General features: G+C 45.9%; 63 protein-coding genes (2 of these 63 cut by a window edge). 1 reads left to right on the plus strand and 62 read right to left on the minus strand.

Features of this window, described 5'->3' with window-relative positions:
- The 47 genes from tsf to sucC all read right to left on the minus strand — a co-directional run.
- Nucleotides 1–266 carry the 5' portion of a translation elongation factor Ts gene (gene tsf, locus AC58QD_RS02225; RefSeq protein ID WP_497329540.1) on the minus strand. It extends 385 nt beyond the left edge of the window, so only the first 266 of its 651 coding nucleotides appear in the window; it begins with the start codon at nt 264–266; the stop codon falls past the left edge of the window.
- 148 nt (nt 267–414) lie between these two features.
- On the minus strand, nt 415–1113 hold the full coding sequence (gene rpsB / locus AC58QD_RS02230; RefSeq protein ID WP_497329542.1) for a 30S ribosomal protein S2: 699 nt from the start codon (nt 1111–1113) through the stop codon (nt 415–417).
- 205 nt (nt 1114–1318) lie between these two features.
- Complete coding sequence (locus AC58QD_RS02235; protein ID WP_497329544.1) at nt 1319–1861, minus strand: hypothetical protein; 543 nt, start codon at nt 1859–1861, stop codon at nt 1319–1321.
- A complete protein-coding gene (locus AC58QD_RS02240; protein ID WP_497329546.1) occupies nt 1854–2468 on the minus strand; it encodes a hypothetical protein in 615 nt (204 codons plus the stop codon). The genes AC58QD_RS02235 and AC58QD_RS02240 overlap by 8 nt, the downstream gene beginning before the upstream one ends.
- Nucleotides 2469–2514: 46 nt before the next feature.
- Nucleotides 2515–2835 (minus strand): hypothetical protein, encoded by a 321-nt coding sequence (locus AC58QD_RS02245; protein ID WP_497329548.1) that lies wholly within the window; start codon nt 2833–2835, stop codon nt 2515–2517.
- A 70-nt stretch (nt 2836–2905) separates the two neighbouring features.
- Nucleotides 2906–4312 (minus strand): flagellar assembly protein A, encoded by a 1407-nt coding sequence (locus AC58QD_RS02250; protein ID WP_497329550.1) that lies wholly within the window; start codon nt 4310–4312, stop codon nt 2906–2908.
- Between the two features lie 21 nt (nt 4313–4333).
- Entirely contained in the window at nt 4334–5119 is a 786-nt protein-coding gene (locus AC58QD_RS02255) for a FliA/WhiG family RNA polymerase sigma factor (protein WP_497329552.1), read from the minus strand.
- Between the two features lie 14 nt (nt 5120–5133).
- Nucleotides 5134–5553 carry a hypothetical protein gene (locus tag AC58QD_RS02260; RefSeq protein ID WP_497329554.1) on the minus strand — a complete coding sequence of 140 codons (420 nt, stop codon included), beginning with the start codon at nt 5551–5553 and terminating at the stop codon, nt 5134–5136.
- Nucleotides 5550–6044, minus strand: coding sequence for a chemotaxis protein CheD (locus AC58QD_RS02265; RefSeq protein WP_497329556.1), 495 nt, complete (start codon nt 6042–6044; stop codon nt 5550–5552). The genes AC58QD_RS02260 and AC58QD_RS02265 overlap by 4 nt, the downstream gene beginning before the upstream one ends.
- On the minus strand, nt 6041–6661 hold the full coding sequence (locus tag AC58QD_RS02270; protein WP_497329558.1) for a chemotaxis protein CheC: 621 nt from the start codon (nt 6659–6661) through the stop codon (nt 6041–6043). The genes AC58QD_RS02265 and AC58QD_RS02270 overlap by 4 nt, the downstream gene beginning before the upstream one ends.
- Before the next feature lies 1 nt (nt 6662).
- Nucleotides 6663–7124 carry a chemotaxis protein CheW gene (locus AC58QD_RS02275; protein ID WP_497329560.1) on the minus strand — a complete coding sequence of 154 codons (462 nt, stop codon included), beginning with the start codon at nt 7122–7124 and terminating at the stop codon, nt 6663–6665.
- Nucleotides 7125–7137: 13 nt separating this feature from the next.
- On the minus strand, nt 7138–9198 hold the full coding sequence (locus tag AC58QD_RS02280; protein ID WP_497329562.1) for a chemotaxis protein CheW: 2061 nt from the start codon (nt 9196–9198) through the stop codon (nt 7138–7140).
- A gap of 41 nt (nt 9199–9239) precedes the next feature.
- A complete protein-coding gene (locus tag AC58QD_RS02285) occupies nt 9240–10361 on the minus strand; it encodes a protein-glutamate methylesterase/protein-glutamine glutaminase (RefSeq protein ID WP_497329564.1) in 1122 nt (373 codons plus the stop codon).
- 43 nt (nt 10362–10404) lie between these two features.
- A complete protein-coding gene (locus tag AC58QD_RS02290; RefSeq protein WP_497329566.1) occupies nt 10405–11280 on the minus strand; it encodes a MinD/ParA family protein in 876 nt (291 codons plus the stop codon).
- Nucleotides 11277–12677, minus strand: coding sequence for a flagellar biosynthesis GTPase FlhF (gene flhF, locus AC58QD_RS02295; RefSeq protein ID WP_497329568.1), 1401 nt, complete (start codon nt 12675–12677; stop codon nt 11277–11279). The genes AC58QD_RS02290 and flhF overlap by 4 nt, the downstream gene beginning before the upstream one ends.
- Complete coding sequence (flhA, locus tag AC58QD_RS02300; protein ID WP_497329570.1) at nt 12674–14707, minus strand: flagellar biosynthesis protein FlhA; 2034 nt, start codon at nt 14705–14707, stop codon at nt 12674–12676. The genes flhF and flhA overlap by 4 nt, the downstream gene beginning before the upstream one ends.
- A 17-nt stretch (nt 14708–14724) precedes the next feature.
- Nucleotides 14725–15816: a flagellar biosynthesis protein FlhB gene (flhB, locus tag AC58QD_RS02305; RefSeq protein WP_497329572.1), complete on the minus strand. Its 1092-nt coding sequence runs from the start codon at nt 15814–15816 to the stop codon at nt 14725–14727.
- Nucleotides 15817–15834: 18 nt separating this feature from the next.
- A complete protein-coding gene (gene fliR / locus AC58QD_RS02310; RefSeq protein ID WP_497329574.1) occupies nt 15835–16635 on the minus strand; it encodes a flagellar biosynthetic protein FliR in 801 nt (266 codons plus the stop codon).
- Between the two features lie 10 nt (nt 16636–16645).
- Complete coding sequence (gene fliQ, locus AC58QD_RS02315; protein WP_497329576.1) at nt 16646–16915, minus strand: flagellar biosynthesis protein FliQ; 270 nt, start codon at nt 16913–16915, stop codon at nt 16646–16648.
- A 40-nt stretch (nt 16916–16955) separates the two neighbouring features.
- Complete coding sequence (fliP, locus tag AC58QD_RS02320; RefSeq protein ID WP_497329578.1) at nt 16956–17729, minus strand: flagellar type III secretion system pore protein FliP; 774 nt, start codon at nt 17727–17729, stop codon at nt 16956–16958.
- Entirely contained in the window at nt 17726–18424 is a 699-nt protein-coding gene (locus tag AC58QD_RS02325; protein WP_497329580.1) for a flagellar biosynthetic protein FliO, read from the minus strand. The genes fliP and AC58QD_RS02325 overlap by 4 nt, the downstream gene beginning before the upstream one ends.
- Before the next feature lie 18 nt (nt 18425–18442).
- Nucleotides 18443–18805 (minus strand): response regulator, encoded by a 363-nt coding sequence (locus AC58QD_RS02330; protein WP_497329582.1) that lies wholly within the window; start codon nt 18803–18805, stop codon nt 18443–18445.
- Nucleotides 18806–18825: 20 nt separating this feature from the next.
- A complete protein-coding gene (gene fliY, locus AC58QD_RS02335; RefSeq protein WP_497329584.1) occupies nt 18826–20238 on the minus strand; it encodes a flagellar motor switch phosphatase FliY in 1413 nt (470 codons plus the stop codon).
- A complete protein-coding gene (gene fliM, locus AC58QD_RS02340; protein ID WP_497329586.1) occupies nt 20228–21226 on the minus strand; it encodes a flagellar motor switch protein FliM in 999 nt (332 codons plus the stop codon). Before fliM ends, fliY begins: the two co-directional genes overlap by 11 nt.
- A gap of 34 nt (nt 21227–21260) precedes the next feature.
- Nucleotides 21261–21743 carry a flagellar basal body-associated FliL family protein gene (locus tag AC58QD_RS02345; RefSeq protein WP_497329588.1) on the minus strand — a complete coding sequence of 161 codons (483 nt, stop codon included), beginning with the start codon at nt 21741–21743 and terminating at the stop codon, nt 21261–21263.
- A 2-nt stretch (nt 21744–21745) separates the two neighbouring features.
- Nucleotides 21746–21967 carry a flagellar FlbD family protein gene (locus AC58QD_RS02350; protein WP_497329590.1) on the minus strand — a complete coding sequence of 74 codons (222 nt, stop codon included), beginning with the start codon at nt 21965–21967 and terminating at the stop codon, nt 21746–21748.
- Nucleotides 21968–22057: 90 nt separating this feature from the next.
- Nucleotides 22058–22873: a flagellar basal body rod protein FlgG gene (flgG, locus tag AC58QD_RS02355; RefSeq protein ID WP_497329592.1), complete on the minus strand. Its 816-nt coding sequence runs from the start codon at nt 22871–22873 to the stop codon at nt 22058–22060.
- A 100-nt stretch (nt 22874–22973) separates the two neighbouring features.
- The gene (locus AC58QD_RS02360) at nt 22974–23360 is read right to left on the minus strand and encodes a TIGR02530 family flagellar biosynthesis protein (protein ID WP_497330058.1); all 387 of its coding nucleotides are present in this window, start codon (nt 23358–23360) and stop codon (nt 22974–22976) included.
- Between the two features lie 9 nt (nt 23361–23369).
- The gene (locus tag AC58QD_RS02365) at nt 23370–23795 is read right to left on the minus strand and encodes a flagellar hook capping FlgD N-terminal domain-containing protein (RefSeq protein WP_497329594.1); all 426 of its coding nucleotides are present in this window, start codon (nt 23793–23795) and stop codon (nt 23370–23372) included.
- Nucleotides 23796–23857: 62 nt separating this feature from the next.
- Nucleotides 23858–25327: a flagellar hook-length control protein FliK gene (locus AC58QD_RS02370; protein ID WP_497329596.1), complete on the minus strand. Its 1470-nt coding sequence runs from the start codon at nt 25325–25327 to the stop codon at nt 23858–23860.
- 49 nt (nt 25328–25376) lie between these two features.
- Nucleotides 25377–26276 carry a MotE family protein gene (locus AC58QD_RS02375; RefSeq protein WP_497329598.1) on the minus strand — a complete coding sequence of 300 codons (900 nt, stop codon included), beginning with the start codon at nt 26274–26276 and terminating at the stop codon, nt 25377–25379.
- Between the two features lie 24 nt (nt 26277–26300).
- Nucleotides 26301–26741 carry a flagellar export protein FliJ gene (fliJ, locus tag AC58QD_RS02380; protein ID WP_497329600.1) on the minus strand — a complete coding sequence of 147 codons (441 nt, stop codon included), beginning with the start codon at nt 26739–26741 and terminating at the stop codon, nt 26301–26303.
- Between the two features lie 4 nt (nt 26742–26745).
- Nucleotides 26746–28068 (minus strand): flagellar protein export ATPase FliI, encoded by a 1323-nt coding sequence (gene fliI, locus AC58QD_RS02385; RefSeq protein WP_497329602.1) that lies wholly within the window; start codon nt 28066–28068, stop codon nt 26746–26748.
- On the minus strand, nt 28061–28897 hold the full coding sequence (gene fliH / locus AC58QD_RS02390) for a flagellar assembly protein FliH (RefSeq protein ID WP_497329604.1): 837 nt from the start codon (nt 28895–28897) through the stop codon (nt 28061–28063). The genes fliI and fliH overlap by 8 nt, the downstream gene beginning before the upstream one ends.
- Nucleotides 28890–29912, minus strand: a complete 1023-nt coding sequence (gene fliG / locus AC58QD_RS02395; protein WP_497329606.1) for a flagellar motor switch protein FliG — start codon at nt 29910–29912, stop codon at nt 28890–28892. The genes fliH and fliG overlap by 8 nt, the downstream gene beginning before the upstream one ends.
- Before the next feature lie 11 nt (nt 29913–29923).
- On the minus strand, nt 29924–31504 hold the full coding sequence (fliF, locus tag AC58QD_RS02400; RefSeq protein WP_497329608.1) for a flagellar basal-body MS-ring/collar protein FliF: 1581 nt from the start codon (nt 31502–31504) through the stop codon (nt 29924–29926).
- A gap of 43 nt (nt 31505–31547) precedes the next feature.
- Nucleotides 31548–31856: a flagellar hook-basal body complex protein FliE gene (gene fliE / locus AC58QD_RS02405; protein ID WP_497329610.1), complete on the minus strand. Its 309-nt coding sequence runs from the start codon at nt 31854–31856 to the stop codon at nt 31548–31550.
- A gap of 13 nt (nt 31857–31869) precedes the next feature.
- On the minus strand, nt 31870–32319 hold the full coding sequence (flgC, locus tag AC58QD_RS02410) for a flagellar basal body rod protein FlgC (RefSeq protein WP_497329612.1): 450 nt from the start codon (nt 32317–32319) through the stop codon (nt 31870–31872).
- 2 nt (nt 32320–32321) lie between these two features.
- Entirely contained in the window at nt 32322–32726 is a 405-nt protein-coding gene (gene flgB / locus AC58QD_RS02415) for a flagellar basal body rod protein FlgB (RefSeq protein WP_497329614.1), read from the minus strand.
- A 249-nt stretch (nt 32727–32975) separates the two neighbouring features.
- Nucleotides 32976–33755: a GTP-sensing pleiotropic transcriptional regulator CodY gene (gene codY, locus AC58QD_RS02420; protein ID WP_497329616.1), complete on the minus strand. Its 780-nt coding sequence runs from the start codon at nt 33753–33755 to the stop codon at nt 32976–32978.
- Between the two features lie 124 nt (nt 33756–33879).
- Entirely contained in the window at nt 33880–35277 is a 1398-nt protein-coding gene (gene hslU, locus AC58QD_RS02425) for an ATP-dependent protease ATPase subunit HslU (protein WP_497330060.1), read from the minus strand.
- Nucleotides 35278–35305: 28 nt separating this feature from the next.
- Nucleotides 35306–35848, minus strand: a complete 543-nt coding sequence (gene hslV, locus AC58QD_RS02430) for an ATP-dependent protease subunit HslV (RefSeq protein WP_497329618.1) — start codon at nt 35846–35848, stop codon at nt 35306–35308.
- 194 nt (nt 35849–36042) lie between these two features.
- A complete protein-coding gene (trmFO, locus tag AC58QD_RS02435) occupies nt 36043–37353 on the minus strand; it encodes an FADH(2)-oxidizing methylenetetrahydrofolate--tRNA-(uracil(54)-C(5))-methyltransferase TrmFO (RefSeq protein WP_497330062.1) in 1311 nt (436 codons plus the stop codon).
- Between the two features lie 110 nt (nt 37354–37463).
- Entirely contained in the window at nt 37464–39569 is a 2106-nt protein-coding gene (gene topA / locus AC58QD_RS02440) for a type I DNA topoisomerase (RefSeq protein ID WP_497329620.1), read from the minus strand.
- A gap of 54 nt (nt 39570–39623) precedes the next feature.
- Entirely contained in the window at nt 39624–40727 is a 1104-nt protein-coding gene (dprA, locus tag AC58QD_RS02445) for a DNA-processing protein DprA (protein WP_497329622.1), read from the minus strand.
- Between the two features lie 145 nt (nt 40728–40872).
- Nucleotides 40873–41802, minus strand: a complete 930-nt coding sequence (sucD, locus tag AC58QD_RS02450; protein ID WP_497329624.1) for a succinate--CoA ligase subunit alpha — start codon at nt 41800–41802, stop codon at nt 40873–40875.
- A 23-nt stretch (nt 41803–41825) separates the two neighbouring features.
- Nucleotides 41826–42986, minus strand: a complete 1161-nt coding sequence (gene sucC, locus AC58QD_RS02455; protein ID WP_497329626.1) for an ADP-forming succinate--CoA ligase subunit beta — start codon at nt 42984–42986, stop codon at nt 41826–41828.
- 704 nt (nt 42987–43690) lie between these two features.
- Between sucC and AC58QD_RS02460 the strand changes: the two genes are divergently transcribed.
- Nucleotides 43691–45259, plus strand: a complete 1569-nt coding sequence (locus tag AC58QD_RS02460) for a YifB family Mg chelatase-like AAA ATPase (protein ID WP_497330064.1) — start codon at nt 43691–43693, stop codon at nt 45257–45259.
- Between the two features lie 229 nt (nt 45260–45488).
- Here the strand turns inward: AC58QD_RS02460 and AC58QD_RS02465 are convergent, their stop codons facing one another.
- The 15 genes from AC58QD_RS02465 to smc all read right to left on the minus strand — a co-directional run.
- Entirely contained in the window at nt 45489–45866 is a 378-nt protein-coding gene (locus AC58QD_RS02465) for a YraN family protein (protein WP_497330066.1), read from the minus strand.
- Nucleotides 45866–46162, minus strand: coding sequence for an EscU/YscU/HrcU family type III secretion system export apparatus switch protein (locus tag AC58QD_RS02470; protein WP_497329628.1), 297 nt, complete (start codon nt 46160–46162; stop codon nt 45866–45868). Before AC58QD_RS02470 ends, AC58QD_RS02465 begins: the two co-directional genes overlap by 1 nt.
- A complete protein-coding gene (locus AC58QD_RS02475; protein ID WP_497329630.1) occupies nt 46159–47979 on the minus strand; it encodes a TP0910 N-terminal domain-containing protein in 1821 nt (606 codons plus the stop codon). Before AC58QD_RS02475 ends, AC58QD_RS02470 begins: the two co-directional genes overlap by 4 nt.
- Nucleotides 47980–48073: 94 nt before the next feature.
- Entirely contained in the window at nt 48074–48688 is a 615-nt protein-coding gene (gene rnhB / locus AC58QD_RS02480; RefSeq protein ID WP_497329632.1) for a ribonuclease HII, read from the minus strand.
- A gap of 165 nt (nt 48689–48853) precedes the next feature.
- Nucleotides 48854–49762: a ribosome biogenesis GTPase YlqF gene (ylqF, locus tag AC58QD_RS02485; protein ID WP_497329634.1), complete on the minus strand. Its 909-nt coding sequence runs from the start codon at nt 49760–49762 to the stop codon at nt 48854–48856.
- A gap of 33 nt (nt 49763–49795) precedes the next feature.
- A complete protein-coding gene (lepB, locus tag AC58QD_RS02490) occupies nt 49796–50398 on the minus strand; it encodes a signal peptidase I (RefSeq protein ID WP_497330068.1) in 603 nt (200 codons plus the stop codon).
- 281 nt (nt 50399–50679) lie between these two features.
- Complete coding sequence (gene rplS, locus AC58QD_RS02495; protein WP_497329636.1) at nt 50680–51021, minus strand: 50S ribosomal protein L19; 342 nt, start codon at nt 51019–51021, stop codon at nt 50680–50682.
- Nucleotides 51022–51247: 226 nt separating this feature from the next.
- Entirely contained in the window at nt 51248–51997 is a 750-nt protein-coding gene (trmD, locus tag AC58QD_RS02500; protein ID WP_497329638.1) for a tRNA (guanosine(37)-N1)-methyltransferase TrmD, read from the minus strand.
- On the minus strand, nt 51997–52515 hold the full coding sequence (gene rimM / locus AC58QD_RS02505; RefSeq protein ID WP_497329640.1) for a ribosome maturation factor RimM: 519 nt from the start codon (nt 52513–52515) through the stop codon (nt 51997–51999). The genes trmD and rimM overlap by 1 nt, the downstream gene beginning before the upstream one ends.
- Nucleotides 52516–52664: 149 nt before the next feature.
- On the minus strand, nt 52665–52895 hold the full coding sequence (locus AC58QD_RS02510) for a KH domain-containing protein (protein WP_497329642.1): 231 nt from the start codon (nt 52893–52895) through the stop codon (nt 52665–52667).
- Nucleotides 52896–52919: 24 nt separating this feature from the next.
- Nucleotides 52920–53192, minus strand: a complete 273-nt coding sequence (gene rpsP, locus AC58QD_RS02515; RefSeq protein ID WP_497329644.1) for a 30S ribosomal protein S16 — start codon at nt 53190–53192, stop codon at nt 52920–52922.
- 51 nt (nt 53193–53243) lie between these two features.
- Entirely contained in the window at nt 53244–54626 is a 1383-nt protein-coding gene (gene ffh / locus AC58QD_RS02520; protein ID WP_497329646.1) for a signal recognition particle protein, read from the minus strand.
- Nucleotides 54627–54670: 44 nt separating this feature from the next.
- Nucleotides 54671–55021 carry a putative DNA-binding protein gene (locus AC58QD_RS02525; protein WP_497329648.1) on the minus strand — a complete coding sequence of 117 codons (351 nt, stop codon included), beginning with the start codon at nt 55019–55021 and terminating at the stop codon, nt 54671–54673.
- A gap of 88 nt (nt 55022–55109) precedes the next feature.
- Entirely contained in the window at nt 55110–56111 is a 1002-nt protein-coding gene (gene ftsY, locus AC58QD_RS02530) for a signal recognition particle-docking protein FtsY (RefSeq protein ID WP_497329650.1), read from the minus strand.
- A 46-nt stretch (nt 56112–56157) separates the two neighbouring features.
- Nucleotides 56158–57671, minus strand: the final stretch of a protein-coding gene (smc, locus tag AC58QD_RS02535; RefSeq protein ID WP_497329652.1) for a chromosome segregation protein SMC. Its footprint extends 2059 nt past the window's final position; only the last 1514 of its 3573 coding nucleotides appear in the window; its start codon lies off the right edge, out of view; its stop codon occupies nt 56158–56160.

Genomic DNA, 57671 nt, shown 5'->3' on the forward strand with positions numbered 1-57671 from the left:
TGATCAGTCTTAGCAACAAAATCGGTTTCGCAGTTAACTTCTACTAGTACGCCTACGCGGCCGCCAGCATGAATATAAGATTCAACAATCCCTTCACTTGCTACACGTCCGGCTTTGTTAGCTGCTGCAGCCAAACCTTTTTCGCGAAGGATTTCAGATGCTTTGGTCAGGTCCCCGTCAGCCGCTTCTAATGCTTTTTTACAATCAAGCATACCTGCTCCGGTTTTCTCACGTAATTCTTTCACTTGCGCTGCTGTAACTGCCATGTAATATAACCTCCTTGAGATTGAGTCTTGCCCTGCCAATCATTCAACTTATTCCATGGTTGAAAGATTGACCTAATTCCTCAAAAAAAGGGCGGCGAGAAGTTAAGTAACCTTCAAACCACCCTGTTCTGCTTGTGGATCCCATTTATTAAGCCGTTGTTTGTTCGCCTTGCTGTGATTCAACAATTGCATCCGCCATCTTGGCTGTCAGCAATTTCACTGCACGGATTGCGTCATCGTTACCTGGGATAACGTAGTCAATCTCGTCCGGATCACAGTTTGTATCAACGATACCAACGATTGGGATACCCAATTTGCGAGCTTCTGCTACTGCAATACGCTCTTTACGTGGATCGATGATGAACAAAGCGCTTGGCAATTTCTTCATATGTTTGATACCGCCCAAGAACTTCTCAAGACGCTCCTTCTCCTTACGAAGAAGAATAACTTCTTTCTTAGGAAGCAATTCGAATGTACCGTCTTCTTCCCATTTAGCCAGTTCGTGAAGACGATTCACGCGCTTCTGAATAGTAGAGAAGTTAGTCAAAGTGCCACCCAACCAACGTTGGTTGATGTAGTACATACCGCAACGCTCAGCTTCTTCAGCAACTGAATCCTGAGCTTGTTTTTTAGTACCAACGAATAGCATAGTGCCACCGTCTTCAGCAATCGACTTAACAAAGTTGTAAGCTTCCTCAACTTTCTTAACTGTCTTTTGCAGGTCGATAATATAAATTCCGTTTCTTTCGGTGAAGATGTAACGATCCATTTTTGGATTCCAACGACGAGTCTGATGACCGAAGTGTACCCCAGCTTCTAATAGCTGCTTCATGGAGATTACTGCCATCCTCACACACCTCCTCTAGTTTGGTTTTGAGTTTTCCTCCGCCGCTATCATTTCCTGTCAAGACTTTCTCGCCAAAAATGGTCTGAAAGCACCCTTGTCAGAATTAACCGGCGTGTGGTTTTTAACACCGTCAATAACTATACCATAACTGAATATGCCTTGCAACAGCATTCGAACCTTTACACATAAGGTGAAAGGTTCGGCTTTAAGGATTTGAAGTTATGATCCTTACGATCTCGTTCACTTCCGTCTGATCCGGGAAGGTATGATTCCCATATCGAATCTTCTCCGTTAACTTTTGCTCCACTAACAAGCTGAGTAGCTTGCTTGGCTCGGAAATAACTTGGTTTTGAACAAGCAAGTTGGCAACCGATGTCGCATCCATACGATCCTGAATGAACACCGTCTTATCCTTGGGTGCAGACGTTGGAGCAGCTGTAGCCTGAGAAACAGGCGCGGTTGTTGGAGTTGGAGATGCTTTTGCAGCTCGATTCTTCTCCTCTGTTACAGCTTTTAGCTTAATCTCATCTATTTGTTGCTGGGTATAAGCTTGTTGCTCCTTAGGAATGACCTTCATATTCAAGCGACTTGCTTCTTGCTGAAGCTGTTCTTGAGTAAGCAGTGTAGCAGAGCCGGTTTCGGAAGTTTTATTCTGCACTTCATCGGCATTCACCATTAATTGCAGAAACACTGCCCCTGCGATCAAGCCACATCCGAGACCGATCAAGAAGAATCTGTTTCTAAGCACGTGTCCGGTCCTCCTGCTTGGCCAACTGAATAATGAGCATGACTTCTCCTTTGTTCATCCCAAGCTTCTTGGCAATATGATCAATCGACTTTCCCTGCTTCTCGAGAACAAACAGCTCTGTGTAACGATAGCGAATATTCATTCCTTCTTGCTTCAAGGGCTTGTCTGGTGCCATAACCTCCGAAGCAGACTGAACTTGATCCAATTCACCCCTGTGAGGGATGCTTTTCAACGGAGCTACAGGCTGATCTTTTACTGCTGCTGCTGCTGCTGCCGCTGCTGACATAGCTTCATCCTGCCGCTGCTTGGCCTCCGTAGCCAGCAAAAGACGCTCCATCTGTTTAGAGACGTCCATATTCTGACGTTCCAGCGCTTCGAGACGTCCCTGCAGCTTGGCAGAATGGCGATCATGATCTTGCTTCATTTCGGATACGAGCTCAATTAGTTGACGGTTCTCTTCTTCAAGCTCAGCCGTGAAAAGATCCATTGTATTCTCAATTTCTTGTATGGTTGTGGCAGGTTTCGACGATTGACGAGTCCCTGGTTTCATAAGTGCGTAGACTAATAAGACGGCGCCGACCAGTACGATATAATGCCAAGGTTGCACAAGAACTCACCTTTTTCAAATATGAATTTGAGCAAACGGCCGTAAATTATAAAGACAAATCAATATGATGTCCTTTATACGGATGCTCGACGTTTTCTTCTGTAGTCTTCTTGGCAGCTGATTTACTACCTGCATAGGGAGACTTAAGTTGTTTCTTACGCTGTTCTGTTGATTCATCTTTCACTTTCATCGGAACAGACTCTTCCAGCTTCGCCGCTTTCTGACGAAGCTTCTGTGATTGCTGTATGGAGCCAGACGCCAATGCAGCTTGATCCTGCATGGGCTTATGGGACAACTGATTCTGGAGCATCCCTGCTTCTTTTGTGCGGGGGATGGCCATTTGCATCTCTACCGATTTCAAGCTCATACGATCACCTCATTGATTGATCTTGTATGGCAGACGGCTGATGAACATGAATGTTGGGATAAAATGTACGTTATGAATTAGGTAACATCGCGATGTCGCCATCCAAATATTTGAAGTAAACGCGGGGTGCGGCTTCTTTCACGAATCTGGTGTAACGGCCAATTACGATTTTCGTGCCCCCGTAAACGATCGATACAACCTCGACACGAGCTTTATCCGTATCCTCTAACGTTCTTTCTATTTCTAATATACGTTCCTTTGACGCAGCTTGTTCTTCGATCGTTTGCTTTCTTGTATGGGATAGCTTGATTCTCATAGCAAGCCGATCCGGACTTAATTGACCCGCAGCCGCCATCTGATCCAACAAGACCAGTGCCTTATCCGTTTTGTCCAGATTATCGGCATATGCTCTTAATTGACTTCTCAATGTGGTTAATTCATTGCGTAATTCAGGCAGCACGCCTACTTCTATAGAGGTTGGAGTAGACATCGTATTCCCTACCGTGCGAGCTACTACCTTCTCTCCTGCTTGCACCGTTCCACCAATAATTAACCCCTTAGCGCCTTTACAAATAACATTCCGGCCCGCTCTGATCTGAGAATGCATAATACTTTGTGTAACAATAATATCTTGACCGGTTTCCACCTGGGCATCCTGAATGAAAGCACTCTTCACATTCACACCCGCTCGAATGATCCCTTTGTTGTGGCCCAGAATACCTGCTGTTATCTCAATTGAACCCACTGCTTCAAGCTCAGCGCTCTCCACTCCACCAGTAACACGGATATCTCCTGCAGACTTAACCTTGAAACCAGGCAATACGTTGCCTCGGATTACAACAGTACCGAAGAAGTCGATATTCCCAATTCGATAATCAACGTCCCCATTAACCTCATAAATAGGGAATACATTAATTTTACCGCGATCGGTTATGGAGATCATCCCGTCAATGGCTGCGTACAAGGCAAGCTGGTCTGCATCGGTAACAACATTTTTACCAATCTTGAATCGGGCTTCTTTACCATTCCTGGCTTCAATAACTTCGCCCGTAACAGCTTTACCCGATTTGCCATTCTCCGCCAACAAACGTTCCGCTATCAGCTGTCCCTTGCGAACATTGAGAATTCTTGAAATTTCTTTGAAGTCTACGGTTCCATCTTCATTCTCCATAGGCTTCTTGTTCTCAACATCCGGATCGTGCAGCATTCTTATCTCGCCGTCCTTGCCAGATACCGCAGGCTCCCCTTCAGCGACAATAATCTGCTTTCCTGCAAATCTTCTAGGGTTCTCCGCTATCTGTTGCAAAATGCCTTGTTTGACACCGTGTTTAATGCGGAAACGGCCAAGATAATCGACCAAGTCATTAAGCGTGCATGCCATAGGCTCAGCCATAATGGGAATCGACAGTAAAGCCGTTATTCGATCATCGGATATTTCTAAATTGATCCACTGCTCTATTGCATGGTCACTTGCCAATCCATTTCCTCCTTCCAAGCCTTAATCTTGCAGCAGTTGGTTCTTCCACCTACCTAACGACCCGCGAAGCCTTAGGATCGCCTTGGAATGGAGTTGCGAAATCCGGGAAGGTGACAGGGCCATCACTTCAGCAATTTCGCTCAAAGAAAGCTCATCATAGTAAAAGAGTGATACTACTGTTCTCTCTTTGTCCGTCAGTTTCTCAATCGCTTTGGCTAACGATTCCTTTAAATAGTATTCATTAACTTTATATTCGGGGTTTTTGGCCTTTTCGTCAATCATTAATGACAATCGAGTTTCGGATTCTTCATCCTTAATGGGGTCATCGAATGAACAGATCGTAGTGATGGATATCTCCTGAAGCATTTGTTGAAATTCCTTGTCACTTATTTGAAGATATTCACTCATCTCAGCATCGGTTACCGTGCGCAAATATTCCTGCTCCAGCTTCTGATAGGCATCTTCTACCTTCTTCGCTTTTTCACGTATTGATCGCGGCACCCAGTCTCCTTGCCTTAACCCGTCAATCGTAGCCCCGCGAATACGCCAGGAGGCATAGGTTTCGAATTGAAGTCCGCGTTCATAATCAAATTTCTCTACAGCATCTATTAAACCTAACATCCCATAGCTGCAAAGATCGTCTCTGGATACGTTTTTGGGAAGGCCGATAAGCAGGCGATTAATAACATAATCAACTAAGGGCAAATATTGTTCAATCAACATTTGCTTCGCCGAAAGCAAACCTTCCACTTTCCACTTCTTCCATAACTCCATATTGGATAAATGGGATTGCTTTTGTTGAATCATTCCTACCGCGCTCCTTACTCTTCAGTGAGGCGTCGTAATGCTTGGGCAAGCTCTTCCGGCTCTGCAGGGAGGGAGGCCAACTTCTTCGGTTTGAGCAGTGTAAACTCATCCGCTGATGAGCCGGCACCATTCAAGTTATCCTTCAACAGTTTATTCAATTCCTCTTGTTCATCGGGTGTGACGGAGTCAACTGCTGACCCTTTTCCTTCATCCGATGATTCTGAAACTGCTGTCGAATCCTGCATTTCCTTCAATCCCGCTAACGTTCCCAGTACCCAACGTACTACGAAGCTCACTCCGAACATGATGATAAATCCATAAAAACTGTGCAATAGAGTAGTAGTCAAAAAGTTGTCGCCGACGGAGAGAAAGAACGTAAAACCGAACCCAATTACACCCAACACCAAATTCCAACGAACGGTTCCAATCATCAAATTTCCTTTACTCCTTGTTGTACGGTTCTTAACACAAGCACGCCCGTATCATTGTAAAATTCAATCGTTCTTCCGAAATTGCCGCCAGTGTCTTCCCCGCGAATAGGGATCCCCAATTGCTTCAATATCGCGGTACACGATTCTACGTTACGTGGGCCAATCCGCATGGAATCTTGGCTGCCGACAAAAGCAAACATCTGCGCTCCGCCTGCCAGCTTAGCTTCTAATCGAGACTCAGCAGCACCTGCTGCGATCATTCTGCTGATTAATTCCGGTATCGCAGTATCCGCGTATTTGGCTTTGTTCAGCATTCCTTCCTTGGCAATCTCAGAGTTGGGGAGCATAACATGTGCCATCCCAGCAACCTTAGTCTTTGGGTCGTACAGGGTAACCCCAACACATGAACCCAGTCCGGTTGTTTTGAGATATCCGATATGCACAATAATATTTAAATCTGCCATGCCTATTTTAACGATGGTATCTTGTGTCATTCCAGAGGCACTCCCAAAGAAAGGAACAGTTTGCCAAACGCTTCGGGGTCTGGTATGAAGAAGAAATGCCCCTCCATCTGATCCGTCCCTTCAAGAAATTGCGTATCTATGAAGAGTGCGTGGTCCCCCATTTCACCATATTGCAACAGTCCGTAACTTATGATCGCACCAAGCATATCAATCGCAAGTGCGGGAACGGTTGGAATCATATTGAGTTTGGTGAAATCCGAAAGCGATGACAAGTAAGATCCAGCCAGAATATTACCGATTTCACTTAGGGCGGATAATTCCATCTCCGAGTAGCTGCCTTCTTCCTCCACATCGATTCCAGCTAAGTTGGATAGTAAGCGTTTGGCAGATTCCGGAGTGAAAAAGAAAAACATGTTGCCTGGCGCCTCACCTACAACCCGCAGAAAGACGGCTAATACTACTTGATCAGAACCTCCCAGGCTGTTCACAATATCTTCGAAAGGCAACAAATTAACCTTCGGGACTTTCATATCGATGGGCTTGTCAAGCAATCGAGATAGCGCGGTTGCTGCATTTCCGGCCCCAATATTGCCCACTTCTTTCAAGACGTCCAATTGAAACTCAGCAAAGTTGTAATAATTTGTCATCTCATGCCTCGAGCTGCTCTAATTGCACAATTTCGCTCTTGTTCAGCACTTCCTCCAGATTAAGTAATACCAGAAGATTACCTGAGGATAGCTTCGCAACCCCGCGCAAATATTTGGCTCTAATCCCTCCGACGATTTCCGGCGGATCTTCTATATGATCGGAGTCCACGTCCAACACATCATTGGCAGAGTCTACGATTAATCCAACTTCCATCTCCTTAACAGCAACTATGATAATGCGTGAGTTATCGGTGTAATCCGATTCAGGGAGTTGGAACCGCCCACGTAAATCAATTACAGGAATGACGACTCCGCGCAAATTAATAACACCTTTTACAAAAGCAGGCGTTCTGGGGACTCGCGTGAGAGGCTGCATTCTTTCGATGGTTCGCACTCTCTCTACTTCAACGCCATACTGTTCATGTGCAAGTGTAAACACGATCACTTTTAATTCTTCTCCCATGCCCTAACCCTCCTTATTTAATCAAAGCGTTTGTGTCAATAATCAATGCGACCTGTCCATCACCTAGAATCGTAGCACCCGATACGGCGAATAGATTAGTCAAATATTTACCTAGCGTCTTTAATACGATTTCTTGTTGCCCAATAAATTCATCGACCATCAAAGCAGCCATTTTGTCGCCTTTACGGATCACGATAATTTCGGTCTCCGTTTCATTATCCTCCGAATAGCCTGGGATCTGGAACAACTTGCTTAAGGATATGAGAGGAATGATATGCTCCCGGTACTCTATCATTTTGGAGCCGTGAACAAGACGGATTTGACTTTTTTGAACAATCGAAGTTTCTAGTATGGATGAAAGCGGAATAGCAAACTTCTCATCTCCCATACGGATCAACATAGCCGATATAATCGATAAGGTTAATGGCAATTGAACCGAAAAGGTGGTGCCTGCCCCTAATTTCGATGTAACTTGCACATTGCCGCCTAGAGACTCGATCTTTGTTTTGACAACATCTAAACCAACACCGCGACCCGAAACATCCGAAATTTTTTCTGCCGTGCTGAACCCTGATGCGAAAAGAAGCTGGTATACTTCGCTGTCCTGCATCCCTTTTGCCTGTTCGGGAGACACAACGCCTTTTTGGATTGCCGATTGAAGCACTTTTTCCTTATTAATTCCCTTCCCGTCCTCTTGAATCTCTATGAAAACATGGTTCCCGCTATGGAATGCTCTCAGGTTGACAATACCCGTCTCAGGCTTACCCGCTGCCACTCGTTCTGAGATCGTTTCAATCCCATGGTCAACCGCATTTCTTAACAAATGAACCAAAGGGTCCCCGATTTCATCAATAACCGTACGATCCAGTTCAGTTTCCGCTCCAGTTATGACCAAATCTACTTTCTTATCCAGCGACTTCGCAAGATCTCGAATCATTCGAGGGAAACGATTGAAAACATTGTCCACTGGAACCATCCTGAGCTTCAACACAATATTTTGAAGATCTGAGCTCACTCTGGCCATGTGCTCGACCGTCTCGGTCAATTCATTGCGGCGAATTTCGCTTGCCAACTGTTCCAGTCGGACACGGTCAATGAGGAGCTCACTGAACAGATTCATTAGTACATCTAATCGTTCGATATCTACACGAATGGTACGTCCTGCAACAGGACCAGAGGAAGCTTGCGATGTTGTTGGGGCAGTAGCCGGTTTTTCTACAACTGCGCTTGCTGCTGACAATTGAGGAAGAGCAGATATTTGAGCAGCTTCATTGGCATTGTTCAATGAGACTTGTGATGCTCCCTTATTGGCAAGCTGTTTAAGTGATTCAGCATCAAGCGCCTTCAACTGAACATTTTCAATCTCGCTAATATTGCCAACTGCTTTTTCTACAATTGCGCCTTGAGTATGGGATACCAGAAATACAGTGAATGACAAATCGAATTTTTCTTTCTCAATATCTTCAACAGACGGGAAAGACTTTACTACTTCTCCGTTCTGTTCAAGCGCATCAAATACCATATATGCCCGAGCTGCTTTCAGTATGCAGGATTGTTGCAGGTTGACTGTAATCTGGTATACATGCATCCCTGCTTCTAGAGATTGCAAGAGAACAGAATATTGAAATTCATCCAATCGATCTGCAGTTGGAAGGCTAGCGGATACTGGAGCTGAGTCACTTGAATTAATGTAATCACCGGAAACGATGGACTGCAGAGCAATAACGATTTCAGATACATCCGACTTGCCCGTTCCGCCAGCGATAATATCATTTACCATAGTTTCTAGAGAATCCACGCTGCGGAAGATGGTGTCGAAAATAAAGGGATTCATATGTAATTTGTTATTTCGTACCAGATCGAGAACATTCTCCATCTCATGCGTAAGTAAAGCCAGATCCTCGAACCCCATTGTCGCTGACATCCCCTTCAGGGTATGCGCTGAACGGAAAATAACCTGCACAATGCTAATATCTTCCGGACTTGCTTCTAGCTTTAATAGGCTCTCGTTAATGGCTTGCAAATGTTCCTTAGATTCGTCAATAAACATGCTTAAGTATTGATTCAATTCCATATTTCCGACACCTCCTTATAGTACTGAAACTTTGAAGTGAATTACTTGCGGATTCCTGCTACTGAATCTATTAATTTAGGAGCTATCTCGTTAAGAGGTAATTCTATCATCGCGCCGCCTAGCTCATTGGCTGCTCTTGGCATACCGTAAACGACACATGTCTCGCTGGATTCGGCGATCGTCTGCACAGCCCCGGCATTCCTAAGCCCAAGCATAGACTGGGCCCCATCACTGCCCATCCCAGTCAACACTACAATATGCCGCTTTAACTCTACTAACGGAATCAAGGTTTCAAACATTGTATCTACACAAGGCCGATGACCGCCCCTTGGCTCATCCTTATTTAATCGAACCTGATAACCATTCTTGTCGATACGCTCAATACCCATATGCCAGCCCCCTGGCGCTATATAGGCTGTAGCGTTCTCCAATTGCATGCCGTGAGCCGCTTCTACTACTCGGATTTCCGAATTCGCATCTAATCTCTGAGCTAAGGATCGAGTAAAATTGGGAGGCATATGCTGCACGATTACGATCGGCGCCGGAAATCGTCCGGGCAGATTGGTTAATACTTCATGCAATGCCCTTGGTCCTCCTGTAGAAGTGCCAATGGCTACCAATTGCTCCACTTTGCTAGAATTAGCGCTTCCTTGGAAGCTTGTTGGCGGTACAGTAAAAGGTGAGTTATGGAGAGAACTTTGGGCCGCAGTCTTCGGTTCCCCTTTCACTTGAGGAGGCTTATGGGTTGGATTAGCCCTTACTTTTGAAGTTACAGCTACCCCTAGCTTCTCCATTAAAATCTCTTTCACTTTGAACAAATCAAGTGATACAGAGCCTGAAGGCTTACGTACGAAATCAAGAGCACCTATCTCGAGTGCTTCAATCGTCTCTTTGGCTCCTTCTTCCGATAAGCTGCTAAGCATAATAACCGGTGTAGGTTGCTCTGCCATTATCAGCCTGAGCGCATCGAGCCCATTCATCTCCGGCATTGCTATATCAAGCGTAATCGCATCCGGAGTAAGCAACTTCGTTTTTTGTACGGCTTCCTTCCCGTTTCTAGCTGTATCCACAACCTCGAAGCGGGGATCCTCGCCAATCAAGTCGGCAATGATCTTGCGCATAAATACCGAATCGTCAACGACCAATATTTTGTACTTGGTCATCAGGCTCACCCTTTCTCTGATGTATTGTTCGCTCAAGTAGGGGTCACTTTAACAAATTCAACATTTTATTAAGAAATCCTTTTACACCAACGGCTGCCGGCCCCTGCTCCGGAATGGTCTCCCCTGCAATAAAACGCTCTACTAGCTGTTCAATACTTTTGCTTGCCGAACAGTTCGGATAAGCAATCGTGAAAGGAACCTGACGCTTCACTGCTTTCGAGACAGAGCTATCATCTTCTACATACCCAAGTGTTGGAATGTCAATGTCCAGAAACTTCTTCGCCACCATGCTAATCTTGTCTGCGGTCAACTTTCCTTCCCGTGCTTCGGTTACACGGTTGATCACTAGCTTGAAATGAACATCCAGATTCATCGAATTCACCATCTTGATGATTGCGTAAGCGTCTGTAATCGAAGTGGGTTCAGGTGTTGTTACTACAATCGTCTCATTTGCAGCTACTATGAATTTCAATGTTTCTTTAGACAAGCCAGCGCCTGTATCAAAAATAATGTAATCGACATATCCATTCAATTGACTCACTTGATCCGCGAAATAATCGATCTCTTCTTCCGATAGGCGAATCAGATCATTGAAGCCGGAACCTCCTGCAATAAATTCCAGATCATTATAGCCCTTGTGAATAATCTCAAATATCGTTTTCTCACGCTTTAATAAGTGATATAAACTGTACTTGGATGAAATCCCCATAAGTACGTCGATATTAGCAAGTCCAATATCCGCATCAAACACTAAAACCTTGTAACCTTGCGCTTGCAAAGTCAAAGCGAAATTCAAAGTAAAATTTGACTTGCCCACACCGCCCTTGCCGCTTGTGACCGTAATAATTCGCGTGTTAGCGGTTCGGGTCTCCTGCTGGTTCCGAATTAAATTCCGTAAACTCTGGGCCTGATCGCTCATTCGACGGGTTCCTCCAGGATGCGATTGATCAGTTGCTCCTCATTCACTTCCAAAATGTCATCTGGCACGTTCTGTCCGTTAGTCATGTAGGAGAGCTGTAAATTAAAGTCATATAACAGATTGACGATGGATCCATAACTTCTCGTTTCATCCATTTTGGTGAAGAGAACCTTATCCAATCTGAACTTGGCAAAGTTCTCTGTAATGGCTTTCATGTCCTTATACTTGGACGTCAAGCTCATAACGAGGAATGTCTCACTTTTACCTTTTGCCTGCAGTAAAGAATTAAGCTCCGATACATACATCGGGTTGCGGAAATTGCGTCCTGCTGTATCCATGAAGATTAACTCACAATCTTGAAGCTGCTGGAATGCCCGAACTAATTCCTGTGGAGAAAATACAACCTCGAGCGGCACATTCAAAATGGTTGCATACGTTTTAAGCTGCTCAACGGCTGCAATCCGATAAGTATCAGATGTAATAAAGCCGACTTTGCGGTTATACTTCAATACCTGCTCAGCAGCTAACTTAGCGATCGTTGTCGTTTTACCGACACCAGTAGGTCCTACGAAATGAGCAATTCGGGTATCTCGCTCAATCGATTTCGAACTATTGCTATGAAGTAATTCTTGCAATTGCTTACGTATACATAAATGTGCGCTTTCTTCTGTTCTCGGTGAATCTTCGGAGTTGTATTCTTCGGTTGCCAAACGAAGGATACGTTCGACCAGATCCGCTTCGATCTCATGCTCGAGCAATCTATCCTTATATTTCATAACTTCTATTGGATAAAGCGGTTCATCTGACATTTTGTTAGTGAGGCGGGCCATCATTTCTTTCATCTGCTTAATTTCTTCGAGCAGCATATCTTCCTTCGGTTTAGACCTGCCTGATCCATTAATGGCTCCCCCGCCTGCGAGCGAATGAGTGATCGGGCTTGATTCTATTAACAGCTCATCGTTTTTCGCTTGAGCCGACTGTGGTCCAGGTGTTGGTTGAGCCAATGATACTGGAGACAAACCGGAGTTCGGGAAGTTTTGGTGAGTCTCTCTTGCATAAGCACCAGCGGCAGTAGACATTGGAACAGATATTACAGGAGGAACAGCCGTAGCAATGCTACTAATCCCCGATGATGTATTCTGTGAGCTTGCAGCAGCTGTTTCAGCTGAAGCGGATACTCTTCCCGCCCCTGCTTGTTTGATCGGAGACGGAGTTGCTTCAGCTCTATTCGTATCCATGGCAGCAATTACTTCTATTTTCTTCTTACTGAACATACCAAGGAATCCGCCGGATCGGATTTCCTTCGTATTAAGAATGACGGCGTCTTTGCCTAAATCCGATCGTATACGTTGGAGCGCTTCCGGCATTGAGTCGACTACATAGCGTTTCACTCTCATAAATTAACCACCCCAACGCTTTGAATTTCGGCGCTTGGCTCTAACTCGCTATAGGACAGCACCGTGATGTCCTGCATCGTTCGTTCTAATAATTGTCGCAAGTACATGCGAATAGTCGGAGAGGCTAATATGACCGGTTGTTGACCGTGTTGAATCATACGTGTTACCTGTTCCGTGACCTTCTGATATATTGTTTGAGATGAGTTCGGATCCAATGCAAGGTAGGAACCGTGCTCGGTTTGTTGGACACTGTCCGCTATTTTCTTCTCCAAAGTTGGCCCAATCGTAATCACCTTGAGGGAATCATTAGGCGCAGCATATTGAAGCGTAATTTGCCGGGATAGGGCTTGTCTTACATACTCAGTTAGCACATCAGGATCTTTGGTATAAGTACCATAATCCGCCATGGCTTCGAAGATCGTAACAAGATCACGGATAGATATCTTCTCTCTCAAAAGCTTGGCCAGAACTTTTTGAACGTCTCCAATCGATAAGACACTTGGAATGAGCTCATCCAGAAGGGCCGGGTAGCTTTCTTTGACATTATCCACAAGCAGCTTCGTTTCTTGACGGCCAATGAGCTCATGAGCATGACGTTTGATAATCTCTGTTAAATGAGTAGCTACAACAGAAGGCGGGTCGACCACAGTGTAGCCGGATAGCTCTGCACGTTCCTTAGTCGCTTCATCAATCCATATGGCAGGCAGCCCGAATGCCGGTTCGGTCGTTTCAATCCCAATTACGGAATCATCATCCATCCCTGGGCTCATAGCCAAATAATGGTTAAGTAATAATTCACCGCGAGCGACTGTATTCCCTTTAATTTTGATCACATATTCATTTGGTCGCAATTGGATATTATCACGAATTCTTATAACAGGAACGACTAGACCAAGCTCGAGCGCAATCTGTCGACGGATCATAATGACTCGATCTAACAAATCTCCACCTTGTTGGGTATCCGCAAGAGGAATCAATCCATATCCAAACTCGAATTCGATCGGATCAATTTGCAACAAACTGATTACACTTTCCGGACTTCGCACCTCTTCGATCTGTTGTTCCTCCACCATTTGTTCTGATTCCGCTTGCTTCTTTGTGAGATTTTTCTGCATTCGCCATGCGGCTATAATAAGGATACCGCCTATCGGGAACGTAGTAATGACATGGATTGGAGTGAAAACTCCGAGAAAGATAAGTGTGCCCGCAACCACGTACAAAAGCTTTGGATAACTGAACAACTGAACCGTCAGATCATGCGCCAGATTGCCGTCAGATGCAGCGCGTGTGACGACGATACCTGCGGCTGTCGAGATCAATAACGCCGGGATTTGACTTATTAATCCATCCCCAATCGTCAGAATCGAGAACGTGGAGAAGGATTCCCCAAGCGACATTCCATGAAAAGTGGCTCCAATAATCAGACCGCCGATCATATTAATAAAGAGAATTACGATACCCGCGATCGCATCTCCTTTTACAAATTTACTCGCACCATCCATCGAACCATAGAAATCCGCTTCGCGTTCGATCTTTTTCCGACGATCCTTGGCTTCCTGCTCCGTTATTAGACCGGAATTCAAGTCCGCATCGATACTCATCTGTTTTCCTGGCATCGCGTCTAATGTGAACCGCGCTCCAACTTCGGCAACACGCTCCGAACCTTTGGTGATAACAATAAATTGCACGATTACCAAGATTAGAAACACGACGAAACCGACGACTAAATTGTCACCGGCTACAAAGGATCCAAATGTCTCAACTACATTACCTGCTTCTGCATCTCGCAATATTAATCGCGTCGTAGAAACGTTTAGTGAAAGCCGGAATAACGTGGTAATCAAAAGCAAAGTAGGAAATATGGAAAACTCTAGAGCATCTTGTGTATTCATAGCAATCAAGATAATAATAAGCGCTATGGCTATATTAATAATGAGCAGGAAGTCTAGCAGAAATAATGGGATAGGGACAATCATCATCATGACTATACCAATAATTCCTATTAAGATAACTAAATCTTTTGTTCGCATGGAATGTCCTCCCTTCCTTATTTCGCTTTTCCTTTTAGTTTATATACATAGGCCAGCACTTCGGCAACTGCCTGGAACAAATCGGCTGGTATGGTCTGACCGATCTCTACTTGTTCATACAGCGCACGTGCCAGCGGCTTGTTTTCCATCGTAACAACACCGTTCTCCTGAGCAATTTGACGAATTTTGAGGGCGATATAATCCATCCCTTTCGCTACTACAATCGGAGCATCTGACTGCTTCGGATCATATTTCATCGCGACAGCAAAGTGTGTTGGGTTCGTAATGACAACGTCAGCTTTTGGTACGTCTTGCATCATCCGCTGCATCGCCATTCGCTTCTGTTTCTCACGGATCTTACCCTTAATAAGGGGATCTCCTTCTGTGTTCTTATACTCTTGTTTAATGTCATCTTTGGACATCTTGATGCTTTTCTCAAATTCATAGCGTTGGTACATATAGTCCAGCAAAGCAAGCAGCAACAAAATGAAAGCGATTTGGAGTCCTAACTTGAGGATCAAATTACCGGTATATCCAAACGTCTTAATCAATGGCCATTGCGCCATTTGTATAATGGCTGCTTTTTCTTTCCATATTGTATAGAAGACGATACTGCCAATAACCAATATTTTGAGAATCGATTTGATTAATTCAATCAAAGAACGCAGCTTAAAAATGTTCGCTACACCTTTGATCGGATCAAGCTTCTCGAATGATGGCACAAGAGGCTTCCCGGTAAGCAGAAAGCCAATCTGGAAATAGACAGACAGGTATGCGATTACAACGACCATCAAGAAAATCGGTGCCAATAGAATCAGACCTTCATAAACCAACTGTCCAAACATAATGGTGATGTTGTCAAACGTCACTTCCATTTGCATGAAGTCCGTAAATGTTACCGTGAACAGTCTGGTAATCCGTTCCCGCATCACGGAGCCGTACATGAACAAAACGAAAAGCACCGCCAGCAAAATGAGGGCAGCCGGAAGCTCCATGCTTTTGGCTACCTGTCCTTTATCGCGGGACTCCTGCCTCTTACGTGGAGTGGCCGATTCTGTCTTCTCACCCGCAAACAACTGTAAATTAAGCTTCAACCGATACTGCTGCATTTCATTCCCCCAACCGCTCTATGGTGACTTCGGTGTCCCGCCGATTAATCTAGACAACTGCTCCATCGATTCGAATAATGACCGGAATAAATCCTGGAACAAAAAGATCATGCCTGGGATTACCAGGATCAAGACCAGAAAGCCAACGATAATCTTGATGGGCACACCTATAACGAAGATGTTAAACTGGGGAGCTGTTTTGGACAAAATCCCTAGCCCTACATCCGTTAAGAACAAGCTCACTACAAGCGGCGCGGACATTTGAAGAGCAAGAGCAAACATATTAGAAAAAGCTCTAATCAAATATTCAGTAGGAGCACCGGAAGCGATATTCGTAAAGGTAGGATTCGGTGATATTGGAATCAAATTATAACTTCGAACAATAGCGTCAATCAGAAAATGATGACCGTTCATCGCTAGAAACAACAAGATTGCTATAAAAAATTTAAAATTTCCCATTATCGGACTTTGAATCCCGCTCATAGGATCAATAACGTTAGCAATCCCTAGTCCCATTTGAATGTCAATAAATGACCCAGCAATCTGAACGGCATTGAAAAACATATAAGCAATAAATCCAAGGAATAACCCAACCAGGATTTCCCGCACAATTGAGATCATATAAAGGCCGTCCAACGGTACTGCATCCTTGGTCATGCCAGAAGCGACAAAAATCAAGAAAGTAATAAACAAGGACAAGCCAATCTTGAAGGTCGACGGGACCCCGCGAGTTGAAAAGACAGGAACGACAACAAAAAATGCCGTAATTCGACAAAAAATCAACAGAAAATTAGGAAGATATGGAACAATCGCCTGCATCCGCGTCCACCTAACCTATATATTTATCCAGATTATTCAGCATGTTGTATGTATAATCTATAAGTGTCTGTAAGATCCATGGGCCGAATACTAGAATAGAGAGCAACACTACTACAATCTTCGGAACAAAAGCTAAGGTTTGCTCCTGAATTTGGGTTGCGGCTTGGAATACGCTAATAATTAGTCCAACGACTAGCGCGAGAATTAACATAGGTGCGCTGGCCTTCAAAACTGTATACACGGCTTCGCCTGCAAGTTGAATAATTAACTCGGAGTTCAAGTTCGCTCCTCCCTCGTGGAACTAAGCTGTTCAAGATGAATCATGATAACGGAGCATTAAAACTCAACAGTAACGATTTCACAACCAAATACCACCCATCCACTAAGACGAAAAGCAATATTTTGAAAGGCAGCGAAATCATAATGGGCGGAAGCATCATCATCCCCATCGACATTAACGTGCTCGCTACAATCATATCGATAACCAGGAACGGAATGAAAATCATAAATCCCATCTGGAATGCTGACTTGAGTTCGCTTATCGCAAAGGCCGGTATTAATGCGGTGAGAGGTGTATCCGCTACACCTGTTGGTTTGTCCGCTTTCGCATAATTCAGAAACAGCATCAAATCCTTTTCACGGGTCTGGGCGATCATAAACTTCTTAATCGGAAGCGCTGCCTGCTCTAACGCTGCAGTCTGAGTTAGCTCCCCCTTCAAGTAAGGCTGAAGAGAAGTTTTGTTAATCTCACCCAATGTGGGAGACATGATGAATAAGGTAAGAAAGAGTGCAATACCGATTAACACTTGATTCGGAGGCATTTGTTGAGTTCCAAGTGCTGTTCTTACAAACCCTAGCACAATGACGATTCTAGTAAAGCTGGTCATCATAATGATGATAGATGGTGCAATACTTAGGATAGTAATAATTAAGATAAGCGTAATTGTATTGCTTGCGCCCCCAGTACCACTGGAATTCCCAATATCGACAGAAATACCAGGAATGGGATCTGCTGCAAATGCAGCAGTTGGCGCGACTGCCCAAATTAGCAACAGAACAAACAGCATGTACCCTGTTAATTTAATTGATTTCATTCATCCGTCGACCGATCCGTATATTTTTGATTCTTCAGCAGTGCTTCTATCGCTTGTTTACGATTGGCCAAGCTGTTCATCTTCCCTTGGAACACTTCTTGAAAAGTATGAGCCACCTTGTCCTCGTTCTGCTCGTCATACATGCTGTCCTGCTGACGCAATCGGGAAAACCACTTGCTTAATTGTTTGACTCCTGTAAGGGAAGATCCAGACTGGGCATTGATTGTCGCTATCAGATAGGCCACTTCCTCAGGATCGTCTATCTTCTGAATAAGCTGTACATTATCCCCAACACCTAACAAGTATACCGATCTCCCAATCTCTACGATCTGCAGCGATTTGTTCTGACCGAGCGGAACACCTCCAAGAGGATTCACCGCTCTACCTTGCATGCGTCTTTTATTTTTTTGGGCTAACACCTTCATAATCAGGAAGAACAAACCGATAATTAATATAAGGTAAAGGATGACTTGTGCCATCATTCCCAACATGCTGGGTGTATCGCCTTGCATCAAACCCGCACGGTTACCATCCCCTGGACCGCTTAATTGGTCCGCGTTCTCACTCTCTGCCCAACCAACAGAACTGCCTACTGGAATCCCAATAAATACGACCACCACGATAAACAGCAAGATTGTTATTTTGCGCCGCACGGGTAATCGTCCTTTCTGCATGGCCGCTTCATAATGCAGCATTGATGAACTCCCATTCCACTAACCTAAAGTCTTCTTTATCGCTTCGATAACACGGTCTGCTTGAAATGGCTTAACGATAAAATCTTTTGCTCCAGCTTGAATCGCATCGATAACCATCGCTTGTTGTCCCATAGCGGAGCACATAATTACTTTTGCGTTGCCATCGAATTTCTTAATTTCTTTGAGTGCAACAATTCCATCCATCTCAGGCATCGTTATGTCCATAGTAACTAAATCAGGTTTAACTTCCTTGAACTTCTCGATAGCTTGGACACCGTCTGCTGCCTCTCCTACGACCTCGTAACCGTTCTTGGACAGGATGTCTTTGATCATCATTCTCATAAATGCTGCGTCGTCTACGACTAATATTCTGTTCGCCATTTGCGTTCAGTCCTCCTCGGTTATTGTAGTTTCTGTATTCTGTCCATTTGACTGACGATGTCTGTTACACGCACCCCGAAATTTTCATCGATAACAACGACTTCCCCTTTGGCAATCAGCTTGTTATTCACAAGTATATCTACCGGTTCACCCGCCAGCTTATCCAATTCTATAATAGAACCCTGAGAGAATTCTAGTATTTCTTTTATTACTTTCTTTGTTCGCCCCAGCTCAACAGTTACTTTCAATGGAATGTCTAGCAACAGACTTAAATTCGTTTCATCCGTATGCACATGCGGACCATTCAGATTACCGAATTGAGCAGGTTGCACACTCACATTGCGGTTAGGGAATGTTCCGTAATTTGCAGGTACATGTGGCTGTGGAGCAACAGGCTGCTGGTAATTTGGCTGAGCATAATTAGGCTGCATCATGGGCTGCTGCGGATATCCTTGCGGCATCATAGGAGGCTGCTGGTACTGCGGATACTGCGGTTGCTGCTGCTGATACATGGGCTGCGCGAATGGATCATTCTGCGGCGGTTGCTGATACATCGGTTGCGCGAATGGATCATTCTGCGGTGGCTGTTGATACATCGGTTGTGCGAATGGATCGTTCTGAGCCATCGGCGGTGACGGATTAGGTGCTGTGTATCCAGAGGGCTCATTATAAGAGCTTGGAGTACTGTTACTTTGGGACGATGCAGCTGGGTAAGAAGTCGTATCATATGCCGAGCTCATATCCGTTCCACCCATAAGGATGTCTACCATGTCCTTCGCGAACGATACTGGTAGTAACTGCATAAGCGTTGAGTCGATCAAATCTCCAATAATGAGTCGGAAAGAGATTTTGACAAATACATCTTCTAGAGGCAGCTTATCTTTGCTCTCCCCGTTGGCCATATCCAATATGTTTATACCTGGCGGCGAGATGTTAACGAATCGGTTAAAAATAGTTGACATGGAGGTTGCTGAAGAACCCATCATCTGGTTCATCGCTTCTTGCACAGCACTGACATGAATATCGGACAACTCATGATTCTCAACGTTCTCGCCAGTCCCACCCATCATCAAGTCTGCAATGACTTGAGCATCTCTGGTCTTTATGACCAACAGATTTATTCCGTCAAAACCGTCAATATAGTTGACATGAACAGCTACATGAGGGGTCGGGAACTCTTGTTCCAATCCATTTCTAGCGATCATGGACACCTTTGGTGTTGTGATATCTACTTTTTTCCCTAAAAGAGTAGATAGAGCCGTTGCTGCGCTGCCGAACGTTATATTGGCAATTTCCCCCAAAGCATCTTGTTCCATAGGTGATAAATAGTCGTCTACATTGGCTTCACCGGAGAAATCAAGAGGATCCTCAACCGTTTGTCTTAACAATGCATCAATCTCTTCTTGCGACAAATAATCTTTATTATTCGTCATAATCATCTTCCCCCTCGCTGACTACCTCCGTTATTTGAACGGCAAGCCGGTCTTTAATCGTGCCGGGACTACCGATAAATTTCAGCTTTTCCCCTACTTTGATGTCGAGACCTTGATCAACAACTTTGTTCAGCGTAATAACATCGCCTACATTTAGATTGAGAAATTCCCTTACTGTAATCTCGGAAGAGCCTAGCTCGGCAATAAGCGGCAGTTTAGCTTTGTTTACCCGTTCTTTGAGCGTCTCCACTTCTTCTGGCGCTCTGCTCTTGCGTTGAGACAAGAATTGGTGATGCACCGATAGACGAGGCATGATTGGCTCAATAACTACATGCGGGATACAGAGGTTAATCATCCCAGTAGTATCACCAATCTTCGTAGTCAGCGAGATCAGAGCAATTGTTTCATTAGGTGATACAATTTGCATAAATTGCGGATTCGTTTCCAACGTTTCAAGTCTGGGCGAAAGTTCAATAACGGTCTTCCATGCTTCTTGCAAACTGTCGAAGGCTCTGCTGAAAATACGTTCCATCACGATGGTTTCAATCTCGGTTAATGAATTAATTTTAGCAGGTGAGCTTCCAGGGCCGCCAAGCATACGATCTAACATGGCGAACGCTACGTTGGGATGTACCTCCAACACCATTCTTCCCTCAAGAGGCTCTGCTTCAAATATATTCAAAATTGTCATTTTGGGAATAGAACGAATGAACTCGTCATATGGAAGCTGCTCGACTTGAACGACATTTATCTGAACGAACGTTCGAAGCTGTGCGGAAAAATATGTAGTCAAGTATCGGGCAAAGTTCTCATGTATCCGGGTCAAGCTGCGTATATGATCCTTCGAGAAACGAACGGCTCGTTTAAAATCATAGGCTTTCACCCGTTTCTGGGTTTCTTCCTTCTTTAATTCTTCGGCGTCCATTTCACCGGAGGAGAGCGCAGCTAGTAAAGCGTCGATCTCATTCTGGGATAATACATCTACCAATTTCGATTCACCCCCTTACAGACCGTTCATACGATCAATTTAATACGATATTGATGTTGGTAATGTCGACTTGCCTTAGCTTACCTTGGGTCAGAATAGGGTTAATCTTATTCAAAAGACTTGTGCTTATTAGATCGTAACCTCTACTTCCACGAATGTCTTCCGCCTTAAGATCAGCAAGTGTTTGGATAATAAATGCTTTGATTCGGGTATTCAGCTTCTCAAATTCTTCTTTGGATTTCTTGCTATCCAACTCGAAAGCAAAGCTGATTTTCACAAAATCTTTGCCTGCGAGGTTCGTCGTAATATCAACGATCTCTACAGTCTGCTCAACTATCTGATCGGCTGTTAATTGTTTAGGCTTCACACCATTGACTGATGTTGCGGCCGCTACAGCTGGATCCTCTGGCTGTGCCTGCTTATCCAGATAGTTCCACAATACAAAACCAGCTAGTGCGATCAGGGTGATCGAGATGAGGATCATAATCAACCATTGCAGCATTCTATTTTTAAACATGTCTACGATTCCTCCGGTACACTATTCTTAATGGCCACCCTGATCGAACCTATCTGTTGCATGTAATTTTTTACTAAGCTTACCACAAGGGGGACCTCTTCGAGAACGATAAATTTTTTGCCGGTTGTCATCGTAATAAGCGTATCCGGTGTCTCTTCGATCATCTCAATTAACAGGGCGTTAAGTGTGAGTTTGCTCCCATTGAAGCGTGTTAGAGTTATCACAGTTGTTCCTCCCAATAACCCATTCATTTAACTAATCGAAGGGGGAGTTCTGACACTGCTCTCCCCCACTACGATCAGTCGGTTAATTCATTAACGCTTCAGGTTCAATATTTCCTGCAACACTTCATCCGATGTGGTAATAATTCTGGAGTTGGCCTGGAATCCGCGCTGAGCTATGATCATCTCCGTTAACTCATTCGTTAGTTCGACGTTCGACATTTCTAGTTGACCGGAAATAATGGCACCTGTTCCCAATCCTAAGTCGTTCGCTTGCGACAATACAAGATCTTCTACAGTCGCGTTTGGTGTGGTTCGATATAAGTTGCCGCCAATTTTCTCAAGTCCCGCAGGGTTCGCCACTTTTACTACCGCGATGAACGTACCTGTAGGCTCGGCTGTTCCTTCTTCATTGATGGCGATAATTTCACCATTCTGAGAGATGGAGAAAGCCACAACTCCCTCATCCAGCGCAATAGGGGCTCCACCTGTATCGAGTACGTGCAAACCGTCTATATTGACAAGATTACGTGTGGAATCGACATTAAAGTTACCTGCACGAGTCAAATATACCGTCTCGTCACCGAAGGGGCTTACAGCAAAGAATCCGTCACCGTCTATTCTCAAGTCAGTAACATTATTCGTTGTCATAGCACTTCCCGGCGCATGAATAGTATCGATCGCGGCTACAGTAACTCCTAACCCGATCTGCTTGGCATTTACACCGCCTTGACCTCCATCCGTCGGTGCGGTGACCCCTGCAACCGTCTGACTCATAATGTCCTTGAACATGACGCGGCTCCCTTTGAACCCGATCGTGTTCACGTTAGCGATGTTATTACCGATGACGTCCAGCTTCGTTTGAAAACCTCTCATGCCAGATACGCCAGAATACATAGATCTTAACATTCGTCTTCCTCCCAAAAAGTTTGCAATGCAAACCGGATTCGTCGGTCCGCTTCATTCGATCCACGGACCTCGGGCTTCCTGTCAAAGGGCCAGCCCGGCACTAAATAATGATGGCGCTATCGATCTGAGTAAATACATTGTCCTTCATTGAATTTCCATCCATTGCAGTTACAATCGTTCTATTTTTCACGTTAACGATTAAGGCGATGTCGTCCATGAGAACCAAGGACTCTCTAGCTCCTTTGGCGGCTGCCTTATCTATGGCCGATTGAATCTTAGCCATCTGTTCAGGCTTCAACTGGATACCTCTTTGCTGTAATCGGACTTCTGCATGTTGACTTAGCCGAACAACGTTTTCATTCAATACGTCTTGAAACGATCGTGATTGTGCAACAGGATTCGTTCGGGAAGAATCAATGGATTTACGATTTGCGACCGGCGGCGTAATATTCGGAAACATTTGTCCGATAGATAAACGTTCGGCCACAATACTCACCTACTCATCCCATATTTTTGATATTTGCTCTAAAGGCACATTCTGACCATCCACATTTACATATTGATTGCCGTCCTTGATGTTGATTGCCTCGACCTTTCCTGTCTTAACTACAGGTTGTTGGGTTTCAGAATCGACTAAAGTCCAGTTAATCGACTTGCCGATCAAAGAGGATGCCCAACCGATCGATTGTCTCATCAACTTCATCTCATTAGCCATTGCGGACATTTGTTCAACGGAAGTGAACTGTGCCATTTGAGCGATAAATTCTTTGTCTTGCAAAGGCTGTGTTGGATCCTGATGGGAGATCTGGGTGATTAGAATCTTTAAAAACTCATCACGTCCCATATTATTGGAACCGGTCTTCTTCGTTGAAGAATTGTTGTAATAATAAGAACCATTAGAAACGCCTACAGGAGATGCCATCTCTCTCCTCCTCGATTAAAGATAACTGATCTGCTAGGGAAATCCTTGGATTGCCCTAGCGATTAGGCCGAAACGTCGAACGAGCTTCCTGCCAATGCAGCTTTTCGTGCAGCTAGAACTGCCAACTCGGCATCGAAGTCAATCGGAAGGTCTTCTCCATTCTTCCCTTGTCCTTGCTGCTTGCGATTAAACTGTTGCGAAGACTGCTGCTGTCTTTGATCCTGGAACATGGCAAATGCCGACTCTTGACTTTGTGTTACTTCCAGTCGCTCAACCTGCAGACCTTGCCCTTGCAGTGCCGCTCTCAATTGAGGCAATTGACTCTCTAACAAGTCTTTACCGTGCATGGAATCAGCAACAAACTGAGCCACTAGTTGTCCATTCTGCATGGACATTCTCACATCAACTTGGCCCAAATGCTCTGGCATCAATGTGATTTTGATGAATGATTGCCCACCAGCTGATTGAAGGTTCATCGATTTGAGCAACTGACTCATTTCTTGTGCGAAGCGGTTAGCCGAGATGACTGGTGCTTCACCCTTGGTTATGTTCTCTGCAGATCCAGCAAGACGGAATACAGCCTGATTGGTTGCTTCATCTGAACTGGCACTGTTCGTTATTGCTTCTAGAGGTAATTCAGAATTAGCATCCGATCCAGCAGCCGTTGTTGAGATTGTAGCTTGTGCTATTGGAGCTTGGAGAACCGCTTTAGCAGCAAGTAAGTTTAATCCAGTGTTCCCGCGACCGTCATTCACAATATGTACAAGCGGTTGAACGGTTGTTGCAGTCGTGGTTGCCTGTTCCTTTAGTGGTTTGCGGATAATTGAACGATAAGCTTCTCCGCTATTCATGTAAGGAACTGCTTGCTGAACTCCAGATGTGCTTGATTGCTCATTCTGAACAGCCTGATTCAGTTGGGATACTGTTGACGCTTGAATAAGTAGAGGCTTGAGTGTTTCCATCAGGTTCATAACCGAAGCTTTCATTTCGCTCGGTTTAGACTGTTCTTGCATGATGGATGTTATCGCCTGCAACAATTCATTTGCTGTTGTTCCCAATTTATTGCCTAATTCTGCAACTGAAGCTTGATCAGCGCCGGAGCCATCAGAATTAGCTGAATCATTTCCCTGAGAAGTTATTAGTTGCAGAAGTAACAGTTGCAATTGGGGCAGAGCAGAATTGAAATCCAGATTATCCTCCAAGCTAGATTCTGCATCTGACGACTGCTTGGCTATCTGCTCTCCATTCAACAATTGAGTCAAAAGTTGAAGAAGTGCGCCAGCTGCATCTTGTGCAGGTTGTTGCAATTCAGTGACGGTTCCTACAAGCAATCCTGGCATCAATGTTCCAGTAAGCGTATTGGAAGCAGTAGTTCCCGAACCGTCCTGCATCACATGAACAAGAGTCTGTGTGAAAGAAGGGTTCCCATTTGCTCCAGCTTGATTTACGTTGCCTGCTTGACCGGCAGTGCCTGTATTCACGGTTCCATTTGCAGGAGTGGAGTTACCAGTAATAACGCGCAAAGTTTCCATATGTATGTTTCACCTCCTTTCCATGTTAGAAGTTGAGGATTGATATTTCTTACTGAGTTAACTTAACCGTCAATGCTGCTGCGGCTTGCTTATCCGTCTTGGTCATTTCGGCAAGAACGCGGGAGCGTCCCGCACTATCCATACTGCTCAAAATCGCAAGAACTTTAGCCTGATTTAAAGTATTCATTTCAAGTAAGATAGAGGAAGCGCTTTTGGCATCCATGGAAGAGAAGGTGGCGCCCAGATCTTCCTTGCTTATCTGCTGAGGCACTACTGCCGCATCCTGATTGACAGTCAGTCTCTCCTGCAGGGCTGCCATCTGGCGATCCTTGGCCGGTACGATATCCTTCAGTTGGATTGAAGCATCGGCTGCTTTCTTCGGGTCCATCTTTTCAAGTATTTTCCCGCGATCATCTGATTTCATCTCACTTAAGACGAGCACTGTTTCCTTCATAGTCATATTTTCCAGAATAGGAGCAGCTTTGCTCGGGGTCATCTTTGCATACATGTTAGCTAATTGTTGCACCTGAAGCTTATATTCCTCTTCGGACTGCGTCCTTACTTTTTCTTGATCCTGCAGTGTCTTCAATTGATCCTGAAGTTCTTTAATAGATTGATCCTTTTTCTGATTGGCGGAATCGGATTGTCCCAAGCTTGCTTCCTGCTGCTTGATCGTCTTCTTCAATTCCTCAATCTGAGCTTGCGCATCCTGGGTTTCACTAATAGGTTGATTCGGACTTGTTCTGCCTGGAGTCACCGCTGGATCCGGAACGAATTGTGATAGCACAGGGATTTTATTGGCCGTGCGAAGCATTCCATTCAATAAACTTTGATCAAACAGCGCAAAAAGGACACCCAGCAAAACCATCGTGAAAATAATCGGTGTAGCGAAAAACAAAAAGCGTTCAAACGCTCCATACGAAGATTTTTCCACATCAGTTCTAGCCATGCCGTCACCCCCTTTTTGTCGTCCTTATACCGTCTGCACCCTGCGAGTTAAGGCGATTTCATCTAACTCATCCTGTTCCTTCTTTTGCATCGTCGATGAGAATTGGTCGAATGCCTTCTCCTTGGCTTTCTCCCATACTTTCTCTTCCTTCATCTTCTCGCTTAGCTCCATCTGCTTAACCTCAACTTGTCGTTCTGCAGATTTGACTTCCGCTTGCTTGCGGTTAATTTGCTTCTCTAAATAATTCAGATAATCTTGATGTTGCATTAATTGGAAGACTGTAGTGCGATTCGTCGAAGCATTACTCAGCTCATGTTGAACATCGCTCCGATTTTGATGCAGCCCCGACAGTTGCGATAGCTCTGATTGAAGAACACCGATGGCTTCAGCCAATCCCCATTCGGCTTGTGTCTTCTCATTGGATTTAAGATCGATTAGCTTCTGTAATGGATATCGAAAACGCATTTACTCAGCTCCCGTAAAATTGTTGGACCAACCGATCACAAGCTTCTTGATAGTCTACTTTTTCCGATGTTTTCTGCCGCAAATACGACCAAATGTCTGGAATATAGCGCAAGGCTGTATCAATATCTGGATTCGAACCGTTCTGGTACGCCCCTATATTGATCAGATCCTCCGAATCTTTATAAATAGCAAGAAACCTCTTCAATGTATCGGCTGCGTCCATTTGACGATCCGGAACAATTTCTTTCATACAACGGCTAATGCTCGCTAGCACGTTAATGGCAGGATAATGCCCTTTATTAGCCAAACTTCGATCTAACACAATATGGCCATCTAATATACCGCGAACCGTATCAGCAATTGGTTCGTTCATATCATCTCCGTCAACTAAGACGGTATAGAATGCCGTAATCGAGCCTTTCAGTCCGGTACCTGCTCGTTCGAGCAGCTTAGGTAAGCTTGCGAATACGGATGGAGTGTATCCTCTAGTCGCTGGAGGCTCGCCAACTGCCAGCCCAACTTCTCTGAGCGCTGTAGCATACCGTGTTACGGAATCCATCATCATCATTACGTTTAAACCTCTGTCACGGAAATACTCAGCAATCGAGGTTGCAATAAGAGCTCCCTTGATCCGTACAAGTGCCGGCTGATCGGATGTAGCAACTATGACTACGGAACGCGCTAAGCCCTCTGGGCCTAAGTCGCGCTCTATGAAATCCAGAACTTCGCGACCTCGTTCTCCGATTAATGCAATTACGTTAACGTCCGCGGATGTATTACGCGCAATCATACCCATTAGCGTACTCTTACCAACACCAGATCCTGCAAATATCCCTACACGCTGGCCTTTACCAATGGTTAGCAAGCCGTCAATGCAACGTACGCCAACACTGATCGGATCTAACACACGTTGTCGCTTAAGGGGATTGCTGGGCGTATTGGTTGTAAGTGCTTGTGCCATACGAGAAGGGAGCATGGAGCCGTCCATCGGCTGACCTAGGCCATCCAGTATTTTGCCAAGCAGCTCATGTCCAACAGACACCGTCAATGGTTTGCCAGTACTCACAACATCGCATCCGGGACCGATGGATTGAAGCTCTCCAAGCGGCATCAAGATTACTTTGTTATTGCGAAACCCTACTACTTCGGCTTTTAGAGGTTGGGAAGACTTGAATGGATAAATGTGACACAAATCACCTACACTTGCGTCTGGACCTTCAGATTCAACCGTCAAACCGATAACTTGGGTAACTTTCCCATTGACTCGAATTGGATCCAAATGCTTCAACTGCTCGATATACTTGTGCGCTTGAAGTCGGTTACTCATTCTGAGAAGTCCCCTCGCCTCTGCGGAATAACTGCAGCAGTGCTTCCTTGATTTCTTCGAGCTGCGTGTCGATCCGAGCGTCAATACTACCGAAGGATGAGCGAACCACACAACCAAACTCGCCAACACTAGGATCAGGCAACACTTGCAGCTCTGCCTGCGAATCAATCGCTAGTAGAAGCTCTTCACGGAAGTCTTGCACGAAAGCGAATTGAGAAGGTGATACGCACAAGGAGATCACACCCTGCTCTCTCTTACGCTGCAGCACTTTGCGAATGGAAGCAATCATCCATTCCGGTTCCAGGCTGAGTTGTCGTTCGATTATCTTCTCCGCTATGGAGCAGCTTAGCTCTATGAGAAAAGGCTCTGCTTCTTGAATCATCTGTTGCTTGATTTCCGTTGCGTGCTCGATGATCGCCTTCGCATTCACAATCATTTGCGAGTATTGCTCTTTAACCGATTCCTCCGCCTTCGCATGCCCAGTCTGATATCCGGAGTCATATCCATCTTGTTTGGCGCGTTCAGCCGTTTTAATATCCGCTGCACGTTTTTCTGTCCACCAATTGTTGATTTCTAATTGAGTATTCGATTTAAGCAATTCAGCGGCTTTAGAGGCCTGAGCCAAGATCAGCTCTGCTGCTGCTTCTGCATCTGATACAATTTGATCCTTCAAAACCATTGCTTCCGATACATGCGGATCTCGTTCTGAATAATTATCTGAACCAGGTATAAACTCCGCTGATTCATCTACCGATATAACGTGTACAGGTTTAATAACAACCGTATCGTCTAAGCTGATAACACGTGATGCCTTGATAACCTTAGACAACGATATCATCTCCTCCGCCGCGGGCTATGATGACCTCACCGGCTTCTTCCAATCGACGAATCGTGGCTACTATCCGAGTCTGTGCTTCCTCTACATCACGCAAACGAACTGGACCCATATATTCCATCTCTTCGCGGAACGTCTCAGCCATACGTCTAGACATGTTGCGGAATATCATCTCGCGCACTTCTTCACTTGCTACTTTGAGGGCTAACTGTAGATCAGAGTTCTCAATGTCTCGAATAATACGTTGGATGGAACGGTTGTCGATGTTGACGATATCCTCGAATACGAACATCCGCTTCTTAATCTCTTCTGCCAGTTCAGGATCCTGAATTTCAAGTGAATCTAGAATGGTCCGCTCTGTTCCTCTGTCAACTCCGTTCAAGATTTGGACGATCGCTTCTATTCCGCCAGCTGATGTATAATCTTGAGTTACGGTGGAAGACAATTTCTGTTCAAGAACTCGTTCTACTTGTGTAATAACTTCAGGCGAAGTGCTATCCATTAAGGCGATCCGCTTAGCCACTTCAGCTTGCTTCTCTTGAGGAAGAGAAGATAAGATGATTGAGGCTTGCTCGGACTGCAGGTAGGACAAGATTAAAGCAATAGTCTGAGAGTTCTCATTCTGGATAAAGTTGAGAATTTGACCCGGGTCTGCTTTTCTCGCAAAGTCAAATGGTCTAACTTGTAAGGTTGCAGTTAATCGATTGATGATATCCATCGCTTTGCCTGAACCAAGCGCTTTCTCGAGAATCTCCTTTGCGTAAGAAATACCTCCCTGAGAAATGTACTCCTGCGCCAAGCAAATTTGGTGAAATTCTGCTAAAATTCTTTCTTTTTCGGATGCATCTACTTTCCTTACGTTTGCAATCTCTAAAGTCAAATGCTCGATCTCTTCTTCACGCAAATGTTTGAAGATTTGCGCCGATACCTCAGGACCCAGGCTGATTAGCAGAATTGCCGCTTTTTGCCTCCCTGTTAACGAATTTGGGAGCTGTGCCCCTTTCGCCATGAAAGTCCCCCCTATTCATCTACTAGCCAAGTACGCAGTAAGTTCACAAAATCCTCAGGCTTCTTCTTGGCCAGCGACTCAAGCTGCTTGCGGATCTGATTCTCTGGAGAAGTATTCTCCATATCTATAGTTGGCAGCTCTACTTTGATTGGTTCCGGAATTTCTTCTACTAAGATTTCATTATGTTTTCTTCTACGTATCAAGTAGCCGCCTAATCCGGCTATAATCAGTGCTGCCGCTCCAATACCGCCGTAAAGCAACAAGTTATTTGTCGCTGTAGTCGCACCCGTATTAACAGGAGCAAACGGTGATACGAATAGTGTAACTTTACGTGCCAGTGCGTCGTCTGTATAAGGAGTACCGCTATCCGCAAGCGAAGCAGATACAATACTGACTAACTGCCTTTGAACGTTATCTCTCATTTCTGTAGTAAGTGAATTGGGATCATTAGCGACAGGTGGTTCAATACCCACGCTGATCGATAAATCTTTGACTACGAATGGGCTCGAGATGATCTCATTGCGGATTCGATTAACTTCATAATTCAGAATCTCATTCGATTCTTCTGATTCGGAGCGTCCGCCTGCACTATTGTTTCCCTGGTATGTAGGCACATCCGTATTGCCTGTTCCTGGTACGCCCCCGCTTGATGCACCTTCTGATGTAGAAGATTTTGAACTGATTTGACTGCTAATCGGGATTCCGCTATTTTCTTGCACATTAACAGGAGTAACCAGATTTTGCAGACTTGACTTCTGATCAAAATTAAGGGTTGAAACCACACTAACGACTACTTTATCAGGACCCAGAATTCGGGTAAGCATACCCATTACATTTTTCTGCAGCTCACTCTGGAATTGATTCCTTATTTGAAATTGTTGTTGAATCTGATTCGATGAATTTGCTCCAGGATTAGTCTTGGAGTAAGGCATCAACTCACCATTCTGATTGGAAATAGTAATATTCTCGTATTTCAGTTGGGGGATGGTCTTAGCAACTAAGTTATACATCGTATCGATTTGATTCTGATCAAAGCGGTAACCCTGCTGAATAGTGAGGACAACGGATGCGGTGGATTCTTTTTTCTCCGTCGTTAGAAACGCGGTTTCCTTCGGTACAGTAATTAGCACTTTCGAGCTGCCAACACCATTGATCTGATTGAACATTTGTTGGATTTCACCTTGCATGGCGTTAATGAGCTTCACGTTGAACTCATTGTCCGACATACCAAATGTGCTGTTGCCTTCAAAGGCCGCATATCCAAGCGATCCGTTCTTGTTAAGTCCCTGTGACTCCACATCGAGCTTAATGGAGGGAGCCAGTGCTGCAGGTACCGATATCGACCTCCCGTCCGGGCCAATCTCATAAGGGATCTTAGCTCCGTCCAAGTAAGTCTTAATCGCGGCAGCATCATTCGGCTGCAGGTTCGTAAAAGCAGGTACATACTCCGTTTTTGATAAATTAATTGATGTTAGAACTAACACTGCTATAAGGAAAACGATAGTTCCCAGAATCATATATTTTTGAACTTTACTAGCTTGTTTCCAATACTGAGACAATCGCTCTCTATATTGGAGTATGGTCTCGTTCACCTTGTCACCCCGCCAAAGCACTTCTGCTACGATTTATTTAACGTTATATCTGCGTTCTCATGATCTCCTGGTACGCCTCAATCGCTTTATTACGTATTTGGACAGTAAGTTCCAAGCTAAGCGAAGCCTTCTCAGCTGCTATAGTCAATTGATGAACATCCGAGAGCTCCCCGACAATAAACTTATCATTTAATGTATCCGTAATCGTCTGTTGAGCTTGTACCGATCCTAGAGCATCACTGAGAAACGATCCGAAGCTTTTCGTAACATCTGTAGCACCTAAAGGTTCTACTTCTCTGAGTTGCAGAGGAGAAATCGCTGGTTTAGGCAGGAATGCTATCTTCTCTATCATCTAATATCCCCCGTTATCTACCAATTTCCATTGCTTTTGTGATCATTGCTTTGGTCGCGTTCAATGCGGTCACATTCGCTTCATATGATCGTGTAGCTGACATCATATCGACCATTTCTTTAAGGATGTCTACATTGGGGAGCTGAATATATCCATTCTCATCTGCATCGGGATGGGTAGGATTATACTCTTGTTTGAAAGGAGCTGTATCGTCGGTTATCTTCGAAACTCTAACACCTTCGCCAGTGCTTCTCTTCATAGCCGCTTGCAATTGTTCTCCGAAAGGCATCTGCTGCTTCGTCTCCATGGTGATGACCTTCCTCTGATAAGGAATCCACTTCCCATCAACCAGCTTGCTGCGCGTAGTATCAGCGTTGGCAATATTCGAGGAAATGACATCCATGCGAAATCTTTGTGCAGTTAAGGCTGACGAACTAATATCAAAGCCATTGGTAAGCTTCATGATTAACGACCTCCATTCAACGCGGTGCGATACAATTTAAGATCATGATTAACTTGTTGAATGAGTACGTTGTAACGAATTTGGTTTTTGGCCAAAAGCGACATTTCGTAATCGATATCGACGTTGTTATAGTTGTTGTTCATCAAAGATTTCTCATCTGTCAGAACCTGCGGTTCAACAGAAGAAGTCTTTCGTCCTATAGGTATATGCCTCTGGTCCGTTCTGTAGCCCTCGATTGTTTGGGTCTGCAGTTCCTTTTGGAGCAGGTCTTCGAACTGTACATCAGACCTTTTGTAGTAGGGAGTATCAACATTTGCAATATTATTGGAAATAACCTTTTGTCGAAATGTAGAAGCGTCAATTGTGCGTTCCATCATCTGAAGACTCGGTTTATTCCACAAAACCATAAGATTTACCCACTTTCAATAGAAGAATAATAGTAATGTATTCCACAAAACAAATTCTTTTCCTTCTTTTAAAAGCCCTTTTTATGAAAAATTAACATAGAATTTTGTCTTTTATTGTAACTTAACGACCAGTATTAGTTTCTACAAATTTCGCGTTTATCGCAATAAGCAAAAAGCCCTATCTTTCGATAGGGCCTACTTACACACAATTCTTATTCTTTTGTTATTTATTTAGGGAAACTTTCATGCTTATACTTTAGCTTTGGTTAAACTTTGGATCAATTGATCATTAAGAATCTTGATATATGTTCCCTTCATCCCCAAAGAACGAGTCTCAATGACCCCTGCGCTTTCAAGCTTTCTTAGAGCATTTACAATAACGGACCGTGTAATGCCTACTCGATCGGCAATTTTACTAGCAACCAGCAAGCCTTCTTTGTCTTTCAACTCATCAAGAATATGATCGACCGCTTCCATCTCACTGTAGGATAACGAGTTGACGGCAACTTGTACGACCGCTTTGCTCCGCGCTTCGATTTCGATTTCTTCTGCTCTTTCACGCAGAATTTCCATCCCTACAACCGTGGAACCATATTCAGACATAATCAGATCGTCATCGATAAAAGGCTCCTCGGCCCGCGTCAACACTAGTGTCCCTAGTCGATCCCCGCCTCCGATAATAGGAATAATCGTGACCACCTTTTGTTCGAAAAAGGAATGGATCGTTCCCGTGAATCGGTGATAAGGACTATCCTCATCCAGATTGGATGAGGTCTCTTCGATTTTCTTGAGAATATTATTGTATTCTTCAGGCAACCGTCGATCTGTCGTAATCATTGTCTGGAGTTGCTCGGACTCGAATTCATCTGCAATCGCATACCCTAATATTTTGCCTTTTCGGCTGACAACAAATATATTAGCATCAATCAGATCCCTCAAAACCTCTGACATTTCCATGAAACTTACGGCATTCCCAGCTGCTTTTTGAAGCAATCGGTTCAGCCTTCTTGTTTTGGCTAGTAAACTCATTAACCTTGCCTCCCTAAAGATACCCCACAAAGTGAAGTCAATCACCGAAGCTTATTCCTATTACTTTGCGGGGGCCCCGGCTTCATACCCCACAAAGTGAAGTCAAGCCTCTTGCTTGTTCAACCTATAAAATATATTGACTCAAATCTCGATTCTGAGCGATATCCGAGATCTTATCTTTCACATACTCGGGCGTAATTACGATATGATCTAGTGAAATATCCGGCGCCTCAAACGAGAGATCCTCAAGAAGTTTCTCCAGAATCGTATGTAGACGACGCGCCCCGATATTGTCCGTATTCTGGTTAACCTCTGCCGCGATTTTGGCAATTTCCTCAATGGCTTCATCTGAGAACTCAACACGAATGCCCTCAGTCTCGAGCAGAGCTGTATATTGCTTCGTCAATGCATTTTGCGGTTCCCGTAAGATACGCACAAAATCATCCTTGGTTAAATTCGTAAGCTCAACCCGAATCGGAAATCTCCCTTGGAGCTCCGGTATGAGGTCAGAAGGCTTCACCGTGTGAAACGCTCCAGCTGCCACGAAGAGGACGTAATCGGTTTTGACAGGCCCGTACTTCGTCATAATCGTCGAGCCTTCTACAATAGGCAATATGTCCCTCTGAACCCCCTCGCGAGACACATCGGGCCCAGATCCGCGTCCAGTACTTGCAATCTTATCGATTTCATCAATAAAGATGATCCCGGATTGCTCCGCACGCCGCACAGATTCCTGAATGACTTCATCCATATCAAGCAGCTTCTGAGCTTCCTCTTGCAACAATACTTGCCGTGCTTCCTTGACCGTCAATTTGCGTTTCTTAAATCGTTTGGGCATCAGGTTCCCGAACATCTCTTGCATGTTCATTCCCATCTGCTCATTGCCTTGACCTGCAAACATATCCATCATGGAAGGTGTGCTGTCTTCAATTTCAACCTCAATCGGATCGGCTTCCAGCTCACCGCGCAACAGCTTTTCTTTCAATTCGGCTCTGCGCTGCAGGAGGGATTGGTCGGTCTCTGTTGATTCTTGCTGGTTATTCGTATTGGATCCACCGAACAACATCTCAAGCGGATTTTTCTGGGTTTTGGCACTCTTGGGAGAAGGAACCAGAATACTTACAATTCGATCATTAGCCAAGCCTTCTGCTTTATCTTTCAGCTTTTCCGTCTTCTCTGCTTTAACAATACGGATAGAAGTTTCTACTAGGTCCCGCACCATGGATTCTACATCTCGACCAACATATCCAACTTCTGTAAACTTAGTTGCCTCAACCTTGATAAATGGAGCATTCACCAGCTTCGCCATGCGGCGAGCGATCTCTGTCTTGCCAACCCCAGTCGGGCCCATCATCAAAATGTTCTTGGGAATAATCTCATCCCGGATTGATTCATCTAATCGGTTGCGGCGGTATCGGTTGCGAAGGGCAACGGCCACTGATTTCTTTGCTTTCTTCTGACCGACAATGTACTTGTCAAGCTCGGCAACAATTTGTCTCGGTGTCATTTCCGCTTTATTCATGGTCATGGTCAAGGTCTGCCCCCCAACTTTATGAAATCTCTTCCACAATAATGTTATGATTCGTAAACACACATATGTCCGCTGCTGTTTCTAATGCTGCTCGTGCCATTTCTTTGGCTTCAAGATGAGTCGCATGCCGCTTCAAGGCGCGTCCAGCTGCCAGAGCGAACGAACCGCCTGATCCGATGGCCAGTATGCCGTCATCTGGTTCAATAATTTCCCCGTTCCCAGATATTAGCAATAAATACTGTGCATCCATCACGATCATCATCGCTTCAAGACGTCGAAGCACTCGATCGGATCTCCAATCCTTTGCCAGCTCTACGGCAGCTCTTTGCAGATTGCCTTGATGCTCTTCAAGCTTTCCCTCAAACTTCTCGAATAAAGTAATGGCATCCGCTACAGAGCCTGCAAAACCTGCAACGACTTTACCGCGATACAGCCTGCGTACCTTTTTAGCCTGGTGCTTCATAACCATACTGTTCCCAAACGTTACTTGACCGTCCCCGGCTATAGCTCCCTTGCCCTCGTGCCGCACGGCAAAGATCGTCGTCGCATGAAAAGTGTCCATCGGTTCTTCCTCCCGGGGTTTCAAATTTGGGCTATCCTTAATGGATGCGTACAAACAAGAAACAGCACCAAGCGCATCGATCGGTTGCTGTTTCGGAATAACATATAATTGTCGGGATTACGGGTACGATGTATGCTGCTGCTGTTATTTATGAACTCACTTATCGTAACATATGGGACAGAGCAGACACAAGATTAATTGTGTATAGTTGATGAAAAATTCTGAATTGTTTCTAAAGCACGCTCAGCTAGTTGCTCATTTTTCAACTTTTTATTGCGAATGCGTTCCCCAGTTGGCGGAAGTAGACCGAAGTTAGCATTCATCGGTTGGAAATGATCAGGATCTGCCGATGTAATGTAATGAGCCATACTGCCAAGCGTCGATTGCAAAGGAAGCGTCAAACAATCCTGACCTTTAGCCATCCTCCCGGCGTTCAGACCTGCAATAAGACCAGAAGCAGCAGATTCGACGTATCCTTCCACCCCTGTCATTTGTCCTGCGAAAAACAAATCATCTCTTTTGACGAATTGATAAGTTGGGCGCAGCAGCCTTGGTGAGTTAATAAAAGTATTACGGTGCATGACCCCATAACGAACGAATTCCGCATTCTCAAGTCCCGGAATCAGGGAGAATACACGTTTTTGCTCCCCCCATTTGAGATGGGTCTGGAATCCAACCAAATTGTACAACGTACCAGCAGCATTATCCTGACGGAGCTGAACGACGGCATAAGGCAATTTACCCGTGTGCGGATTGACAAGCCCTACCGGTTTCATTGGACCGAATAAGGCGGTCTGCTTGCCTCGTCTCGACATCACTTCTATCGGCATACAGCCTTCAAAGTAAATTTCTTTCTCGAATTCCTTAACAGGTGCGGTTTCTGCCGAGATGAGCGCATCGTGAAACACGTTGAATTCTTCTTCAGTCATTGGACAATTCAAGTAAGCTGCCTCACCCTTGTCATATCTGGAAGCCAAATACACCTTGCTCATGTCAATGGAATCCTTCTCTACAATCGGCGCAGCCGCATCATAGAAGTACAAATACTCCTCACCCATAAGCTGTTTCAACTGCTCGGCTAGATCTGGAGAAGTAAGCGGTCCTGTTGCCACGACTGTAATTCCTTCTAACGGCAATTCACGAAGTTCCTCGTTCCTGACTTCAATAAGAGGATGCTCCTTAAGGGTCGAGGTCACTTCTCCAGAGAAACCATCCCGATCAACAGCCAACGCGCCTCCAGCCGGAACAGCATGTTTGTCGGCACAAGCGAGAATTAGCGAGTTCAACCGCCGCATCTCTTCTTTAAGTACACCCACTGCATTCGTAAGTCCATTCGCCCTTAGCGAATTACTGCACACCAATTCCGCAAACTGATCAGAAATATGTGCAGGTGTCTTACGAACAGGTCTCATTTCGTACAAAATCACCGGAACTCCTTGCTGGGCGATTTGCCATGCGGCTTCGCTTCCTGCAAGTCCCGCTCCGATGACGGTTACTTTCTTCATTTGTTCTTCCACTTCCTTACCTCCACTAGGCTGCTGCGAAAAATGGAAAACTGCTCACCGCATATAGTTCTTCACTATAAGCAACCCTTTTCCCGCAGCCAGCCTCTTCTTCAATAGTCAGCGTCACCCTCGTCTTCATCTTGGATGACCTCTTCTTTGTGAGAACAAACCGTACAGTTATAATGGGTGCCCGCCTTGTTCGTCTTCTCGATCATCAAGCCTCCGCACTCCGGACACGGCTTCTCAACCGGTTTGTCCCAGGAGACAAAGTCACATCCCGGATATTGATCGCAGCCGTAGAAAATGCGCCCTTTTTTGCTGCGCCGTTCGATTACTTTGCCTTCCTTGCACTTCGGACAAGTAACCCCAATTTCTTTGACGATCGGCTTAGCGTTGCGACATTCCGGGAATCCTGTACAAGCAAGGAACTTACCGAATCTCCCCATTTTGATCGCCATGAATCTACCGCATTTATCGCACGGAATATCCGTGATCTCATCTTGAATTTCGACTTCCTTCATTTCTTCTTCGGCAAATTCCAATCGCTTTTCGAAAGTGGTGTAGAATTCATCCAACACATTAACCCAATCTACTTTCCCCTCTTCAACATGGTCAAGTCCTTCTTCCATGTGAGCGGTGAACTCGACGTTCAAGATCTCAGGGAAAAATTCAACCATCAGTTGAATAACAAGACCGCCTAATTCTGTTGGAATGAACTTCTTCTCTTCCATTGCAACGTATCCGCGTTTTTGAATCGTCTCTAATGTCGGCGCATACGTACTTGGACGGCCGATGCCCATCTCTTCCAACGCTCTTACAAGCCTCGCTTCAGAATAACGCGGCGGCGGTTGAGTGAAGTGCTGCTTCGGATCGATATGTTTGTTCGATAACTTATCCTTCACCTTCAGCGGTGGCAACATTTTATCGTCTTCAACGACAACATCATCGGTTCCTTCTACATACACCTTCATGAAGCCCGGGAATTTCACTTTCGAGCCGACAGCTCGGAACATAACATCGCCTGCAGCGATATCCACAGTCATGGTGTCCAGAATTGCTGAAGCCATCTGACTCGCTAGGAAACGTTCCCACACAAGCTTATACAATCGATATTGATCGCGGCTTAAGTAGCTCTTCATCTCATCAGGGGACTTCAAAATGGACGTGGGGCGGATTGCTTCATGCGCGTCCTGGGCGTTAGCATTCTTCTTCAGATACACTCTTGGTGTTTCCGGGTAATAGGCAGTCCCATAGGATTGTTCTATATATTCCTTCGCTTCCTCTTGTGCGACCGGAGATATACGAGTTGAATCCGTACGCATATAAGTAATAAGCCCGACTGTGCCTTCTTTTCCCAACTCTACACCTTCATAAAGCTGTTGAGCGATTTGCATCGTCTTGGCAGCGCGGAAATTCAGCTTGCGGGCCGCTTCTTGCTGCAAGGAGCTCGTGATAAAAGGCGGAGAAGGATTCCGTAACCGTTCCTTTTCCTTAACTTCCGTAACTATGAACTTCTGCTTGTCAAGGGCCTGAAGAATACCTTGTACTTCAGACTCATTCGTAAGCTCCTTCTTCTCTCCGTGAATCCCATAAAACTTAGCCTCGAACTCGGCATTGTTAATCCCTAGCTTAGCCGTGATCGACCAATACTCCTCGGGGATGAATTCCTCGATCTCATTCTCACGATCAATAATTAGCTTTACGGCAACGGATTGCACACGCCCGGCCGATAGCCCCTTCTTCACCTTTTTCCAAAGCAATGGGCTAATCTTATACCCCACCAGACGATCCAGAATCCGTCTTGCCTGCTGAGCATTAACCAGATCCATGTCAATCGGGCGAGGTGTCTTGAAGGCATCCTTTACCGCTTGCTTCGTAATCTCATTAAATACAACCCGGCATGCCTCGTTCTCTTCCAGCTCCAAGTAATGTGCAAGATGCCAGGCGATCGCTTCCCCTTCGCGATCCGGGTCAGCTGCGAGATATATTCTTTTTACTTTTTTACTCGCGTCTTTTAATTCTTTTAAGATCGTGCCTTTGCCCCGAATTGTAATATACTTGGGTTCGAATTTATTGTCTACATCAACACCGATCTGGCTTTTAGGAAGGTCCCGAATATGACCCGCGGATGCTTTTACAATGTATTTACTTCCTAAATATTTGCCGATCGTCTTAGCTTTCGCTGGTGATTCCACAATGACTAACGAATCTGCCATAGGTTCGTCCTTCCCCCTCATAGTTCACAACCTCATAGCAGAAAGGAATCTCTCCTACATTCGTACGAAGGTTGGACCGGGTAGTTGCTGAATCTGCTTTAACATTGTTAAAGATAACAGAACTGTGTGCATTTGTCCAAACGCAAATCCCGTAAGCTCCAGTAAACGGTCAATCGAGATGGGCTCCCAACTAATATGGTGCATCAGCAAAGCCTGGTCATTAGACAAATGAACGGTTCCTTGCGTGACCTCTTTAATAGAAGAAACAACTCCACAGGATAACAAAGATCTATATTCTTCTAGAACATCTTCGGTGCAGGTTATCGGCTTGGCTCCTTGCTTGATAAGCGATAATGCGCCTGTACTTTTAGGAGAGGTGATTGGCCCTGGTACAGCGAAGACATCTCTTGAAGCATCTAAAGCTTGGTCTGCTGTTATTAAAGAACCGCTTCTTGCGGCAGCTTCAACTACAATCGTACCTAGACATAACCCTGCTATAATCCTGTTGCGTTGCGGAAATAATCCCGGGTGCATAGGGGTTCCAAGAGGAAATTCGGAGAGAATCAGCCCTTTTTCAGCTATTTGTGTGTAGAGTGCAGTATTTTCTAGCGGGTACACCACGTCCAAGGAGCACCCAAGCACTCCAATGGTAGAACCTGCCTCGTACTCCCTTAATGCCCCCTTATGGGCCTCGCTGTCTATACCTCTCGCTAGTCCGCTAACAACAGTCATTCCAGAGGCTGATAGCTCTTGAGCGAACTGATAGGCTACTTTTTTCCCGTAAGCTGTTGGTGTTCTCGTGCCTACCATTCCAATACATGGCCGTTCAAGAAGCGAAACATTCCCTTTGAAGTAAAGTAGCCATGGCGGCTGTGCGATTTGTTCCAACATCTCCGGATATGTGCTGTCCCATCGAGTAATGAAATTAATTCCCTTAGCTCGATAAGCTTCTAATCTAGTTTCTGCAAAATTGGATTCCTTTAGCAAAGAAATGATTCGCTCTGCCTGGGAAAGCTTGATATCCAAAGCAAGAAGCTGCTCAGGCACCAGTTCTAACAATTGAGGCAGGGAAGGAAATCGCGTTGTGAGCTTATGAATCGTTCTCCATCCGATTCCAGGCATTTCGTGCAGGGCGAATAAGTAAGTTCGGTTATCCATTAGTATATAGCCTCCTTTAAGCGGTTACAAGTCAACATCTCTCTGGCCTGTCAGTGTCTGGATACAATTAACTCCCAGAAATAAAAAAACAACCTCCCAATTCCTTGTCCAGGAAATGGAAGGTTGCTTACCTTCTCAGACGAACTTAATGAGTCTTACATTTTTCTAGCAAGCCTTTTTCTTCTAATACACTAACAAGTGTGGAGCCCATATCGGATGGTGTTGGAGCAACCTTGATCCCACAAGCTTCCATAGTAGCCACTTTCTCAGCCGCAGTACCTTTACCACCAGAGATAATAGCGCCGGCATGTCCCATACGCTTACCTTCTGGAGCAGTTTGGCCTCCAATGAAACCAACAACAGGCTTCTTCATGTTAGCTTTTACCCACTCCGCTGCTTCCTCTTCGGCTGTTCCACCAATCTCACCGATCATGATTACAGCATATGTGTCAGGGTCTTCATTGAACAATTGCAGAATATCGATGAACTCGGAGCCCTTAACAGGGTCTCCACCGATACCAACTGCGGAGGATTGTCCAATACCACGAGTAGTTAGCTGATGAACCGCTTCATATGTGAGCGTGCCAGAACGAGATACTACGCCTACATGGCCTTTTGTATGAATGTAACCAGGCATAATCCCGATCTTACATTCATCCGGAGTAATAACTCCCGGACAGTTAGGTCCGATCAAACGGGTTCTCTTGCCTTCCATGTAACGGCTAACGTTAACCATATCAAGAACAGGGATCCCTTCCGTGATACAGATCGCCAAATCCAGATCCGCGTCCACAGCTTCCATTATCGCATCTGCTGCAAATGCAGGCGGAACATAGATTACAGACGCTGTTGCGCCAGTTGCTGCCTTTGCCTCAGCTACCGTGTTAAATACAGGCAGTTGAACTGTAGATCCGTTCTCCAAAGTAATATCGACGGTAGTACCGCCCTTACCCGGTGTTACGCCACCCACCATTTGAGTACCGTAATCAAGTCCGCCCTTCGTATGGAACATCCCTACGGAACCTGTAATCCCTTGTGTTATTACTTTTGTATTTTTATTGACCAAAATACTCATTCGAGTTCATCTCCTCTCTCAAATTACTTCACGAGTGCTACGATTTTTTGTGCGCCGTCAGACATCGAATCAGCAGCAACAATATTCAAACCGGATTCATTCAAAATTTTCTTACCGAGAGCAACGTTCGTACCTTCCAGACGCACTACGAGCGGACGGTCAAGGCCGACTTGCTTAGCTGCTTCAACAACGCCATTAGCGATTACATCACATTTCATGATGCCGCCGAATATGTTAACGAAAATCCCTTTAACTTTGGAGTCCGACAATATAATCTTGAACGCTTCTGTTACTTTCTCAGTCGTAGCGCCGCCGCCAACATCTAGGAAGTTCGCAGGCTCGCCGCCGAAATATTTGATAATGTCCATCGTAGCCATGGCAAGACCTGCGCCATTAACCATACAACCGATGTTTCCATCTAATGCTATGTAACTCAGGTCGAACTTGGATGCTTCAATCTCCTTAGCATCTTCTTCTTCCAGGTCACGCAATTCAACAATGTCCTTATGACGGAACAAGGCGTTAGAATCAAAGTTCAACTTGGCATCAAGCGCCATAACTTCGCCGCTTCCAGTTACAACTAGCGGATTGATCTCGGCAATCGAGCAATCTTTTTCGATGAAGGCACGGTACAGAGCTGTCATGAATTTAACTGCTTTGTTAACCAATTCATTAGGGATTTTGATCGCATAAGCTAATTTGCGAGCTTGGAAAGCTTGCAAGCCGACAGCTGGATCAATAACTTCTTTGAAAATCTTCTCTGGCGTATGAGCGGCTACTTCTTCAATCTCTGTTCCGCCCTCTTCTGATGCCATCATAACAACGCGACCAGTTCCGCGGTCTACTACTAGCCCGATATAATATTCTTTCTTAATATCGCAGCCTTGCTCAATCAATAGACGCTTAACTTCTTTACCTTCTGGGCCCGTTTGGTGAGTCACCAAGGTTTTGCCGAGAATCTGGCTTGCGTACTCACGCACTTCATCAATGCTCTTAGCTACTTTTACACCGCCAGCTTTACCGCGTCCGCCCGCATGGATCTGAGCCTTAACGACAACAACCGCAGTTCCTATTTGCTTAGCTGCCTCAACAGCTTCTTCAACGGAAAAAGCTACTTTGCCTTGTGGAACAGCAACTCCATATTGTCTCAGGAGTTCTTTTCCTTGATACTCATGGATATTCATTCTCGAATCCTCCTATCAAATATGTTGCAGAATCAAGCACAAACGGCATTACCGTTCTTAAGAGCGGCAAAAAGTTTGGCGTAGAAATATCAGATAAGTATATACTTTCTGATATTGTGAAAAAAGAATTCAAAACGGGTACTGCTGCCTATCGGTTAAAAACCAAAATTGCTTATGTTATAACCCCTTGGATCGCATGGATGGAAGCAAGGAAACCTAAGCACGAGCATAAACAATTCGCTGCCTAATGGGCAGTAACCGTTCAGCGTTGAAATATCGGACTAGGATAAATATTCATCCAATCAGATATTCTAAAAAACCTTACCTATTGTACCACTTTTCCTCGACAATTTCCTGCTTTTTTTCATAAAATCGAGTATTTTTTTGATGTAAATGACGGATGAACAAGAAAACACTCGATTTTTCTAATTGCTCAGGAAATATTCTTTGTAAAACCGGTCATGTTTCTATACGTCATTTGTCTCGATACAAGTATTTCCTTCCCCGGTTAGATTTACCCCAAGTTTACTCCTATGACGAACTCCGAAATGTAAGTTTACAAACCTTGATGGCAGGAATTTTAGTTGAAATCGAGAATTATTAACTATATGGAACATAAGGAAGCACCTTTTTCCAATATGACGGCACAGCCTTCGGTTTATTCTGGATTGCTGGGTCAGACAATGGAGAGAGGTGTTTTTGTATTGTATGGAAAGGTGATCGGAGCATGTTTGGCAGGAATAGAAGGCAGTCTGATCGAGGTGGAAGTGAATTTGAGCAGCGGATTACCGCAGATGACTATCGTTGGGCTGCCAGACTCGGCTGTTCGTGAATCGGTAGAACGAGTCCGAGCCGCGATTAAAAACTGCGGATTCCGTTTCCCTATGGAAAGGATTACGGTCAATCTCGCTCCCGCTGACGTCCGAAAAGAAGGTTCTTCGTTCGACCTCGCTATTGCTCTTGGCATTATTGCTACAAGCGGTCAATTGGCTTCAGAAGGTCTGGAGAAATGCTTAGTAGCAGGTGAGTTGGCGTTGGATGGGAGTCTTCGGCCGATACCTGGTGTATTATCGATGGTGGATGCCGCGAAGAGCAATGGACTGACACATGTACTCATCCCCCATCACAATGTGCCTGAAGCACAGTTAATTGATGGAATCGCGGTGATAGGACTGAGACATCTGAATGAACTTAAGGCATTCAGCGAAGCGGGAATCCTTTATGCTGCTAATCATTTGAATGAGGCGGGACATCAGAATGTCGAGGAGAGCATGAATAAGGGTGGAGTGCAAGCTGGATTGGAACTGACAGAAGACTATGTCGATGTGCGCGGACAGCATCATGCGAAACGAGCGCTGCTGGCAGCCGCCACAGGCATGCATAATATCATAGTAGTTGGACCTCCAGGGTCAGGGAAGACGATGCTTATCAGGCGACTTTCCTCTATTCTCCCCCCTCTAACTGATCAGGAAGCATTGGAAGTAACCAAGATCTATAGTGTGGCTGGCGCGATCAAGGACCGCAATCAATTCATTCGTGTTCGACCGTTTCGCTCCCCGCATCACACGATCTCCACAGGAGGGCTTATTGGTGCAGGCTCTATACCTAAGCCGGGTGAAATAAGTCTGGCTCACAAAGGAGTACTGTTCCTGGATGAACTGCCTGAGTTCCCGCGCTATGTATTAGAAGCGATGCGTCAGCCTTTGGAGGATCGGCGAGTTACGATCAGCAGAGCAAAAGCGGTCTTCACGTTCCCCGCCCATTTCATTCTGGCGGCTTCGATGAATCCGTGTCCTTGCGGATTCTGGGGCAGCGATTCAGACTCCACCTCGTGCACTTGCAGCCCCTTGAAGATTCAGAATTATCGAGCAAGATTATCCGGACCGCTGCTGGATCGAATCGATATGCATATTGAGGTGCCACGTGTTGACAGAAAGACATTAACCGACTCTCAACAGGGCTTGTCTTCGACTGAGATGCGTCAGAGCATGGAAGTGGCGCTGGAACGGCAAAAGCACCGGTATAAGCATAGCAACATCAGGTTCAACGGCGAATTATCGGGAAGATTGTTAAGAGAGGTGTGCTCCATCCCTGCTGATGCGGAGCAACTGCTGCTGCAGTCCTTTGATTTGCTCGGATTAAGCGTCCGTGCCCATGATCGCATCCTGAAGATGGCCAGAACACTTGCGGATCTGGGGGATAGTGATCGGATTCAGGCGGAGCACATTGCTGAGGCCATTCAATATAGAAGCTTGGATAAAAAGTGGTTGTAAAGGACAGATAGAAAAAGCGGTCAAAGGGAAGAGTAAGAGAACTTATGTCCTCTATTCTTCCCTTTGACCGCTTTTTGGTATAAATAAGGGATCTTAGGTCACCAAAAATCAAAAAATAGCCTTTTAATTGGTAGCTTGCTCGAAATAGGGACCCTTGGTCCCCTATTTCAGCCTATTCCTCAACTCTCGTTGGGATAAGTGACATTTTGTCCCTTATCTCTGGAGGCTATTAGAAGGCTTCAGGGATATGATCCAAGCTCACAAGTGTACCTTCCGGTTGAAAAGTTACACAGATCACATCAAATCGTATCGGAACGGATTCTCCCTTTTGCTTCATGTACATGTACACTTGTGCAAGCTCCCGAACTTTCCTCTGCTTGCGAGCATCTATGGACTCTTGGGCCGATCCGAACGTTCCTGTATTCGTTCGCGCTCTTACTTCGACGAATACAAGCGCTTCACTATACTCCGCCACCAGATCAAGTTCTCCGCTCCTGCAGCGCCAATTACGCTCGACGATACGGAAGCCTTGTTGAGTCAAAAAATCAGCAGACAGCTGTTCGCCAAGAGCACCAAGCTCCTTTCGGGATAGCCGTTTCGGATGCATCAAGAGTCCGTCCTCCTGTTCCTGGCTCTTTGATCCGAGCGATAGATGAAGCTTAGCACTTCAGCAACGAGCTGATATAGCTCAGGAGGGATCTCCTGATTGAGATCCAGCTTCGATAATACTTCAACCAGAGAGGGATCCTCTTGCAGAGGAATTCCATGCTCCTTGGCCTTTTTCATAATTTCTTCAGCTATGACTCCCTTACCTTTGGCCACTACAACTGGTGATGCGTTGGTCTCTGGTGAATAGCGGAGTGCGACCGCTTTCTTCGGTTGAGATGGCTTGGAATCTTTCATACGCGAACATCCACTCCCCGGTACGGCTTGATGTGATACGCAGCCGCCGCTGATTTGGGGCTTCGTTGTGCGGTTTCTTCTTGAACTGGCCCTTCGGCAGAAGGAGCTTGCAGCTCAGGGAAAGGTGCGCAGCGCATAGTTACAAGCGTATACCCGGAATTAGCCAACCCAGCTTCGATTTCATCACGGTACTTCTCGATGAGGTTATTCATAAAGGGATGATCATTATGAATCTGGAGTTGTACTTTGCGATCGTACACTTGCACATCTACTAATGTATCGCCTATGGATTTCATGTGGAGATCGAACAGAAGTCGACAATTATGAGCATCAATCTCGCCTTTCTTCCCTTTGCGGGATTGCACATGAATCGAGGCTGTCTGTTCGCCTTCTCCATTATGAAACGGGACGAATAATGTAATATGGGAGAATACGGCGCTGCGGTCTGGGGTCAGCAGCAATTGCTGACCTGTAATGTTCTGCAGCGCCTGCTGCACTTGCTCTTTCACTGCAGGCGGTAAGCCATCCATATCCGCCAATTGCAGCAGGACACTCTTCAACGTGTCCGTGAAAGGCTTCTGAGCGGCGCTGTCTGGTCTTTCCTGGGCATCCAAAGGCCCGCCAGGAAGAACTAACTCTGTTCCGCCGATCTTCACTAGCGTGCCGCTGTCTGCTTCACGGAACAAGCTCTTGGCGACAGCGTGCTCGTGCTCTACCCCGACAGCCTTAAGCAGTCGGGGGATCCATTCCGGCGCGGCAGCAGGCCTAGCCGGAGGCTGCTCCGCTGCGGCGGCGCCAGCGCCAGCCGCTGCGCGCGGCGCGTCGCCCGCGGCCGGGCGCGGCTCGCCGTCGGGCGGCTGCGCGGCCGCCTGCGGCGCAGCGCTCGCCTGCGGCGCAGGCGCCGCCGCTGGCGCGGGTGCGCCGCGGCCCGCCGCGCTCGCGCTGGCCGCGGCATCGCGCGCAGCGGCGCCTGCGGCGCTAGCGCCGCCCGGCTGCGCCGGCAGCGGCGTCCGCGCCTCGCCGCGCGTAGCCGCGCTCGCGCCGGCGTCGCCTGGCGCAGCAGCTGCGCTGCCGCGCGCCTGGGCGCCAACCGCCGGCGGCGCCTCAGGCGCGCTCGCGGCCACGCTGCGTGCGCTGTCGGCGAGGCCGCTGAGCAGCGCGAGCAGCTTGCTGGCGGCTTCGCGCGCCGCTGGCGGCAGCTCTGCGCCGCCGCTAAGCTTCGGCTGCAGCGCCTCGCTCAGCTTGCTCGACAGCTGCGACAGCTCCTCGTGGAACGGCTTGCCGAACATAACCTGATGGAGCGCACCTACCGTTGACGCTGTCACAGGCAAGCTCCGCTTCATGGCCACAATCGAGGCTTCCGTCCATTCCTCCGTACTGGCTGCAGGAGGCATTTGCTCCATGACAGCATGCAGTTGTTGGACATTCGTACGACTTAGCGGAACACCGGCTTGCTGCATATTTCTAACCAGCTCTCTAGCAGCAGGTTGATCTTTCAGCCCAAACCCTTTTACGAGATCCGACAGAGACTCATCCGATAAAGCCACATCAGGGGATGTGACCGGCTTCAGAATCATTTGATTGCTATTGGAATTCGGCTGCACCTGGAGCAGGGTTACTTGTCCTTGCTGCAAAGGAGTTTCCAGCTTCGCTCTGACATGGACACCACCTATATTCACTACCGCTTCCTGGTCGGCAAGAAGCTGCAGGACCATCCCTTTCACAATCTGACCAACCTTTAACTCTAGTGATTTGGCGTCCCCTATCTGGGTCTCCCCCATCAAACCACGCAGCATGTGACCGATTTGCATGTTCATCTGAACATCCCCTCCTTAATCCAGACCTGCTCGATCCTATATTCGCATGTATACCTATTATCGACTGAATGCGCATTTGAATGAAGTCTATTCCCTAGAATAGCTCTTGCTGAATGTGGAATATATTCCCTAAAAATGATTTGCGGTGAAGCGGGCTGGCCCCATATTCCATGATGGCTTCTCTATGTATTTTGGTTGCATACCCTTTATGTACTCCGATGCCGTATTCAGGAAACTCGGAATCCCAATAAAGGCACTTGCGGTCTCTGGTGACTTTTGCAATAATGGAAGCCGCCGCAATGGACTGACTCAGCGCATCTCCATGAATGACTGCTAATTGAGGAATTGGACTGTCCACCTTCTCAGCATCCACTAGCAAGTATTCCGGCGTAAAAGTCGCCGCCACCTGTTCCAAAGCTTGCTTCATAGCAAGCCTTGCAGCTTGTTTAATATTGATGGAATCGATTGTCGCTGCGTTTACTTCTCCAATCCCTACAGCTAAAGCCTGCTCCATAATTATATCGTATAAAAGCTCCCTTTTTTTCTCACTTAGCTTCTTGGAATCATTAATGCCCTCAATTTCCAGATCTGCAGGCAGCACAACCGCTGCTGCAACAACATCGCCGAACAAACAGCCCCGGCCGACTTCATCTATTCCAGCTACCCATTTGAGCCCTCTCGCCCATAAGTCGCGTTCGTATTCCAACATATTACCTGTCTCCATCCAAATTAGTATGAATTATAATACCTTATCCCTTTATTGTACTGTTTCTTCGATCCTGGGGGAAGTCTAACATGTGTTTCGCTTCATGCAAAAAAGCACCCACCCGGCGCTATACTACGAGCATCGCCTGAGGTAGGCAGCTTCATAATACTAACGAATCGGATCAGGTGCTTCCTGTTTCTTGCTTTGTGCTTTTGGGCGCTCCAGAGTAATTCTCCCGAGCTTCCCACTGCGTAAATCCCGTAATATAACGAGCGAAGCCTTATCCAAGTTGACAGTGCCCCCGCTTTGCAAGCATCCTCTCTTGCGTCCAATCTGCTCCATGATAGCCACAATTGCGTCTGTATCTAATGCTTGTCCACCCTCAGGAAGAGTTTCCAATTCATACCTTTCCTTAAGCTCTCGGGGGTACACATTTATCATATAACGAATTGTGTGAAACGCGATATCAGCCAAATCGAGGAGTTGGTCTTTGATCGAACCGATCATCGCCATTTTGTAACCGACTTGTTGATCCTCGAATTTGGGCCACAGAATCCCTGGAGTATCAAGCAATTCGATGCCTATGTTTGTCTTTATCCACTGTTGTCCTTTTGTAACACCAGGCTTGTCCCCAGTAGCTGCTACGTGACGGTTAGCCAGCTTGTTAATAAGCGTCGATTTGCCCACATTCGGAATCCCTACTATTAAAGCCCTAATCGCTCGCGGGTTAATGCCTTTTCGTATTTGCGCGTCAATCTTATCCTTGAGAACCACTTTCGCACGCTCAGCAATTTCCTTAATCTGATATCCAGTTGTAGCATCTATAGGTAAAGCAGATATTCCTCTGTCCTCAAAATACTGCACCCATTCCTTAGTCAAAGCCGGATCAGCAAGATCGGATTTGTTCAGAACAACGAGTCTCGGCTTCTGCATCAATATATCGTCAATCATCGGATTACGGCTCGATAAAGGAATTCGCGCATCCAGCAGCTCAATGGCAATATCAATCAACTTTAACTTGTCTTGAATTTGCCGTCTTGCCCGAGTCATGTGACCCGGAAACCATTGAATGGTCATAACTTCCTCCTAACTAATATGAGAATCCGGTTCTCAGTGTATCCATTGAATCTTATTGGCAGGCCAGAATATTAAATCCGCACGACCGACCACTTTTTCAAGCTCAACCGGACCAATCATACGGCTATCAGAGCTGAATGACCGATTATCACCCATTACAAAAATGGATCCTTCTGGAACCTTGGTCTCAGCGTAGTTTCTATTGTTGTAATTTCCCCCTGCTTGATGAGCTTTATCCAAAGCTTCCTTCAAATAAGGTTCATCCAAAAGCTCTCCGTTCACGTACACTTTATCTCCCTGTACTCTAACGGTCTCCCCGGGTAAAGCAATTACACGTTTAATATAATCTTTTTGAGCTGGAGCGTGGAATACAACGACTTCACCGCGCTTCGGTTCACGGACATTATACAAAATCTTGTTCACAATAATGCGTTCGGCGTTATCGAAGTTAGGCTCCATCGACTCCCCATCTACTATAAACGGCGCAAAGATGAACCAACGAATAACAAACACTAGTCCGAGCGCTATCAGCAGTGCCTTGCCCCATTCCCATGCTTCGTTCTTCACTTTCTGGTTCTTGGCAGTCGCACTGGAAGGAACTTCTTCTGAAGGTTCGCCTTGTCCTTTGGAATCTATACCACTGAATTGTTCGTTATCTGTATGTACGTGACTCGCATTTCCGTCGAGTTCGGTCTTTAGTACTTGTTCCACCGTGTCGTCTGACGGATCATTTTTCAGTTCATCTTGATCATTGGTGCGTTTTTTAGACTCGTTATCCATGCAACCACCACCCTTTATTCAGAGGTCGTTTCAGTGATTTACCGAAAAGCTTATTCGAGCGGACCATCGTTTTCATAAACCCGCTATGCATGTAAATGAACGAAAGGAGACTTGTAAGCAAGCCTCCTTTCTGATTCTTATCGAATTTCTTTAATTCTAGCTGCTTTACCGCGCAGACCGCGCAAGTAATACAGTTTGGCACGACGAACTTTACCTTTACGAGCTACTTCGATCTTCTCGATCTTAGGAGTATGCAATGGGAATGTTCTTTCAACACCTACGCCGTACGACATTTTACGTACTGTAAATGTTTCGCTGATGCCGCCTCCACGACGGGAGATGACAACACCTTCAAAAATCTGAATACGCTCACGGGATCCCTCGATAACTTTTACGTGTACTTTCAAAGTATCGCCGGGACGAAAGCTTGGAAGATCTTTGCGGAGTTGTTCTTGTGTAATAATTTGAACAAGATTCATATGACTTCCTCCTTCCACTCAGGTGTTCGTACGCGTTCCTTAAACGAATCCATCGTTCAGTCATCACGAGCAGCGGACCACCGGACTAAGCAAAACTGCAACAGAAGCAATTTTACCACAAACACTAGGCAAATACAAGTAATTATTACCCTACAGAGTGGGGCCAACCTCCGAAGCATATTCCAGGTACTTTGCGCGGCCCCCTACTTTTAACTCCATAATTGTGCTACTCTTTCTCTGCTTGCTCCTGTTCCAGCTTCTTCAACCACTGACGATCTTCACGCGAAAGCTCCATACCCTCTAACAGGTCAGGCCTGCGGCGCCATGTACGTTCGAGCGATTGCTGCTTTCGCCACTTTTCGATCTGAGCATGATGTCCTGATAAAAGCACGTCTGGGACGGTCAGGCCGCGAAAGTCTGCAGGTCGAGTATAATGGGGATATTCTAACAATCCGGTACTGAAAGAGTCCGTTACAGCCGACTGTTCATTTCCAAGCACACCAGGCAATAGCCTCACTACGCTGTCGATGATAGCCATTGAGGGAATCTCTCCACCCGTTAATACATAGTCCCCTATCGATATCTCATCGGTGACCAGGAACTCACGTATTCGTTCGTCATAGCCTTCGTAGTGGCCGCAAATGAATACCAAATGCGCCTCACGGGACAATTCTTCGGCCTTGCGTTGACTGAAGCGTTCTCCCTGGGGGCACAGGAGGATGACTCGCGGCCTCACGGACTCCCCTTCTACACATAAATCTTCTACGGCGCGGAAGATTGGATCTGGCTTCAGTACCATTCCCCCACCGCCGCCATATGGGTAATCGTCTACTGTGTTATGCTTGTTGCCTGAATAATCCCGAAAGTTGACCGCATTCAGAGCGACCAACCCTTTCTCCCTGGCCTTCCCAAGTATACTAGCCTGGAAGACTCCGTCGAACATTTCGGGAAACAGAGTTAACACATCGATTCTCATTACTCTAACCCTTCCATCAAGTGAACCGTAATTAACTTACTTTCCACATTGACGTCCAATACTACATCATCGATTACCGGAATTAGCAGCTGCTTGCCCGTTGGTCGGTTCACAACCCAGACATGATTAGCGCCAGGCGCCAGAATCTCAGATACGGTTCCCAATTGTTCACCTTCATCGGTCACGACTTGACAGCCTACGATTTCGTGGTAATAATACTCGTCTTCATCCAGATCCGACAACTGTTCTTCATTGATTTTTAGCATCCAGCCTTTGTATTTCTCTACATCATTGATGTGTTCAAAAGACTTGAGCTTGAGAATGTATGTATTCTTATGCGCTCGTGCGGATTCCACCTCGACCGAAATGTTATCCCGGCCAGATGTATCTGTAAGCGTCAATTGACTGCCAATAGCAAACCGATCCTCCGGGAAATCCGTTAGCGGAACAATCTTCAACTCACCACGAATGCCATGAGTATTTGCTACTTTTCCTACATTAAACCACTTCGTAGTCACTCTAATTCCCTCCTGCTCTGCTTGTAGCTTTCGGAAAATGCCTCAACACGTTGGAAAAAGGGTTAGGCTCATATTTCATGTTCCTAACCCTTCTTCTGTGAAGTTTGTGTGTCCGATGTTGTCTCTATACATGAATTTCGCTCCTATGGCTAGGAAACAATTTCCAAAGAGACTCTTTTCGATTCCTTAACTGCAGCTGAAGTGATGACAGTACGTAATGCCTTGGCAATACGCCCTTGCTTTCCAATTACTTTGCCCACGTCAGACGGGTGCACGGTCAGCTTATAGGTGATTTCATCCTTGTCTTCAACTGCATTCACGACAACATCTTCGGGATGATCCACCAAAGCCTTAGCCAATACTGTGATAAGGTCCTTCATGATGATTACCTCCGAATCAACGAATTACTTCGTTAGTTTGCTCTCGTGAAACTTCGTCATAATACCGGCTTTGCTGAACAAGTTACGAACGGTATCGGAAGCTTGTGCGCCGTTTTGCAACCATTTCAACGCTTTTTCTTCGTCAAGGGATACTACAGCCGGAGTTACAATCGGATTGTAAGTACCAATTTCCTCGATAAAACGACCGTCGCGCGGGGAACGGGAATCCGATACTACCACACGATAAAATGGTGATTTATGAGCACCAATACGTTTCAAACGAATACGAACTGCCATGAATGATTCACCTCCTTAATAAATTTCCCATATTCTTCTTTCTTCCAATATCTAACCAAAAGGAAATTTGAAACCTTTACCGCCGCCGAGCTTGCCTTTCAGGCCGCCCTTAGGACCTTTCGGACCTTTGGGACCCATCATCGACGAGAATTGCTTCATCATCTTGCGCATATCGTCGAACTGTTTGATGAGGCGGTTCACGTCTTGAAGGGTTGTGCCGCTTCCAGCAGCAATCCGTCTGCGTCTGCTTGAGTTAAGCATCTCAGGCTTCTGCTTCTCTTCCTTGGTCATGGACTTTACGATCGCTACTACACGACCCATCTGCTTGTCATCGACCTTGACGTCCTTCAGGCCCTTCATCTTGTTAGCGCCAGGCAGCATGTCGAGAATCTGATCGATCGGACCCATCTTCTTGACTTGCTCCATTTGCTCCAAGAAATCCTCGAAGGTGAATTCGGCTGTCCGCATCTTACGTTCCATCTCAGCTGCTTTTTCCGCATCGATGTTGGTCTGAGCTTTCTCGATCAAGGACAACATATCCCCCATGCCGAGAATTCGGGATGCCATACGTTCAGGATGAAACGGCTCTAGTGCGTCTATCTTCTCGCCTATGGTAGCGAATTTGATTGGGCATCCGGTTACAGCCTTAACCGATAATGCGGCTCCGCCGCGTGTATCACTGTCAAGCTTCGTCAGAATGACCCCTGTCAATTGCAACTGCTCGTTGAAGCTTGAAGCAACATTCGCTGATTCTTGACCTGTCATGGCATCGACTACTAATAACACTTCATCCGGTTCGGTTACTTTGTGAATCTGGCTTAACTCTTCCATAAGCTGTTCGTCAATGTGGAGTCGGCCTGCGGTATCGATGATCACATAATCGTGACCGTGTTCCTTAGCGTGCTCTAGACCTTGGCGAGCAATCTCAACCGGGCTTGTCTGATCCCCTAATGAGAATACAGGAGCCTTGATCTGCTCACCTAATACCTGTAATTGCTTGATCGCTGCTGGCCGATAAATATCGGCTGCTACTAACAAAGGTCGATGATTCTGTTTCTGAAGCAGCTTCGCAAGCTTACCAGAGGAAGTGGTCTTCCCCGCCCCCTGCAAACCAACCATCATAATGACAGTCGGCGGCTTATTCGATCTAGCCAGCTTACTCTGTGTACCGCCCATCAGTGCGGTCATTTCTTTATTCACGATGTCGATGACGATCATACCAGGGGTGAAGCTCTTCAATACATCCTGTCCGATCGCCTTCTCCTTCACCTTGGCCACGAATTCCTTGACCACCTTGAAGTTGACGTCCGCTTCCAACAGGGCAAGTCGAACTTCCCTAAGCGCTTCTGTTACATCGTCTTCCGTCAGTTTGCCTTTGCTTCGCAGTTTGCTGAACACATTCTGCAGTCGACTGGATAACCCTTCAAAAGCCATTACGAACACCTCAATTCCTATTCGGAATCATTACTATGATCAATCTAATCTATATTGTACAACTGTAGGATCAAGTTCTTCAAATCTGCATTGGATTCATGAGGAGATTCAGCCAGCAATCGATCCAGCTGTTCTACAATTACAGTACGCTCTTCATGCTTGGCGAGTAGATGCAGTTTCTGTTCCGTCTCTTCGAGAGTAAGCTCAGCGCGCTTGATATGCTCATACACCGCTTGGCGGCTTATATCGAACTCTGCGGCAATCTCACCGAGCGAGAAATCCTCATGAAAGTAATAGGAGAGAAACGTTCGCTGCTTATCTGTTAAGAGTTGTCCGTAAAAATCAAACAGCTTGTTAATTCGTATTGTCTTGTCAAGCAACTGCTCTTCGCTCATCGGTGTTCACTCCTTCTGTCAAGGGAAAACACTTTACAACACCAACCTAGACTATAATAGCGGAGCATGAATACATTGTCAAGTATATTTACTTGTCACTTTGCTCATCTTCGGGACTCTCGGTTATAAGACCCGCGAACAGAGCATGAACGAATTGATCGGAATCGAAATCTTGCATATCATCCATCTTCTCACCAAGACCTACAAGCTTCACAGGAATGTCCAGCTCTTGACGGATCGCAATAACAATCCCACCTTTAGCCGTACTGTCCAGCTTGGTTAGTACAAGACCGGTAACGCCTGTTTTCTCGCCGAACAGCTTAGCTTGACTAAGCGCATTTTGTCCGGTGGTAGCGTCGATTACTAACAGCACTTCATGCGGTGCCTCCGGAATCTCCCTGCCGATGACGCGGTAGATCTTATTCAACTCGTCCATCAGGTTGGATTTGTTCTGCAATCGTCCTGCTGTATCACATAGCAGGATGTCTGCTCCTCGAGTCTTAGCCGCCTTAATCGCGTCATACATAACGGCTGCTGGGTCTGAGCCAGGCTGCTGCTTGATCACATCCACCCCTACACGCTTCCCCCATACCTCCAACTGATCAATAGCCGCTGCACGGAACGTATCCCCTGCTGCCAAGAGCACTTGCAGCCCTTCTTGTTTGTATCGATGAGCCAGCTTGCCGATTGTAGTCGTCTTCCCGACCCCGTTAACGCCTACAAACAAGATCACGGTTGGGCCGCTCTCCGCGCGGCGCAGTCCCGTATTTTTGTCCGATTTAAGCAGACCTACTAATTTCTCAGATAAAATAGGCTGCAGATCAGCGGCTTGCTCGATTTTACGTTTACGAACCTCTGTCCGCAGCTCCTCGATTAGCTTTACGACGGTATTTACGCCAACATCGGAAGCAATCAGAATTTCTTCAAGCTCTTCATAGAATTCTTCGTCTATCTTTTTACGGCGCAGGATCAGATCCTCTACTTTTTCTACAAAAGCAGTGCGAGTCTTGCTTAAGCCTTCTTTAAATTTTTGGGTCACCGCTTCAGTTTTTGTTGATATGCTGTCTTTCAGCTTTTTGAAAAAACTCATGTTAGCTTGTCCACCAACCTTACTATAGAATGGGTATTGTTATTTTTTAAGCCGATATTGCCTCGTCATCATCCAGACGTACCGAAACGAGCTTCGACACGCCGCCTTCTTCCATCGTTACGCCATACAGCACGTCTGCAGCTTCCATCGTCCCTTTGCGATGTGTCACCACAATAAACTGGGTCTCATCTGCGAACTCTCGCAAGTAATCGGCAAATCGCGTTACATTAGCTTCGTCCAGAGCCGCTTCGACCTCATCAAGCACACAGAACGGAACAGGTTTAACTCGCAAAATCGCGAACAGGAGAGCCATAGCTGTCAGTGCCCGCTCTCCGCCAGACAGAAGCTGGAGGTTCTGGAGTTTCTTACCAGGGGGCTGAGCTACAATCTCAATACCCGTATCCAACAGCTGTGATGGTTCAGATAAAATCAGATCCGCTCGCCCTCCTCCGAACAGTTTGGCGAACACAATAACGAATTGATCACGGATAGACTCGAATGTAGCCCGGAAGCGCTTGGACATCTCCTCATCCATCTCACGAATAACCTGATACAAGGTCGTCTTCGCTTCAATTAGATCCCGTTTTTGCCCGGCCAGGAACTCGTATCGCTCACTTACACGTTGGAATTCTTCGATTGCTCCCAAGTTAACATCACCCAAGGCAGAGATTTGCCGCTTCAGCTCACGTACATGATTCTGAGTGCCGATTACATCCTCTGGAACTGGATAACGTTCTTTGGCAAGCTCATAACTCATCTCATAGTCTTCCGCCAGCTTCTTCAGCAGGTTCTCAAGCTCTACGTCGAGCCGGTTCACCCGAATATCAGTCTGTCTGATCTGATCTTCGACCTGCTTCAATTGAATACGCTGCTCTCGAGTTTTGTTCTCTTCTATCTCAAGTTTATTCAGGAGGCCGGCACGTTCCGCACGTTTGAACTCGTTTTGTTCTGTAGATTTCTGCTTCTTCATTCTCAGCTCATTGAGCTGTTCGATCTGTTGCACACTTTGCAGATTGTTGGTCTGAATATCTTCATCCAACTGATGGAGCATACGTTCATTGACAGCGAACTCACGCCTCAGAGCCGTAAGTTCCTCTTCGAATCGCAGAAGCTGACCGTCCAAGGAATGTTTTTCCTGAGCTGTTGAGGCTACTTTTACTTTGATTGAAGTTAGCTGCGTTTGCAGCTCTTCCTTCACCGATTCCTTGGCTTTACGGGCAATTTCCGCATCTCGAATAGCTTGCTGTAACGCTGTTTCCTGCTGTTCTGCATGCTTCAATGCCTCTACTGACTGCTCTCTTTTCTGGGTGAAATCCGTTTGCTCCGCTAACAACGAACCGCGATCCTCCGTATAAAGAGAGACATGATCCTCTGCATTGCGCAGCTCTGATTGCAGCCCGTCAAGATCAGAACGCACCTTCTGTTCCTCGATCCTCTGCTGCTCCCCATTGAGGCGAAGAGCTTCTAACGTTTTGTTCCCTTCAGACAAGTCTCTGCGTAATTGATCAAACTTCTCGCGAAGCTGAGACAGCTGGGTTTCGGAGCTCTTGATCTCACGAT

This window comes from Paenibacillus sp. J2R1T-4 (assembly GCF_059692235.1).

What these genes read in the sequence shown, in the direction of transcription:
- rpsB (WP_497329542.1), bottom strand. Translation starts at nt 1,113, where the DNA reads ATGGCAGTAATCTCCATGAAGCAGCTATTAGAAGCTGGGGTACACTTC.
- AC58QD_RS02245 (WP_497329548.1), bottom strand. Translation starts at nt 2,835, where the DNA reads ATGAGCTTGAAATCGGTAGAGATGCAAATGGCCATCCCCCGCACAAAA.
- AC58QD_RS02255 (WP_497329552.1), bottom strand. Translation starts at nt 5,119, where the DNA reads ATGATTCAACAAAAGCAATCCCATTTATCCAATATGGAGTTATGGAAG.
- AC58QD_RS02265 (WP_497329556.1), bottom strand. Translation starts at nt 6,044, where the DNA reads ATGACACAAGATACCATCGTTAAAATAGGCATGGCAGATTTAAATATT.
- AC58QD_RS02270 (WP_497329558.1), bottom strand. Translation starts at nt 6,661, where the DNA reads ATGACAAATTATTACAACTTTGCTGAGTTTCAATTGGACGTCTTGAAA.
- AC58QD_RS02275 (WP_497329560.1), bottom strand. Translation starts at nt 7,124, where the DNA reads ATGGGAGAAGAATTAAAAGTGATCGTGTTTACACTTGCACATGAACAG.
- AC58QD_RS02280 (WP_497329562.1), bottom strand. Translation starts at nt 9,198, where the DNA reads ATGGAATTGAATCAATACTTAAGCATGTTTATTGACGAATCTAAGGAA.
- AC58QD_RS02285 (WP_497329564.1), bottom strand. Translation starts at nt 10,361, where the DNA reads ATGACCAAGTACAAAATATTGGTCGTTGACGATTCGGTATTTATGCGC.
- AC58QD_RS02290 (WP_497329566.1), bottom strand. Translation starts at nt 11,280, where the DNA reads ATGAGCGATCAGGCCCAGAGTTTACGGAATTTAATTCGGAACCAGCAG.
- flhF (WP_497329568.1), bottom strand. Translation starts at nt 12,677, where the DNA reads ATGAGAGTGAAACGCTATGTAGTCGACTCAATGCCGGAAGCGCTCCAA.
- flhA (WP_497329570.1), bottom strand. Translation starts at nt 14,707, where the DNA reads ATGCGAACAAAAGATTTAGTTATCTTAATAGGAATTATTGGTATAGTC.
- flhB (WP_497329572.1), bottom strand. Translation starts at nt 15,816, where the DNA reads ATGCAGCAGTATCGGTTGAAGCTTAATTTACAGTTGTTTGCGGGTGAG.
- fliR (WP_497329574.1), bottom strand. Translation starts at nt 16,635, where the DNA reads ATGCAGGCGATTGTTCCATATCTTCCTAATTTTCTGTTGATTTTTTGT.
- fliP (WP_497329578.1), bottom strand. Translation starts at nt 17,729, where the DNA reads ATGAAATCAATTAAATTAACAGGGTACATGCTGTTTGTTCTGTTGCTA.
- AC58QD_RS02325 (WP_497329580.1), bottom strand. Translation starts at nt 18,424, where the DNA reads ATGCTGCATTATGAAGCGGCCATGCAGAAAGGACGATTACCCGTGCGG.
- AC58QD_RS02330 (WP_497329582.1), bottom strand. Translation starts at nt 18,805, where the DNA reads ATGGCGAACAGAATATTAGTCGTAGACGACGCAGCATTTATGAGAATG.
- fliY (WP_497329584.1), bottom strand. Translation starts at nt 20,238, where the DNA reads ATGACGAATAATAAAGATTATTTGTCGCAAGAAGAGATTGATGCATTG.
- AC58QD_RS02345 (WP_497329588.1), bottom strand. Translation starts at nt 21,743, where the DNA reads ATGTTTAAAAATAGAATGCTGCAATGGTTGATTATGATCCTCATCTCG.
- flgG (WP_497329592.1), bottom strand. Translation starts at nt 22,873, where the DNA reads ATGTTAAGATCTATGTATTCTGGCGTATCTGGCATGAGAGGTTTTCAA.
- AC58QD_RS02365 (WP_497329594.1), bottom strand. Translation starts at nt 23,795, where the DNA reads ATGGCATCTCCTGTAGGCGTTTCTAATGGTTCTTATTATTACAACAAT.
- AC58QD_RS02370 (WP_497329596.1), bottom strand. Translation starts at nt 25,327, where the DNA reads ATGGAAACTTTGCGCGTTATTACTGGTAACTCCACTCCTGCAAATGGA.
- AC58QD_RS02375 (WP_497329598.1), bottom strand. Translation starts at nt 26,276, where the DNA reads ATGGCTAGAACTGATGTGGAAAAATCTTCGTATGGAGCGTTTGAACGC.
- fliJ (WP_497329600.1), bottom strand. Translation starts at nt 26,741, where the DNA reads ATGCGTTTTCGATATCCATTACAGAAGCTAATCGATCTTAAATCCAAT.
- fliI (WP_497329602.1), bottom strand. Translation starts at nt 28,068, where the DNA reads ATGAGTAACCGACTTCAAGCGCACAAGTATATCGAGCAGTTGAAGCAT.
- fliG (WP_497329606.1), bottom strand. Translation starts at nt 29,912, where the DNA reads ATGGCGAAAGGGGCACAGCTCCCAAATTCGTTAACAGGGAGGCAAAAA.
- fliE (WP_497329610.1), bottom strand. Translation starts at nt 31,856, where the DNA reads ATGATAGAGAAGATAGCATTCCTGCCTAAACCAGCGATTTCTCCTCTG.
- flgC (WP_497329612.1), bottom strand. Translation starts at nt 32,319, where the DNA reads ATGAAGCTTACCAATGGCTTTGATATTAGTTCGTCAGCCTTAACTGCA.
- flgB (WP_497329614.1), bottom strand. Translation starts at nt 32,726, where the DNA reads ATGGTTTTGTGGAATAAACCGAGTCTTCAGATGATGGAACGCACAATT.
- codY (WP_497329616.1), bottom strand. Translation starts at nt 33,755, where the DNA reads ATGAGTTTACTAGCCAAAACAAGAAGGCTGAACCGATTGCTTCAAAAA.
- hslU (WP_497330060.1), bottom strand. Translation starts at nt 35,277, where the DNA reads ATGAATAAAGCGGAAATGACACCGAGACAAATTGTTGCCGAGCTTGAC.
- hslV (WP_497329618.1), bottom strand. Translation starts at nt 35,848, where the DNA reads ATGGACACTTTTCATGCGACGACGATCTTTGCCGTGCGGCACGAGGGC.
- trmFO (WP_497330062.1), bottom strand. Translation starts at nt 37,353, where the DNA reads ATGAAGAAAGTAACCGTCATCGGAGCGGGACTTGCAGGAAGCGAAGCC.
- topA (WP_497329620.1), bottom strand. Translation starts at nt 39,569, where the DNA reads ATGGCAGATTCGTTAGTCATTGTGGAATCACCAGCGAAAGCTAAGACG.
- dprA (WP_497329622.1), bottom strand. Translation starts at nt 40,727, where the DNA reads ATGGATAACCGAACTTACTTATTCGCCCTGCACGAAATGCCTGGAATC.
- sucD (WP_497329624.1), bottom strand. Translation starts at nt 41,802, where the DNA reads ATGAGTATTTTGGTCAATAAAAATACAAAAGTAATAACACAAGGGATT.
- sucC (WP_497329626.1), bottom strand. Translation starts at nt 42,986, where the DNA reads ATGAATATCCATGAGTATCAAGGAAAAGAACTCCTGAGACAATATGGA.
- AC58QD_RS02465 (WP_497330066.1), bottom strand. Translation starts at nt 45,866, where the DNA reads ATGCATCCGAAACGGCTATCCCGAAAGGAGCTTGGTGCTCTTGGCGAA.
- AC58QD_RS02470 (WP_497329628.1), bottom strand. Translation starts at nt 46,162, where the DNA reads ATGAAAGATTCCAAGCCATCTCAACCGAAGAAAGCGGTCGCACTCCGC.
- AC58QD_RS02475 (WP_497329630.1), bottom strand. Translation starts at nt 47,979, where the DNA reads ATGAACATGCAAATCGGTCACATGCTGCGTGGTTTGATGGGGGAGACC.
- rnhB (WP_497329632.1), bottom strand. Translation starts at nt 48,688, where the DNA reads ATGTTGGAATACGAACGCGACTTATGGGCGAGAGGGCTCAAATGGGTA.
- ylqF (WP_497329634.1), bottom strand. Translation starts at nt 49,762, where the DNA reads ATGACCATTCAATGGTTTCCGGGTCACATGACTCGGGCAAGACGGCAA.
- rplS (WP_497329636.1), bottom strand. Translation starts at nt 51,021, where the DNA reads ATGAATCTTGTTCAAATTATTACACAAGAACAACTCCGCAAAGATCTT.
- trmD (WP_497329638.1), bottom strand. Translation starts at nt 51,997, where the DNA reads ATGAGAATCGATGTGTTAACTCTGTTTCCCGAAATGTTCGACGGAGTC.
- AC58QD_RS02510 (WP_497329642.1), bottom strand. Translation starts at nt 52,895, where the DNA reads ATGAAGGACCTTATCACAGTATTGGCTAAGGCTTTGGTGGATCATCCC.
- rpsP (WP_497329644.1), bottom strand. Translation starts at nt 53,192, where the DNA reads ATGGCAGTTCGTATTCGTTTGAAACGTATTGGTGCTCATAAATCACCA.
- ffh (WP_497329646.1), bottom strand. Translation starts at nt 54,626, where the DNA reads ATGGCTTTTGAAGGGTTATCCAGTCGACTGCAGAATGTGTTCAGCAAA.
- AC58QD_RS02525 (WP_497329648.1), bottom strand. Translation starts at nt 55,021, where the DNA reads ATGAGCGAAGAGCAGTTGCTTGACAAGACAATACGAATTAACAAGCTG.
- ftsY (WP_497329650.1), bottom strand. Translation starts at nt 56,111, where the DNA reads ATGAGTTTTTTCAAAAAGCTGAAAGACAGCATATCAACAAAAACTGAA.